45 protein-coding genes and 1 riboswitch (1 of these 46 running past the window's edge) are annotated in these 57,671 nt (G+C 61.2%); of the genes, 23 read left to right on the forward strand and 22 right to left on the reverse strand.

From position 1 onward, the window contains the following. The 7 genes from H292_RS0122250 to H292_RS27360 all read left to right on the forward strand — a co-directional run. Window positions 1-260: SDR family oxidoreductase (locus H292_RS0122250; RefSeq protein ID WP_020112797.1), on the forward strand; the 260-nt coding region annotated here is incomplete at its 5' end. Between the two features lie 506 nt (window positions 261-766). After that, window positions 767-859: riboswitch (glycine riboswitch) on the forward strand. 66 nt (window positions 860-925) lie between these two features. Further along, entirely contained in the window at window positions 926-3,913 is a 2,988-nt protein-coding gene (gene gcvP / locus H292_RS0122255) for an aminomethyl-transferring glycine dehydrogenase (protein WP_081631885.1), read from the forward strand. After that, entirely contained in the window at window positions 3,910-5,019 is a 1,110-nt protein-coding gene (gene gcvT, locus H292_RS0122260) for a glycine cleavage system aminomethyltransferase GcvT (RefSeq protein WP_020112799.1), read from the forward strand. Before gcvP ends, gcvT begins: the two co-directional genes overlap by 4 nt. Before the next feature lie 79 nt (window positions 5,020-5,098). After that, window positions 5,099-5,506, forward strand: a complete 408-nt coding sequence (gene gcvH, locus H292_RS0122265; protein WP_020112800.1) for a glycine cleavage system protein GcvH — start codon at window positions 5,099-5,101, stop codon at window positions 5,504-5,506. Next, window positions 5,503-6,771 (forward strand): serine hydroxymethyltransferase, encoded by a 1,269-nt coding sequence (gene glyA, locus H292_RS0122270; RefSeq protein WP_020112801.1) that lies wholly within the window; start codon window positions 5,503-5,505, stop codon window positions 6,769-6,771. Before gcvH ends, glyA begins: the two co-directional genes overlap by 4 nt. Window positions 6,772-6,774: 3 nt before the next feature. Beyond that, entirely contained in the window at window positions 6,775-8,157 is a 1,383-nt protein-coding gene (locus H292_RS0122275) for an L-serine ammonia-lyase (RefSeq protein ID WP_027498987.1), read from the forward strand. Window positions 8,158-10,476: 2,319 nt separating this feature from the next. Next, window positions 10,477-11,661, forward strand: coding sequence for an MFS transporter (locus H292_RS27360; RefSeq protein WP_020112803.1), 1,185 nt, complete (start codon window positions 10,477-10,479; stop codon window positions 11,659-11,661). A 233-nt stretch (window positions 11,662-11,894) separates the two neighbouring features. Here H292_RS27360 and H292_RS28640 read toward each other — a convergent pair whose 3' ends face one another. The 3 genes from H292_RS28640 to H292_RS0122295 all read right to left on the reverse strand — a co-directional run bounded on the left by H292_RS28640 (window position 11,895) and on the right by H292_RS0122295 (window position 14,732). Further along, window positions 11,895-12,182 carry a hypothetical protein gene (locus tag H292_RS28640; protein ID WP_231383887.1) on the reverse strand — a complete coding sequence of 96 codons (288 nt, stop codon included), beginning with the start codon at window positions 12,180-12,182 and terminating at the stop codon, window positions 11,895-11,897. A 404-nt stretch (window positions 12,183-12,586) separates the two neighbouring features. Beyond that, window positions 12,587-13,354, reverse strand: a complete 768-nt coding sequence (locus H292_RS27370) for a serine hydrolase (RefSeq protein ID WP_196806188.1) — start codon at window positions 13,352-13,354, stop codon at window positions 12,587-12,589. A gap of 196 nt (window positions 13,355-13,550) precedes the next feature. Next, window positions 13,551-14,732, reverse strand: coding sequence for an MFS transporter (locus tag H292_RS0122295; RefSeq protein ID WP_196806189.1), 1,182 nt, complete (start codon window positions 14,730-14,732; stop codon window positions 13,551-13,553). A gap of 223 nt (window positions 14,733-14,955) precedes the next feature. Between H292_RS0122295 and H292_RS28645 the strand changes: the two genes are divergently transcribed. From H292_RS28645 to H292_RS0122310, 3 genes are all read left to right on the forward strand, one after another. Then, entirely contained in the window at window positions 14,956-15,144 is a 189-nt protein-coding gene (locus tag H292_RS28645; RefSeq protein ID WP_020112807.1) for an SDR family NAD(P)-dependent oxidoreductase, read from the forward strand. Window positions 15,145-15,159: 15 nt separating this feature from the next. After that, entirely contained in the window at window positions 15,160-15,618 is a 459-nt protein-coding gene (locus H292_RS0122305) for a hypothetical protein (protein WP_020112808.1), read from the forward strand. 97 nt (window positions 15,619-15,715) lie between these two features. Continuing rightward, window positions 15,716-16,762, forward strand: coding sequence for an NAD(P)-dependent alcohol dehydrogenase (locus tag H292_RS0122310; protein WP_037188970.1), 1,047 nt, complete (start codon window positions 15,716-15,718; stop codon window positions 16,760-16,762). 433 nt (window positions 16,763-17,195) lie between these two features. On the opposite strand, the gene H292_RS27375 is transcribed toward H292_RS0122310, so the two are convergent. Continuing rightward, window positions 17,196-18,335 (reverse strand): XdhC family protein, encoded by a 1,140-nt coding sequence (locus H292_RS27375; RefSeq protein WP_051127785.1) that lies wholly within the window; start codon window positions 18,333-18,335, stop codon window positions 17,196-17,198. Window positions 18,336-18,672: 337 nt separating this feature from the next. Between H292_RS27375 and H292_RS0122325 the strand changes: the two genes are divergently transcribed. From H292_RS0122325 to H292_RS0122335, 3 genes are read left to right on the forward strand one after another with little or no spacing between them, the layout of a single operon-like run. Beyond that, window positions 18,673-19,260, forward strand: a complete 588-nt coding sequence (locus tag H292_RS0122325) for a (2Fe-2S)-binding protein (RefSeq protein WP_020112812.1) — start codon at window positions 18,673-18,675, stop codon at window positions 19,258-19,260. 3 nt (window positions 19,261-19,263) lie between these two features. Continuing rightward, window positions 19,264-20,241: an FAD binding domain-containing protein gene (locus H292_RS0122330; RefSeq protein ID WP_020112813.1), complete on the forward strand. Its 978-nt coding sequence runs from the start codon at window positions 19,264-19,266 to the stop codon at window positions 20,239-20,241. Next, window positions 20,238-22,409 carry a xanthine dehydrogenase family protein molybdopterin-binding subunit gene (locus H292_RS0122335; protein ID WP_020112814.1) on the forward strand — a complete coding sequence of 724 codons (2,172 nt, stop codon included), beginning with the start codon at window positions 20,238-20,240 and terminating at the stop codon, window positions 22,407-22,409. Before H292_RS0122330 ends, H292_RS0122335 begins: the two co-directional genes overlap by 4 nt. Before the next feature lie 82 nt (window positions 22,410-22,491). On the opposite strand, the gene H292_RS27380 is transcribed toward H292_RS0122335, so the two are convergent. The 6 genes from H292_RS27380 to H292_RS0122365 form a co-directional block, all read right to left on the reverse strand. Next, window positions 22,492-23,454, reverse strand: a complete 963-nt coding sequence (locus tag H292_RS27380) for an ABC transporter permease (protein WP_155949812.1) — start codon at window positions 23,452-23,454, stop codon at window positions 22,492-22,494. 112 nt (window positions 23,455-23,566) lie between these two features. Further along, window positions 23,567-25,072, reverse strand: coding sequence for an ATP-binding cassette domain-containing protein (locus H292_RS0122345; RefSeq protein WP_155949813.1), 1,506 nt, complete (start codon window positions 25,070-25,072; stop codon window positions 23,567-23,569). Continuing rightward, window positions 25,069-26,202 carry a sugar ABC transporter substrate-binding protein gene (locus H292_RS0122350; RefSeq protein WP_155949814.1) on the reverse strand — a complete coding sequence of 378 codons (1,134 nt, stop codon included), beginning with the start codon at window positions 26,200-26,202 and terminating at the stop codon, window positions 25,069-25,071. The genes H292_RS0122345 and H292_RS0122350 overlap by 4 nt, the downstream gene beginning before the upstream one ends. Before the next feature lie 273 nt (window positions 26,203-26,475). Further along, window positions 26,476-27,495: a cyclase family protein gene (locus H292_RS0122355; protein ID WP_027498989.1), complete on the reverse strand. Its 1,020-nt coding sequence runs from the start codon at window positions 27,493-27,495 to the stop codon at window positions 26,476-26,478. 65 nt (window positions 27,496-27,560) lie between these two features. Then, complete coding sequence (locus H292_RS27385; RefSeq protein ID WP_020112819.1) at window positions 27,561-28,949, reverse strand: MFS transporter; 1,389 nt, start codon at window positions 28,947-28,949, stop codon at window positions 27,561-27,563. A 120-nt stretch (window positions 28,950-29,069) separates the two neighbouring features. Then, window positions 29,070-30,716 (reverse strand): class I adenylate-forming enzyme family protein, encoded by a 1,647-nt coding sequence (locus tag H292_RS0122365; RefSeq protein WP_020112820.1) that lies wholly within the window; start codon window positions 30,714-30,716, stop codon window positions 29,070-29,072. Window positions 30,717-30,929: 213 nt separating this feature from the next. Between H292_RS0122365 and H292_RS0122370 the strand changes: the two genes are divergently transcribed. From H292_RS0122370 to H292_RS27395, 6 genes are all read left to right on the forward strand, one after another. Next, window positions 30,930-32,906: a flavin-containing monooxygenase gene (locus H292_RS0122370; RefSeq protein WP_020112821.1), complete on the forward strand. Its 1,977-nt coding sequence runs from the start codon at window positions 30,930-30,932 to the stop codon at window positions 32,904-32,906. Between the two features lie 82 nt (window positions 32,907-32,988). Then, complete coding sequence (hisD, locus tag H292_RS0122375) at window positions 32,989-34,308, forward strand: histidinol dehydrogenase (protein WP_051127786.1); 1,320 nt, start codon at window positions 32,989-32,991, stop codon at window positions 34,306-34,308. 6 nt (window positions 34,309-34,314) lie between these two features. Next, on the forward strand, window positions 34,315-35,067 hold the full coding sequence (locus tag H292_RS0122380; protein WP_020112823.1) for an SDR family NAD(P)-dependent oxidoreductase: 753 nt from the start codon (window positions 34,315-34,317) through the stop codon (window positions 35,065-35,067). Between the two features lie 99 nt (window positions 35,068-35,166). Beyond that, window positions 35,167-36,051, forward strand: a complete 885-nt coding sequence (locus H292_RS27390; RefSeq protein WP_196806190.1) for an SDR family NAD(P)-dependent oxidoreductase — start codon at window positions 35,167-35,169, stop codon at window positions 36,049-36,051. Next, on the forward strand, window positions 36,048-37,034 hold the full coding sequence (locus H292_RS0122390) for an NAD(P)H-dependent flavin oxidoreductase (RefSeq protein WP_020112825.1): 987 nt from the start codon (window positions 36,048-36,050) through the stop codon (window positions 37,032-37,034). The genes H292_RS27390 and H292_RS0122390 overlap by 4 nt, the downstream gene beginning before the upstream one ends. Before the next feature lie 119 nt (window positions 37,035-37,153). After that, window positions 37,154-38,374, forward strand: a complete 1,221-nt coding sequence (locus H292_RS27395; protein ID WP_020112826.1) for an MFS transporter — start codon at window positions 37,154-37,156, stop codon at window positions 38,372-38,374. A gap of 66 nt (window positions 38,375-38,440) precedes the next feature. Here the strand turns inward: H292_RS27395 and H292_RS0122400 are convergent, their stop codons facing one another. After that, window positions 38,441-39,088, reverse strand: coding sequence for a carboxymuconolactone decarboxylase family protein (locus H292_RS0122400; protein WP_020112827.1), 648 nt, complete (start codon window positions 39,086-39,088; stop codon window positions 38,441-38,443). A gap of 186 nt (window positions 39,089-39,274) precedes the next feature. Between H292_RS0122400 and H292_RS0122405 the strand changes: the two genes are divergently transcribed. The 4 genes from H292_RS0122405 to H292_RS0122420 all read left to right on the forward strand — a co-directional run bounded on the left by H292_RS0122405 (window position 39,275) and on the right by H292_RS0122420 (window position 42,309). Further along, complete coding sequence (locus H292_RS0122405; protein ID WP_196806191.1) at window positions 39,275-40,132, forward strand: enoyl-CoA hydratase-related protein; 858 nt, start codon at window positions 39,275-39,277, stop codon at window positions 40,130-40,132. Between the two features lie 88 nt (window positions 40,133-40,220). After that, window positions 40,221-40,727: a nuclear transport factor 2 family protein gene (locus tag H292_RS0122410; protein WP_020112829.1), complete on the forward strand. Its 507-nt coding sequence runs from the start codon at window positions 40,221-40,223 to the stop codon at window positions 40,725-40,727. A 2-nt stretch (window positions 40,728-40,729) separates the two neighbouring features. Next, entirely contained in the window at window positions 40,730-41,506 is a 777-nt protein-coding gene (locus tag H292_RS0122415; RefSeq protein WP_020112830.1) for an enoyl-CoA hydratase-related protein, read from the forward strand. Between the two features lie 131 nt (window positions 41,507-41,637). Next, entirely contained in the window at window positions 41,638-42,309 is a 672-nt protein-coding gene (locus tag H292_RS0122420) for a TetR/AcrR family transcriptional regulator (protein ID WP_081631887.1), read from the forward strand. A gap of 25 nt (window positions 42,310-42,334) precedes the next feature. Here H292_RS0122420 and H292_RS0122425 read toward each other — a convergent pair whose 3' ends face one another. From H292_RS0122425 to H292_RS0122480, 11 genes are all read right to left on the reverse strand, one after another. Then, window positions 42,335-43,201 carry a crotonase/enoyl-CoA hydratase family protein gene (locus H292_RS0122425; protein WP_020112832.1) on the reverse strand — a complete coding sequence of 289 codons (867 nt, stop codon included), beginning with the start codon at window positions 43,199-43,201 and terminating at the stop codon, window positions 42,335-42,337. Window positions 43,202-43,334: 133 nt separating this feature from the next. After that, window positions 43,335-46,742: a pyruvate carboxylase gene (locus H292_RS0122430; protein WP_020112833.1), complete on the reverse strand. Its 3,408-nt coding sequence runs from the start codon at window positions 46,740-46,742 to the stop codon at window positions 43,335-43,337. A gap of 56 nt (window positions 46,743-46,798) precedes the next feature. After that, window positions 46,799-47,668, reverse strand: coding sequence for an NAD(P)-dependent oxidoreductase (locus H292_RS0122435; protein ID WP_020112834.1), 870 nt, complete (start codon window positions 47,666-47,668; stop codon window positions 46,799-46,801). 48 nt (window positions 47,669-47,716) lie between these two features. Further along, window positions 47,717-49,000, reverse strand: coding sequence for an MFS transporter (locus H292_RS0122440; RefSeq protein ID WP_155949815.1), 1,284 nt, complete (start codon window positions 48,998-49,000; stop codon window positions 47,717-47,719). 62 nt (window positions 49,001-49,062) lie between these two features. Next, a complete protein-coding gene (locus tag H292_RS0122445; protein WP_020112836.1) occupies window positions 49,063-50,721 on the reverse strand; it encodes an AMP-binding protein in 1,659 nt (552 codons plus the stop codon). Beyond that, window positions 50,718-51,644 carry an SMP-30/gluconolactonase/LRE family protein gene (locus tag H292_RS0122450; RefSeq protein ID WP_331271177.1) on the reverse strand — a complete coding sequence of 309 codons (927 nt, stop codon included), beginning with the start codon at window positions 51,642-51,644 and terminating at the stop codon, window positions 50,718-50,720. The genes H292_RS0122445 and H292_RS0122450 overlap by 4 nt, the downstream gene beginning before the upstream one ends. Then, window positions 51,637-54,147: an ATP-binding cassette domain-containing protein gene (locus tag H292_RS27400; protein ID WP_020112838.1), complete on the reverse strand. Its 2,511-nt coding sequence runs from the start codon at window positions 54,145-54,147 to the stop codon at window positions 51,637-51,639. Before H292_RS27400 ends, H292_RS0122450 begins: the two co-directional genes overlap by 8 nt. Continuing rightward, window positions 54,144-55,418, reverse strand: coding sequence for a substrate-binding domain-containing protein (locus H292_RS0122460; protein WP_081631888.1), 1,275 nt, complete (start codon window positions 55,416-55,418; stop codon window positions 54,144-54,146). The genes H292_RS27400 and H292_RS0122460 overlap by 4 nt, the downstream gene beginning before the upstream one ends. A 49-nt stretch (window positions 55,419-55,467) precedes the next feature. Further along, the gene (locus tag H292_RS0122465; RefSeq protein ID WP_020112840.1) at window positions 55,468-56,448 is read right to left on the reverse strand and encodes an ABC transporter permease; all 981 of its coding nucleotides are present in this window, start codon (window positions 56,446-56,448) and stop codon (window positions 55,468-55,470) included. A 226-nt stretch (window positions 56,449-56,674) separates the two neighbouring features. After that, window positions 56,675-57,526: an HpcH/HpaI aldolase/citrate lyase family protein gene (locus H292_RS0122475; protein ID WP_027498994.1), complete on the reverse strand. Its 852-nt coding sequence runs from the start codon at window positions 57,524-57,526 to the stop codon at window positions 56,675-56,677. Further along, window positions 57,523-57,671, reverse strand: partial view of a MaoC family dehydratase gene (locus tag H292_RS0122480; RefSeq protein WP_020112842.1) — the 3' end only. 859 nt of this gene lie beyond the right edge of the window; 149 of the gene's 1,008 nt are visible here — the last part of the coding sequence; its start codon lies off the right edge, out of view; it ends in the stop codon at window positions 57,523-57,525. Before H292_RS0122480 ends, H292_RS0122475 begins: the two co-directional genes overlap by 4 nt.

The following is a 57,671-nucleotide window of genomic DNA, read 5'->3' on the forward strand; positions in this document are numbered from 1 at the left end:
CGATGACCATCACCGCGGCCCGCGACCTCGCCCAGGTCGGCATCCGCGTCAACACCATCGCCCCCGGAATCGTCGACACCCCGATGCTCGCCGGCGTCACCGAGGAATACCGCAAGGGCCTCGAAGCCAGCGTCCCGTTCCCCTCGCGCCTCGCACAGCCGGCGGAGTACGCACAGCTCGTGCAGATGCTCGCCGAGCACGACTACCTCAACGGCGAAACCATCCGCATGGACGGCGCAATCCGCATGGCGCCGCGGTAGTGACGGCTGCAGATTTGCACTGCGAGAAAGAGTTCAAGCATCGGTCCATCCCAGTACGGCTCGCGCAGACGACACCCCGGGCAGGCTGGAAAGGGAACTCGCTGCGGCAGATACAGTCCATTGAAGCCGCTGAAACAAGGTTTCGACACAGGCGAGAAATCGCACACTACCGTGAACCGAAGCAGGAGGTGACTGGACACGCATACTCGGTGATAAGCCTGCGCAGGCGTTGCTCGGGAACGCCACAAGCTTCTGTTGGCGTACTGCCACGGAACGGTGACCAATTCCGACATACTCGCGAGCTGAACTACTGCGCAACCTTGACAGGAATAATGTGATCCAACTCGAAAACGGCGAATCACGTTGTACGGAATCGACTATCGCGACCAACACCGCTTCAGCGTTGACCAGAGCGTGGAGCGCCCGACTGAGCGTCTTGTTCCGCCCGAGGCGACATGGGCAGATTTTCTATGTATGTTGACGAACAAGAAAACTAAATCTGCTGACGACGCGTGGCGGGAGAACCTTCTTACGAGGAGGCGCCGTAGGAGCAATGTCCTCCCCAGGAATCTCTCAGGCCCCAGTACCGCTGCGCAGAGGCAACTCTGGAGAACAGTGTCGGTCCCGCGACCGACACTTACCGAAGGTGAAGAGCGAATCGTCCGATGAGGCCGATCTGCCCAAACTCTCAGGTGTCAAGGACAGAGCGGGGAGGTGTATCCAATCGATCGTCCGGTGCCGTCCGGGCACCCACCGAAACCGGAGCCACTCTCTTGGTCAACGACACACCCACTCGACTGCATGACGAGTTCTCTTCGAGGCACATCGGACTCGACTCGTCGACAACTAAACAAATGTTGAGCACCCTGGGCTACGACACTCTCGATGCGCTGATCGACAGCGCGGTTCCAGGGCAGATTCGCAGTACCGGTTCTCTCGATCTCCCGCCCGCTCGCAGTGAGCAGCAGGTGTTAGCTGACCTGCGATTTTTGGCTAATCGCAATGAGACCCGGGTACAAATGATCGGCCTCGGGTATCACGACACCGTCACACCAGCGGTTTTGCGCCGTAACTTGCTCGAGTCACCTTCTTGGTATACCGCCTACACCCCGTATCAGCCAGAAATTTCTCAGGGTCGACTCGAAGCGCTGTTGACTTTTCAAACTGTTATCGAGGATCTGACATCTCTTCCCCTCGCGGGCGCGTCCTTGCTGGACGAGGCGACCGCTGTGATGGAGGCAATATTGCTGATGCGCCGCGCCAACAAGTCGAAATCGGCGGCGCCGCGACTGGTAGTCGATGCGGAGATCCTGCCGCAGACGCTCGCTGTTGTTCGGGGGCGGGCCAAGTTCGTCGGTATCGAAGTCGCCGTCGCCGATCTCGCCACCGGACTACCTGACGGTGACTTTTTCGGTCTGGTCTTGCAGGCGCCGGGCGCCAGCGGCGTCGTGCGCAACCTCGCGCCGATTATCACTGCTGCCAAAGATCGAGGGGCACTTGTGACGGTCGCAGCAGATCTGCTGTCTTTAACTATTCTCACGCCTCCCGGTGAGCAGGGCGCAGACGTCGCAGTCGGTTCCGCACAGCGTTTCGGCGTCCCGATGTTCTTCGGTGGCCCGCACGCCGGGTACATGGCCGTCCGCTCGGGACTCGAACGCATGTTGCCGGGACGTTTGGTCGGCGTTTCCGTCGACGTCGACGGAAAGGCGGCATACAGGCTGGCTTTGCAGACACGCGAACAGCACATACGCCGTGACAAGGCGACCAGCAACATCTGCACCGCTCAGGCACTGTTGGCCAATGTGGCCGCGATGTACGCGGTCTATCACGGTCCGGAAGGCCTACGCGCCATCGCCAAGCGTGTGCACGAACATGCGAGCTCTCTCGCCGCCGGGCTGCGTGCTGGTGGGCACTCGGTGGTCCATGCATCCTTTTTCGACACGGTTCTCGTTTACACACCGGCAACAGCACGCACCATCGTCGACCGCGCCGACAACGGCGGAATCAACCTCCGCTTCGTCGACGACGACCACGTCGCGATTGCCTGTGATGAGTGCACTACCGACGACATCATAGAGCGGGTGCTGCGGGTCTTCGACGCCGCCAACTGCTCCGACGCCGAATCGGGGCTCCAGCCCAGCACTCTGAGGACCAGCGAGTTCCTGCGCCACGATGTCTTTCACGCGTATCGGTCCGAAACTGCAATGCTACGATTCCTTCGTTCCCTGTCCGACAAGGACCTTGCACTCGACCGCACCATGATTCCCCTCGGTTCGTGCACGATGAAGCTGAACTCTGCGGTGGAGATGGAACCCATCAGCTGGCCGGGGTTTGCTTCTATCCACCCCTTCGCCCCACTCAGTCAGACAGCTGGCTACATGCAGCTCATCAGAGGTCTCGAACGCTGGCTCAGTGAGATTACTGGTTATGACCGTGTTTCCATGCAGCCCAACGCTGGATCCCAAGGCGAGCTCGCCGGATTGCTGGCGATCAACGGCTACCACCACAGCCGAGGAGAGAGCAGCCGGGACATCTGCCTGATCCCTCAGTCAGCTCATGGCACCAATGCCGCGTCCGCGGTTCTGGCGGGGATGCGTGTCGTCGTCGTTGCAACCGCCGACAACGGCAATATCGACCTGAACGATCTGCGTACAAAGATCGAAACGCATAACGGCAGAGTTGCCGCAATCATGCTTACCTATCCGTCGACTCACGGGGTGTACGAGACCGACGTGCGCACCGTGTGCGCACTAGTACACGACGCTGGCGGCCAAGTATATGTCGATGGCGCCAATCTCAATGCCCTCGTCGGTCTGGCCAAACCTGGACAGTTCGGCGGCGACGTCTCTCACCTGAACCTGCACAAGACATTCTGCATCCCCCACGGTGGCGGGGGGCCGGGAGTCGGGCCCGTGGCTGTCCGAACACATCTTGCACCATTTCTGCCCGGCAACCCGCTGGCGACAGATCCATTCGGTGTTCCTGTGTCCGCGTCGAATTACGGTTCCGCCGGGATTCTCCCCATCACCTGGGCCTACATCGCGCTCATGGGACCGGATGGACTCACGGCGGCCACCAAAAACGCCGTACTGGCCGCCAACTACGTCGCCAAGCTACTCGATCAGCACTTTCCCGTGCTATATACCGGCCCGTCCGGTCTAGTGGCCCATGAATGCATCCTCGACCTACGTCAACTCACCAAGTCCACCGGCGTCACTGCCGAGGATGTGGCAAAACGTCTGATCGACTACGGTTTTCACGCCCCCACCCTGTCGTTTCCGGTGAACGGGACCCTCATGGTGGAGCCAACCGAATCCGAAGACCTCGCCGAGCTCGATCGCTTCATCGAGGCCATGATCATGATTCGCCGGGAGATCGATCTGGTCGGCGAAGGTGTATGGCCCCTCGAACGTAGCCCACTGCGTCAAGCACCGCATACCGTCGAACAGGTCACAGCCGACACCTGGGATCTGCCCTACCCGCGGCACACGGCAGCGTACCCGGCAGATTCCCTGCGCGGCCGCAAGTACTGGGCTCCGGTGCGTCGGATCGACGGTGTCCACGGTGACCGCAACCTGGTCTGCTCTTGCCCTGCCCCGGAAGCATTCGAAACCGCACCCGAGACTGCACTGAAACAGGAGAATTTCGCATGACCACCGCGACGCCCGCTTCGTCCCTATTGGACGAACATAAAACTCTCGGAGCGAGTTTCACCGACTTCGCAGGCTGGCAGATGCCGCTGAAGTACAGCAGTGAACTCACCGAACACCGAGCTGTACGGACAACCGCGGGATTGTTCGACCTTTCTCACATGGGTGAGATCGAAGTAATCGGCAGCGACGCCGGAGCCGTCCTCGACTACGCACTCGCCGGTGAGCTCTCTAAGATCGCTGTCGGCCGGGCGAAGTACTCACTGCTGTGCAACCATGACGGCGGCGTGGTGGACGACCTTGTGGTTTACCGTCTCGCCGAGAATCATTTTCTCGTTGTGGCGAACGCGGCCAATACCGCCGCGGTCTACACGGAATTGTGTGCGCGATCCGATAGTTTCGACGTTGTAGTCAACGACAAATCGGCCGAGACAGCTCTTGTGGCGGTACAGGGCCCAAAAGCTCAGAATATTGTCGCCGAACTCAGCCCTGCCGAGCAGTCCGGCGTGATCGCCAGCCTGAAGTACTACGCCGTCACCACCGCTGAGATAGCCGGACAGCAGGTCCTAGTCGCACGAACCGGATATACCGGTGAGGATGGGTTCGAGCTGTACATTCCGAACGCAGGCGCCGTCCCACTGTGGCGAGCGCTGACCGCCGGTACGATTGCTCGGGGTGGATCACTTGCTGGTCTGGCATGTCGCGACACATTGCGCCTGGAGGCCGGGATGGCCCTCTACGGACATGAACTGACGGTCAGCACGAGCCCGTACGAGGCGGGACTCGGCAAGGTCGTCAGCCTGAACAAGAACTTTGTCGGACGTGATGCGCTGCAGTTGCTTTCCGAGCAGCAGCCACGTCGACGGTTGGTCGGACTCGCCGGAACCGGACGCCGCGCAGCACGCGCCGGGTACCCCGTCGTCGATGCACACGGCGCAACTATCGGGCGGGTCACATCCGGCGCGTTGTCACCGACTCTGGGATATCCCATCGCGCTTGCCTACATCGACGTCGACCACAGCGAAGTCGGAACGCCTGTGGCGGTCGGCATTCGTCACAAATCAGAGCAGTTTCGGATCTCACCGGTCCCGTTCTACCGCCGTTCCTGACCGAGCTTGTTACCTCCCATCGCGTTTTGAACACACGCCTTCTGTTTCCGTGCAGTAGGCCCGACCCCAAGGTGTAAACATGACTTCCGAGACGCCCATCCCCAACGACCGCAGTTACACCGACGATCACGAATGGGTCGCCATCGCGCCAGGTGCACCCCTACCGGACACTCCTGTACGCGTTGGGATCACCTCGATCGCGGCCGACTCGCTAGGAGAGTTGGTCTTCGTCGAACTACCCGAAGTGGGTGCCAGTATCACAGCCGGTGAATCCTGCGGTGAGGTCGAATCGACCAAGACCGTCTCCGAGCTGTTTCCTCCCGTCAGCGGTCGGGTCACACTCGTCAACGCCGACGTCGTCGACGATCCCGGCCTGGTCACCTCCGACCCTTATGGTAGGGGCTGGTTGTTCGCAGTTCAGCCCACTGGCGCAGGCAACCTCTTGACCGCAGCGGAATATGCCAAGAACAACGGCGCTGACACGTGAGCGTCCTCGACAAGCGGCTTGCCGAGTTCGACCCCGAGATCGACATGTTGATTGGCAAAGAACTCGAGCGTCAACGTGCCGGCTTGGAAATGATTGCGTCGGAGAATCACGCACCGCGGGCAATCTTGGAAGCCCAAGGTTCGATTCTGACAAATAAGTATGCAGAAGGCTACCCAGGGCGGCGCTACTACGGCGGTTGCGAACACGTCGACGTCATCGAGCAGATCGCCATAGACCGCGCCAAAGCCCTCTTCGGCGCGCGATTCGCCAACGTGCAGCCTCACTCCGGCGCGACCGCGAACGCTTCGGTGATGCACGCACTTATCGACCCCGGCGACACGATTCTCGGACTGTCCCTTGCAGACGGGGGCCACCTGACACACGGTATGCGGTTGAACTTCTCCGGCAAGCTCTACAACGTTGCTGCCTACGGGGTGTCGCGAGAGGACTACCTCATCGACATGGACGTCGTCGCCGCCGCCGCACGCGAACACCGTCCACGGTTGATCATCGCCGGATGGTCCGCTTATCCACGTCACCTCGATTTCGCACGATTCCGCGAAATCGCAGACGAAGTCGGCGCCACTCTGATGGTCGACATGGCACACTTCGCAGGTCTGGTCGCCACCGGCCTACACCCGTCGCCGATCCCACACGCGCACGTCGTGACCTCGACTACACACAAAACGCTCGGGGGCCCCCGCGGCGGAATCATACTCACAAACGATGCCGACATCGCAAAAAAAGTAAACTCCGCGGTCTTCCCCGGACAGCAAGGTGGCCCGCTCGAGCACGTAATCGCCGCTAAGGCAACCGCATTCAAAATGGCAGCGGAACCCGACTTCACCGAACGGCAGCGACGAGTACTCGACGGTGCGAACGCACTCGCCAGCCGTCTCAATCGGGCCGATGTCGAACGAGCCGGGATCAGCGTGCTCACCGGTGGAACGGACGTCCACCTTGCGCTGGTCGACATGCGCGCCGCCGCCATCAACGGCCAAGAGGCCGAGGACCGTCTGGGTGCTATTGGAATCACGGTCAACCGGAACGCCGTTCCCTTCGACCCACGGCCTCCGATGGTCACATCCGGACTGAGAATCGGCACCCCCGCACTAGCAGCTCGCGGGTTCGAGCGGGCCGACTTCGAAGTCGTGGCGGACGTGATAGCCAATGCTCTGATCGCCGCGGACAGTGTGGCCAGCGCAGCACTCGCCGAGACGGTTCGAGAACTCGCGGCGAAGTATCCGCTGTATCCGGAGCTGTAAACCATGACCATCAGTGTGTTCGAATTGTTCTCCGTCGGGATCGGACCGTCGAGTTCACACACCGTCGGCCCCATGCGGGCCGCAGTTCTATTCGTCACTGATCTCGTGAAGTGTCATCTACTCGCCGACGTCGCAGACGTGCGCGTGGACTTGTTCGGATCGCTCGCAGCTACCGGGGCCGGCCATGGAACCATGTCCGCGATTCTGCTCGGCTTAGAGGGCAATCGTCCAGAAGAGATAGATACCGACACGATGGAACGACGCCTCTCCGAGGTCCGTGCCTATCGTCGTATTCTCCTCGGCGGAGTTGTAGACGTCCCGTTAGCCGAGGAAGACATGGTCTTACATCCTCTGACGTTCCTCTCGACTCACCCGAACGCCATGACTTTGACTGCGCTGACCGAAGCGGGCGACACACTGTTCTCATGTACGTACTATTCCATCGGCGGCGGCTTCGTCACCACAGACCAAGCACAACACAGAGGCGCAGCTCCTGCAGACAACGACTTCGCTTTTAGTTCAGGACGTCAAATGATGGATCTCGCCCACCACTTCGGTCTGAGCATCGCCGAACTCATGCTTGCTCACGAGTGCATCACCACCAGCGAGAGCGATGTACGCAATCGACTCCTCCATATCCGAGACGTCATGGTCGCCTGCGAGAGGCGAGGTTTAACCCGAGATGGGTATTTACCCGGCAACCTTCAAGTCCGCCGGCGCGCAAAAAGCTGGTACAAGAAACTCTCCGCCGAGGACCCCGAACGGAACCCAATCTTTGCCGAGGATTGGGTCAACCTCGTAGCATTGGCAGTCAACGAAGAAAACGCAGCAGGCGGTCGGATAGTCACCGCTCCGACCAACGGCGCTGCAGGGATCATTCCAGCTGTGCTTCACTATGCGACCAATTACACCACGGCAGGTGTCGAAGATCCCGATGACACCGCGATCCGGTTCCTGCTCACTGCAGCCGCAATCGGCTCGCTGTACAAGGAGCGAGCGTCGATCTCCGGAGCAGAGGTCGGATGCCAAGGCGAGGTCGGATCAGCCTCCTCGATGGCAGCAGCAGGTCTCGCTGAAGTCATGGGCGGATGCATCGAGCAAGTAGAGAATGCCGCAGAGATAGCAATGGAGCACAGCCTAGGTTTGACATGTGATCCGATTGGGGGACTGGTCCAAATCCCGTGCATTGAACGCAATGCCATCTCGGCCGGGAAAGCCATAAACGCGGCCAGAATGTCATTGCGCGGCAACGGCACACACCGAGTAAGCCTGGATGAAGTTATCGAAACGATGAGACTTACCGGCGCCGACATGAGCTCGAAATACAAGGAAACTTCAACCGGAGGACTCGCCGTCAATGTCTCCGTCAACGTGACCGAATGCTGAGCGTTTCGTGGGCGTTACATACATGCAGATGCGGCGTGCTGTTAACTTAGGCGCTCGCACGGTTGCCCATCGACTTCAGAGTAAAACCAAAACGTCGCGTGCAACGGTTGCTGTCCTGTCCAAACATAGCCGCCGCCATGACCGTAACTTCGATACACCCGAATGGGGCGATGCTCCGGGGTATCCCGCCGCCAGTGCGATAAGCGGAGTGAACGGCCATAGCCGGACCTGATTCCCGGCCGTGCGATGAGGATTTCGACAAGATTCATTCCTTGCGCGAAGTGCAGTTTATGTGCAATGACCGCGATCGTCGCAACACCCCGCTTCGAATCCGAACAGTCCTTTCGGTACTTTTCAGACTGCCCTAAAGCTCGAAAGTAGGCAACTTGTCGTAAAACATCAAAGTTATGCGATTTACTGGGTGCGCACTATAACCACGAACTGGCGGCGGGGAGCTACGGATGCACGACAATGCCATGCACAGTTGATTTGGCCGACTTCACTTGGCAGCAAGCATGCACGTCGGCGGACTTTGCGACTCAAGACGGTCTTGGCGATCAAGACGTATTACAGTGTCGTGAAACAAGAAGCTGAATGAAGCGATGCACGCCATACCCTTTCGATTTCTTTGAGCAACCAGATTTGATTTTTCGAGCCCAACACACTCTCAGGGCCTCAGCGGTGTAAGACCCGCTATTCGAACTGAGCCCAAGCTGTGGAAGGACAATCGAAGAAAATTTGTAATGGAGGTTTCAACATCCTCGACCGAGTGGGGACTTGGGAGCGACAAGCCTCGGCCTCGATGAGAGTTCCGTTGCAGCAACCGAGATACCCTGCACGGACACCTGTCTTGCGCGCGGGTGAAAGTCCTTGATATTGGGTGTACCAGCAGGGCATCCCACTTGCCTCGATGGTTGCCTACTATCAAGCCATGCCGCTGCGAGATCTCCTCATCGGCCCCCGAAACCGCAAACAGAACGGGGTCCAGTACAGCCGGAAGTCACACCCGGCGCTGGCTCCTGCGACGCTTCATCAACTGCGGCTTCGGTTCGCGACGCTCGCCGATCCAACCCTAACCACATGCGGATGCCGTACCCGTATGCGAGACAGTTACGTCAGCAAAAAGAGTTGGTGCAGATCTGGATACTTATTCCAAGGCAGTACACGGCGGTCAGCGAACGATCCATGCCGGCTCCCGCGCCCGGTCACTCCCGCCTGCGAAACTAGCAAACGCCAGAATCTCGACTGACGGTGGCCCCAAACCTCCGTGCCTTATTCATGCGCCGCGCTGCAGCCGTCCTCGCCGTTGCCTCACCTAAGTCTGCGTCGACTTCTGGTGAGAACGACATCGCACCGATGGCAGTCGGAGCAGTACGTGAGGCCCATTCTAGCGAAACGGCTTTGGGCTCGCGCTGCACAATGCAGCACATTGCACCGCCAACCTCTGCACAGATTGAGTGGAGACAGATGAATATCGCTGATCGTGCCGATGTCTACAGCCACCCGGCCCCCTTACCCTGGGCAAAAGGAACCACACCGTCCTCGACGGCACGTGTAACGCCACAACTGGGCGAGCGCCCAGCGCGAGCAACCCACGAACTGCTCTCGTCAGTTAGAAAAGTCTTCAGATTTATCTCACAGTATCTGTAGCACTCGATGATTCATGTTGCATTCACATACAACTACGGCCAGCTCGATCGTAAACGCATCAGGCCGGACGCAGACGCTCGCGGATACGTTAGAAATTGCCATTGTCCGCAATTTCGACAGGAGACGAAACGTGGACAGTGACAGGCTGCCCGAAGACGAACCGCAGATACCCCCCACGCTTATTTTTGTGGCGGTTGTCGTTTTGTTGGCTGTACTGACATACCTCGACTCGCGTGGTACGTAGGGGATCGTCCGCGTCACAAGTCAGGCAACCCGACTAAACATTGCACGGCCGCCGCAGTAACCGATACAGCGTGCAATGGGCAAAATTACAGGTCCTGCGCGATCAAAATCTCCGGCTGCGAAAAATAATGAACACTATTCTCGGGTTACTGCAACCTACGCAGTGCTCAATCTGATCGATCTACACAAGTGGGGTGCCCTGTCCGGGCGTTTTAGGAACGCGCCGTAAGCACTAAGGTCGAACACGGGCCAGGACAGGACAGTTCCTGTCCCGGGTGTCGAGTAGACATCGCGCCTATAGTCGGACGCCGGTTCGGCCAGTGCCCGGTCCGAGCTCCGAGCCAATACCTCACTCGAAAGATCTCAGTTGTGTCTCCTTCCATCAATGAACGACAATCCCTACCCTTGCTCGCCTACGTCCTAGCAATGGGTACGTTTCTCATGGGCACGTCGGAGTTCGTCGTTGCCGGGCTCCTACCCGATATCGCCTCCGACCTTGCCATCGATATCTCGGAGGCCGGGCTGCTGGTCACTGCGTTCGCGATCGGGATGATCGCCACTCCTGCGATTGCGGTGACGGTACTCAAGATTCCCGAACGGACGACTCTTCTGGTCGCGCTCGCCGCCTATTCCGTCGGACATATCGTCGTTGCACTCAACGACGACCTCGCCATCATCCTTGGGGCCCGGTTCGTGACTGCGCTGGCAACGGGCGCATTCTGGTCGATTGCTGCAGCTGTCGCATCCCGCGTTGCGGGGCCGGACGCCAGCGCGCGCGCTATCGGCCTGGTCCTCAGCGGCGGCATTCTCGCAACCGTGATCGGGGTACCCCTCGGCTCCGTTGCCGGCGAACTGATGGGTTGGCGCGGTCCGTTCTGGATCCTAGCGGTTCTTGCCTTGGTGGCGTCGATTCCTGTCGCCCGCTTCGTCCCCGTTGGCCGCTCTTCAGTTGCGGTCACCCCCTTGCGCTCGCAACTAACATCGATCGCCACCGGACGACTTTGGGTTGTCATGGCAGCGTGCGTTCTCATATCCACAGCCGTCATGTCCACCTACTCATTCATCGCCCCCCTGCTCACAGAACGCTCCGGCCTGTCCACCGAACTTCTTCCCGTGGGTCTTGCCATTTTCGGAGTCGGTGCCGTCACCGGCACCCTCACCAGCGGTCGGTTTGCAGACCGCGCGCCATATCTCACCGCGCTGACCGGTGGCATCATCGTCGTGATCGCGCTCGGCTTTCTGAGTGTCTTTTCATCTTTCGCTCCTCCATCGATCGCACTCCTCGCACTTGCAGGAATGGCCGGCCTTGGGACGAACCCCGTGCTCATGTCGATGGCTGTCCGACTCGCAGAGGGTGCGCCGACGCTGGCCACCTCGTTGTGCACCTCGATGTTCAACCTCGGCACCGCCGTCGGTACATGGGTCACAGCGCACGCTATCAGCGGAAACGGAGCCGCCGCGATTCCTGTAGTGGGTGCACTGTTCGCGGTGTTGCTCCTCGTTCCACTGGGCACCCTCGTGATCCTGGACCGGGCACGTCGGGATCACGATGAGGACAGTGCGCCTGAACCGAGTCAGCCGTTCGCAGACGACGAAGTGCCAGTGAGCTGACCGATCCGGTCGTGAAACGCGTTGTTGTGCGAAGATCGTCCGGAACCGTGAGCACGTCAACCAATTCGAGACTCGTTGTCAGGTGTAGTTCGAGACCTGTGTCTGACCACACCCGACGTTGTGCTCGATGGAGATCGAGCACAACTCTTTCTGCCCGCGGCGAGAAATGCGACGGCATCTACTGCGTGTAGGGCGATACCGAGTCGATCGAGACTGCCTGAAATTCAAGTTGTTTAGTACAGTTGATGTTTCAGGACATCGAGGACACTGACCAGCTCGTCACGGTGATAATCGTGGATGGGCGGAGAAGGGTTTTCGATGAATCCGGACATCGTCGAAGCTGTGGCTGAGCACGCCGCCGGGAAACGGACGAACAACGTTTCCCGGCTGTGTCGCGAGCACAGCATCTCACGCAACACCTTCCATGTGCTCTCTCGAAAATTCCAGGCCGAGGGAGCAGCAGCGTTCACCACCCGCTCCACACGGCCCGCCACATCACCGACGCGCACCAGCACCGGCATCGCTGATGCAATCGTGCGAGCACGCAAAGAACTCGACGACGAAGGCCTCGACAACGGCCCCATCTCGATCGGATGGCGACTGGAACTCGATCGGATGGCGACTGGAAAAAGAGGGACTGCAACCAGTTCCCTCCAAATCGACGATCCACCAGGTACCCCTCGATCCTCGAAATTTGGAAGTCTGGGGACCTAACAACATCGTTGTGGAATGAGTCCGGAAGATCCGAGTAGGGCCCGCAAGCACATCGCCGCCAGCCGTCGAAGCCGCCGTTCCAATAATGTTGCTGTACTTTGTTGCCGGCTGACCCAGTCGAGTGGAACGTTTCGGACCGCGAGACCGAGTTGGTCGAGAGGCGGGAGACTGAGTTGGTCGAGAGGCGGGAGACTGAGTCTGTTTGCCGAGGTCAAAGAAGATCGACACGCCCCGAGGGGAAAAGGGCGGACGCAATCGCGGTCATGGTTCGACGAGCGTGGTCCGCACCGACCGAACCTCCGCCGAACGTGTTCGCGTCCTCGCGGGAGGCAATTGCCACGATATAACGGTGGTCGGCCCCGACGAACCCGGTCGACAGGTGGATCCAATCACCGCCGACGCAGCACATCCACCCTTGCTTGACACCCAGGCCGCTCTCATCAGGCAACGCGTCGGGAAGTCCGAAACGCTGGTAGTAACCGTCCGCGCCTAATCGGGTGAAATCGGCCAATTTCGAGAGGATCGTGACCGAACGAGAGGGCGAGAGACCACCAGCACCGTCGATCAGTGCTGCGTAGAAGGTCACCACATCGGTCGTTGTGGTTCGAGTCAACCACCATTCGTCACCCTCCCGCACCGATGTGGAGGGCAACCCGTAGCGAGCAGCTACGCGCCCCACGATGTCATTGCGTCCAAACCGACTCCAGAGTTGTTCGGCTGCGGAGTCATCCGAAGAACGCAGCATCGCATCAATCTGAGCCATGTCACTTCGGCTCAAATCGACTTCCCCTCGATCGTTACGGAACAGCAGATCGTCCGCGATGAAGAGCTTCGACACCGACGCAGTTTCGATCTGCTCTTTGTTACTGTTGGTAGCCCGGATCCCGCTGACACGGTCCATGAAAGTGATAGATACTTGCGCACCGTTCACCGCCCCGACCTCCGTGGCGGCGCGCATCCGCGATTCGAGGCGTGCCACGTCGATTCCTGATATGTCGGTGGCCGACTCGGCAGACGATTCTGCACTATCGACAGGGCTCGGTACAAAAACCAGATCGGTTGCAGTGCAGTGCATCGGCGCCCACACGGACAACGTGAGAACGACAACGGCAGTGAGCGCAACACCTCGGACTGTTATACGAGGCTCGGCGCGAGCGGTCCTCGGGCCCGTCGGTTCATTTGTCCGCATGTGAAGTCCTCACTGTGATGACTGCCGCGAGCGCGGCGAATGCCGCATATCCGAGTGCAACGAGTGGGAGGCCAACAGTGCTGGACATCCGGCCGGATACGAGACTCGGAACGGCAGCCCCACAGTAGGAGAACAGATACACCGCCGACATCAGTCCGGCACGTTCGCCCACCATCGTTCCAGCGAGCAGTAATCGGACGGACCCCGTGAACGTCACACCTTGTGCAGCGCCTGCGATCAGGCCGAACGACATGACCCCGACAGTCGATCCGGCAAGCAAACTCGACGCTACGCCGGCGACTGCGACTGCGAACACGACGATTCCCGCACGCTGTGCCACGGATGGCGGGAGGCGTGCGGTGAGTGGGCCGCCCAGTGCGTACGGGGCCATGAACGATGCGAAGACCGCCGCGGCCACCAGAGTATTGGAGGAGCCCAGATCCCGGGCCGCGATGGTCGGACTGAAAGCTTGGTAGAAACCGCCAAGTGCCCACGTCGAACCGAACACGGCGACAGCGCCCGGCAACAACGGTCGAACCGAGGCGGGAATGGACACGCGAGGACGTAGGGACGTCAACGTTCCCGGTCGCCGGTCCACAGGGTCATGAGCGAATAAGAGCAACGCAGCACACACAGCGAGCAGGGTTGCGTCGATCAAATAGGTGGTCACCAACGGGGCTGGAGCGTACTGTGCTAGAGCGCCGGTCCCGAGCGCCCCGATGGTAAGCCCCGAGACGGGCGCGCCCGCCGCTGCCCCGGCAGCAAGCCAACGCGGGCGGTCGGGGGCAGTGTCGATGACGTAAGTGGTGAGCGCCGAAGACGCCAAGCCGCACGCGACACCGTGAAAGACTCTGCCTATTAACAGAATACTAAGATTGGACACGTCGAGCAGGATCAGGCTTCCGATCGCAGCGAGGACCACGGCTGCAAGAGCAACGACTCGACGCCCCAGGTGATCGGACAAGCGGCCTAGTACTACCAGCGCGATCAGGACAGCGACGAAGTACGCGACGGCTGCCAGCGACAGGTCTTGCGTGCTCAATCCTTCCGCGGCCCGATATCGCTCGTACAACGGAAGTGGCGCGCCCGACGCAGCGAACACCGCGACCAGCGCTACCGTCGCGGTTGCGAACGCGAACCGTTGCGGCGTCCGAGTGCCAGACGCCATCATCGGCGATTGCGGGAGGCGTTGGTCGCATTCGGCATGTAGTCGAGTACATAGCGGGAGCGGTCATCGCGGGAGTCCCTACTGTGGGGTGTACTGACAGGGAACCGCTCAGTGGGGACGAGACCAGGTCACCGGCGACATCGAACTTGCCACTCGCGCGTCGACACGCCACTGTAGAAAGGATGTGAAATCGGTACAAACGAAACTTTAGGAGTTACTACAAATGACCACGATCGCAATCATCGGTGCGGGTGAAGGTCTGGGCTATGCTTCTGCTCGCCGCTTCGGACGCGAAGGACTCGCAGTAGCGCTGATTTCCAGGAACCAGGACAACGTCGACCGTATCGCCGGACAGCTTGTCGCCGAGGGGATCACCGCCCGGGGTTTCGCCGCCGATGTACGGGATGCGTAGTCACTAACGGCTGCAATGGATTCGGCAGTCGAGCAACTCGGCCCGATCGAGGTACTGCAGTACAGTCCGGTGCCGGCCAAGGAGTTCATGAGCCCCGTCCTGGAGACCAGCGCCGAGGATCTGGTCGGTCCGGTGGAATTCTCGATCTACGGGCCTGTCACGGCCGTGACACACGTGCTGCCCGGAATGCGCACGCTCGGATGCGGCACGGTACTGTTCGTGAACGGATCGAGCGCTGTTCGTCCCGGAGTCTCCGTCGCGGGCACCTCGATTGCGTTCGCCGGGGAAAGCGCCTACGCGCAGCTGTTGCACGATGCCCTCGCACCCGAGGGTCTGCACGTCGGCCAACTGATCATTCCGCAGGGAATCGGCGCAGGCGAGCCCTCGCACGAGCCGGATGCCCTCGCACAGTTGCTATGGAGGATTCACACCGAGCGCAAGGGATTCCGTGTCTTCGCCGCGCCTCTCGACTGAGCCTCTAAAAGGCGGTCGAACGTGAAGAAGGGCACCTTGCCAGTACACCCATCCTCAGAGACTCCCTCGTTTGCCGTCCGCGGGGTTCACTGATCGCATGACAAGTTCAGTGAAGGCGTACGCAGCCACCGCACCCGACAAGCCACTCTCCCCCAACATCATCGAGCGTCGTGACGTAGGTCCTCACGATGTCCGCATCGACATCAAATTCGCCGGCATCTGCCACTCGGACATCCACACCGCACGCGGCGAATGGGGACCGATCAACTACCCGCAGGTTGTCGGCCACGAGATCGCTGGCGTCGTGGCCGAAGTCGGCTCCGAGGTAACCAAGCATGCCGTGGGCGACCGCGTCGGTGTCGGCTGCATGGTCAACTCCTGCGGAGAATGCGCCCAATGTGTCAAGGGCCTCGAGCAATACTGCCTCGTCGGCAACATCCAGACCTATGGCAGCACGGACCGGGACGGCACCGTGACCCAGGGTGGCTACTCCCAGCAGGTCGTCGTGACCGAACATTTCGTGGTCAAGATCCCCGACGGCATCGCGCTCGACGCTGCCGCGCCGCTGCTGTGCGCCGGCATCACCACCTACTCCCCCCTCCGCCACTGGGGTGCCGGACCTGGCAAGAAGGTCGCCGTGGTCGGTATGGGCGGACTGGGCCATATGGCCGTCAAGATCGCCCACGCCATGGGTGCCGAGGTGACCGTGCTTTCACAGTCGCTCAAGAAGCAGGAGGACGGCATTCGACTGGGAGCCGACCACTACTACGCGACCAGTGACCCAGACACCTTCACCGAGCTCGCGTCCACGTTCGACCTGATCATCAACACCGTCAGTGCGTCGATCGACCTGAACGCACACTTGTCGTTGCTTGCCGTCGACGGTGCAATGGTCAACGTTGGCGCCCCCGCGGAACCTCTTCCAGTGCAGATATTCTCGCTCATCCCCCACCGCAGGACGTTTGCAGGCTCCGCCATCGGATCGATCGCCGAGACACAGGAAATGCTCGATTTCTGCGCCGACCACGGCCTCGGCGCAGAAATCGAGGTCATCTCTGCCGACAAGATCAACGACGCGTGGGAGCGGGTGCTCGCCTCCGACGTCCGCTACCGATTCGTCATCGATACCTCGACGCTGGCCTGATCCGCTCGGTAACAAACAAAGTGCTCAGGTGCCTGGGACCGCCCACCGCTACCAGAAAAGGCGGTTCTAGGCACCTATGCATCGCACCCACCCTGTGCAAGCGAGGTGCTGTATGACAAATCAGGTTGAATCAGTGAGCATCCGCTGCTGACTTCAGGCAGTCAGCGCGCCTGAAATTCGGGCGCGGCAGAATGGGTGTCGAGTGCGAGCCGACCGCGTTCTCTGTTCGTCGGGCACGTGGGCCGCGATGTGGCTCGGCGGACATTGGCGAGTGCTCCAAGCCTCGGCGGCGAGAGCCGGACGTCGGCGGTGCTGTTCATCGTCGTCGTGGGTTCGACGGCGGTTGCACAGCGGGAGTCTGCTGAGAACGTGGTGCACATACTCAATCGCTTTTGACTCGCCGTTATCAACGGACATCGTGACCGCAGCCGCGTCAAAGTGCACCGGCATCGACCCGCGGGACATCAATTTCAACGTGCGCGGATACCAGCGGCTGACTGTGAATCGAACCGGACAGCCCACGTAACGGCTGTCCCGAAGCACCGCTGCGGTCCGCGATCACCTGGGCAAGAATGGACACCGCAGTCTCCGCCGGAGTCTGCGCGTCCAGATCCAGCCCGAGAGGTGACTGCACACGCTCGACCATCTCCTCGGAAAGGCCGGTAGCACGCAGCCTTTCGAGACGATCCTCGTGCGTTCGCCGCGACCCGAGCGCACCGACGAATGCCAGGTCGTTCTTGTGGAGCGCGGCGACCAACATCGGAACGTCGAACTTCGTATCGTGCGTCATCACACACACCACGGTCCGTCCGTCAAGTCGACCCGCAGCGCGCTCGGCCTCGAGATAACGGTGTGGCCAGTCGACGACCACCTCGTGCACCTCGGGGAAGCGCACATCGGTCGCGAAGACAGGTCGCGCGTCCACAACCGTTACCGAGTACCCAAGCAAGACTGCCGACGCTCCCAGCGCGCGAACGAAGTCGTTGGCCCCTGCCAACACCATCCTCGGCGGTGGCGCAAACGTATGAACGAACAACCGCCCGCTGTCGAGCCCCTCTCCGACACCGACCACCGCGGTCGTCCCCGCCTCGACCAAACCTCGAACATTCGATCCGAACAATGATGACGGTGCGTCCCTGCGCTTTGAGTCCACAGCGTCGTCGACTACAGCGCGCGACGGATCGGCGTCGAGCGTCGTGGCGATAGCGACCCGGAGGCCTCTGTCGCGGACACCGATCAGATGCGAAACAAGTTCGCGGTGCGAGCCGTCGAGACGCTCGATGAAGACCTCGACTTCCCCGCCGCAAGACAGTCCCACTTCGATGGCCTCCGGATCCGAATAACCGAACTGTTCGCGCGCAGCACGTCCGGTTCGAATGACGTCGAGCGCAGTGTCGATCACTACGGACTCGACACAACCCGCCGACAGGGAGCCCAAAGGTCGCCCGTCCGCGGTGACAACCATGCTCGCACCGACACTGCGGGGTCCTGCTCCGGACGTGGAGACCACGCGAGCCAAAGCGACAGGTGACGAAGAAATGAGCTCGTTTATAGCGTCGAGTAATTCATACATCTCCTGGCCCTCCTTGGTTGACGCACGAACAGGCACTCGAACCGCAAAACCGACTGCCTTACAATGGATTAGCGGGTCCGAAAGGGTAAGCCCAAAACAAGCGTGCACAAATCCACTTCGACTTCAGGCTACGCCGCACTGCCGCTCGCGGCCACAGAGATTGCCCTGACAGGGGTTCCCTGTCAGTACGTGTCCAGTCAGTGCCTGTCCGATTCGAACAGACGCTGCGAGCATAGGATTCTCCGCCGAGTCCTCACATACATACAGCGCCAAGGAGAGTGCAATGGTCCCACAGCACGACACCGATTCGCCTCCAGGATCTCGACTACCGCCTAACATGACGCGCCGCACCTTCGTCGGTACGTCGGTTGCCGCTGGAGGAGCGATTGCTGCCGCCTCCTTGTTGAACGGCTGCTCCAACGATCCTGTGGCCCTGGCCCCGGCCACCACATCCGAAACGTCGACGGTGCGGTTGACGGTGAACGGTGCCGAACGCGAACTCACCGTCGACAACCGCACCTCCCTGCTCGACATGTTGCGGGAACACACGGAACTGACCGGAACGAAGAAGGGCTGCGACCAGGGCGCGTGCGGTGCCTGCACGGTGTTGTCGGACGGCCAGCGAGTGCTGTCCTGTCTGACTCTCGCCGTGCAGGCGAACGGGACCGAAGTGACAACCATCGAAGGTCTCGAGACAAATGGCCGATTGCACCCGCTGCAGCAAGCATTCATCGACGAAGACGGCCTCCAGTGCGGATTCTGCACCTCAGGCCAGATCCTGTCCGGAATTGGCTGTATCCGTGAAGGACACGCCGGATCTCCCGAAGATATTCGAGAATCCATGAGTGGCAACATCTGTCGATGCGGTGCGTATACCAACATCGTCCGCGCCATCTCTCGCGTCGCTGAACAGGGAGGTGCGTGAACCATGTTTCCTTTCCAGTACGACACGGCTGCCGATGAGGCCGCAGCACTGGACGCATCCGACGGCGGTGCCCGTTATCTTGCCGGAGGGACCACCCTCGTCGACCTGATGCGTCAGACCGTCGAACGGCCCAACCGAGTCATCGATATAAACGCGCTGCCCTACCGCGACATCGAACTCGACTCGAGCCGCCTGCGCATTGGTGCCCTCGCTCGCATGTCGGAGGTCTCGGCCAATGAACAAGTGCAAGAGCAGTTTCCGATGCTCACCCAGGCATTGGATCTCAGCGCCTCGGCGCAGCTACGCAACATGGCTTCGATCGGCGGGAATCTGCTGCAGCGCCCACGTTGCCTGTACTTCCGCGACGTCAATGCCAACTGCAACCGTCGCGTGCCCGGATCTGGTTGCGCCGCAATCGACGGCCGCAATCGCACCTTGGCAATTTTCGGCACCAGTTCCGATTGCGTCGCAACCCATCCCTCCGATCTCGCAGTAGCATTGACTGCGCTCGATGCCACTGTCGTGACGCGTTATCGTGATGGCGAGCGGACAATCCCCATTGCCGACTTCTTCAGATTGCCCGGCGACACCCCCGACCGCGAGAACAACTTGGCACCGGGAGCTCTCATCACGGCTGTCGAAATTCCGGTCCGTCCGGACACCCGACGATCCGGATACCTGAAAGTTCGTGACCGCTCGTCCTACGAGTTCGCGTTGTGCTCGGCCGCTGTCGCGCTCGACATAAGCGGCGAAACCGTCCGGTCGGCGCGGATTGCTGCCGGAGGAGTCGGCACAGTGCCGTGGCGCCTGACCGGCGTCGAGGAACGACTGGTCGGCCAGAGGCCGAGCCCCGAATTGTGGAACACGGCGGCAGAGGTTGCAGCGGAAGGCGCGCAAACCCTCTCCGAGAACGGATTCAAGGTGATACTGCTACAACGTACAGTCCAACGTCAGCTCTCCAGAGTGGCGGCCCTGTCATGACCGCTCCGTTCGACGCTGCAACGCCCCTGTCTGGTCAGCCACTCACCCGTGTCGACGGACGCCGCAAAGTCACGGGAGCTGCTCTCTACGCTGCCGACCACCCGGTACCGGACCATCTGCACGCAGTCCTGGTCTGCAGCACGGTTTCCAGGGCAAGTAACGCGTCGATGGATACCGACGCCGCTCGCTCGCATCCCGATGTTGTCGGTGTGATCACCGACTTCCCGGGTATCGAACTCCCCTACGATATCTCCCAGGTCAACTTTTTCGGCCAGCCCATGGCAGTGGTCGTCGCGAACACCTTCGAGGCCGCGACCCACGGTGCGGCGCTGGTATCCGTCAGGTACGACGAGGAAACACAGAGCACCAATCTCGACGACGCGGCCGACGCCGGCCGTGAACCCAGCAGAATGGGCCCGTCGTATTCCCGGGGAGATGCTGACGCGGTGCTGCGAAGCGCGCCCATCGTCGTCGACCGCAAGTACTCCATCGCTCGGAACTACCACAATCCCATGGAAATCCCCACAACGATCGCGTCATGGGACGGAGACCGGCTGACAGTGTGGGACAAAGTCCAGGGAATCCATTACAGCAGGGCCGCGTACAGCGGAGCACTCGGTATCCCCGCAGAGAACATACGCGTCATATCTCCTTTCGTCGGAGGCGCATTCGGTAGTGCAGGTGAAACGTGGCCGCACCAGTTCCTGGCAGCCGAAGTCGCTCGCCAGTTGCGTCGCCCGGTGAAGCTGTCGCTTACCCGACCGCAGATGTACGCGGCGATCGGCTATCGCCCGACCAGCCGTCAGCGACTCGCTCTGGCTGCCGACAGGGATGGACGTTTTCTCGCCACCGTCCACGAAAGCGAGATAGAAGTATCACGGTACGGCGGTTACGAGGACTCCCCGACCGAAGGTACGAGACTGATGTACTCATCGCCGGCATTCCGATCGGCAGCAACCGTCATTCCGCTCGACACCAGCGAATCGACCTACATGCGGGGCCCTGGTGCCGTCACCGGTGCGTTCGCCCTCGAATGCGCCATCGATGAAGTAGCAGAACAACTCCGGCTTGATCCGATCGAGATCAGATTCAGAAACGAGCCCGCAACCGATCAGACGAACGGAACCCCGTTCTCCACGCGCAGGCTCACCGAATGCTTCCGCCAAGGTGCACAGGCGTTCGGGTGGTCCCGCCGCAACCCGACCCCCGGCACCGTGCGGGACGGTGATCAACTCATCGGCATGGGTACCGCATCGGCGCTTTACCACACGCTCCGCTCACCATCGTCTGCCACAGCGCGAATCAACGACGACGGCACTGCAGAAATCTTCGCTGCTGCAAGCGATATCGGACCCGGTACCTACACGGCAATGACTCAGCTGGCCGCAGACGCACTGGGATTGCCACTCGACAGGGTCACATTCTCCCTCGGCGACAGCAATTACCCGGAGGCCGCGACCCAATACGGGTCGCAAGGAATGGCCAGCATCGGCGCAAGCATCGAAATCACCTCGAACATGTTGCGCGACCGGATCATCAGAACCGCCGTACTCGATCCCGCATCCCCCCTCAACGGATCTCGCCCGGACGAAATCGACATTGTCGATGGGCAGATGCAGGTACGCGGCAGCTCCGGCCGAGCAGAGACCTACCGGGATATGTTGCGGCGTCGCGGCGAACCGAGCATCGAAGCATCCGAGACCTACACCCCCGAAGATGTCAGTGCCCGGTTCTCCATGCACGCATACGGAGCTGTGTTTGCCGAGGTGGCTGTGGACGAACTGCTCGGAACAGTGCGGGTGCGGCGAATGTACGCCGTGTACGACGCGGGCAGGATCATCAACCCACGGATGGCACACAGTCAGGCCCTGGGCGGCATGACACAGGGCATCGGCATGGCACTCCTCGAATCCGCCGAGATCGACTACCGAGACGGGCGTCTGGTGAATGCAAACCTTTCCGACTACCTGGTACCTGTGAACGCCGACGTCCCCGTTCTGGATGCCGCCTATCTCGATGCACGCGACGACATCGCCGACCCGATCGGCGTCAAAGGCCTGGGTGAAGTGGTCATGGTGGGCGTTCCCGCAGCAATCGCCAACGCTGTGTACAACGCCACCGGGCGCAGGGTCAACGACCTCCCCATCACCGTCGAGAGCATGCTGTAGGGCAACCGCGCACAGCAGGTGTAGCAGACAGATCGCGCTGCCGGCTACACCTGCTTCGGCGTTCGTTGGTGAGTAGCTCCGCTTACACCGGTGCCGGACTGTCCGGTTTCGGATCGATCTTCTCTCGCTTCGGCTTGCCGCCGCGCCGTGGAGACTTCGAGAGTGTCTGCGACAGCACCACTCCAACGACGAGAGCAACGCCTTGGAACACCGGCTGGAACCAGAACGGTGCGCCCAGCAAGCTCAGGCCGGAGAAACCCACGGCGAGCAGCACGACGGCGAGCATCGTCCCGACGACGTTGAAGAACCCGGGCCGCACGGTCGTCGATCCGAGGAAGGCAGCGGCAAAGGCCGGCAGCAGGAGATTGGCACCGAAGCTCGGATTGGCAGCGCCGGCAAGTCCGAGCTGCATGATCCCTGCGAGCGCGGCCAATGCTCCAGCCGTCGCGAACATGACGCACTTGATCAACCGGACTCGGATGCCAACCATCCGGGCCACCTGCTCCGAACCGCCCACTGCATACACCTTGCTACCGAAGGGCGTCTTGGTCAGAACGACGTAGATAACTACGGCGATCAACGCTACAACCCACACGGCAGAACCGATTCCCAGAATCTTGGTCTGGACGAACGTGGTGAACGCCGTCGGAATGTTCTGCGACAGGGTCATTCCACCGCTGACTCCCACGGTGATGCCGCTGACGGCAAGGCCCACACCCAGTGTCGCAATGAGGGAGACCACCTTGAGGCGTGCGACTAGAAGGCCGGACAGCAAACCGATCAGAGCACCGGCACCCAAACTGATGATGACTGTCAAAGCGACCGGTAGATCGAAGACACCGGTCAGCTTCGCGGTCAGAACAGCCGAGAGACCCAGCGTGTAACCGACGGACAGGTCGAACTCACCGATCACGAGGACCAGCAGAACCGAGAGCGCCAGTAGGGCACTCACGGCCTGCCCCTGCGCAAGTCCCTGCAGATTGGCGGAGCTGGGGAACGTGCGCGGTAGCAGGATCGAGAACAGTGCTATGAGAAACAGTGCCATCAGCGCAATGCTGTGGTTCTGCGCGAGGCTGACAAACCGGCCGGGGGTTCGCTCGGGTGTCGCCTGCCGATCATCGGCTTCGGTCGACGCAGACTCCGCCGTGTCACGTCGGCTATGCGTATGTTGCACGGCTGATCTCCTCGAGTGTCAGTTCTTCGATGTATTCCACGATGCGCCCTCCGTTGACGACGACTACTCGATCGCACAGGCGCACCAAGTGCTCAGGTTCAGAGGAGCGAATGATGATGCTCGTTCCACGCGCAGACAATTCCCTGAGCGTGTCGAAAATGATCTCGCGTGTGTTGGGATCCACGCCGGCCGCTGGGTCGTCCAGTACCAACACTTTCGGTGCCATCAGCAGCCATCGCGCCAGCAACACCTTCTGCTGATTCCCGCCGCTCAAACTGCCGAATGCGACATCTGCGTCCGGTGGACGGATGTCGAGTTCCTCGATCATCCCCTGCACCGCGGCCGCCGCTCCGCGTCCGCCGAAGCCATACCTGCCCACGTCCGGGAGGATCATGTTCTCGCGGACCGTCATCAGCGGAATCCCACCTTCGACCAATCGGTCCAGCGAGAGGTAGTAGATTCCCGCTGCGATCGCTGCCCGAGGGCCGGTCATCGACATCGGATTACCCTCTACGACAACGGATCCTGCAATGGGCCCGTCGACGCCGCTCAGGACCCGGAGCAGTTCCGACGCCCCTTCGCCTGCGCGGCCGGTCACCCCCAGTATCTCTCCCGGGCCCACGCCCACCGTGACGTCGCGGACAGTGACGCCGGAGAGTCCCCGTGCCATCACCGTAGACTTACCCGCATCGACGTCACGCGCCCCTGCTCCGCGCCTGTCGGTCGATCGACCGCGTCCGGTTCCACCGACCATGTCGTTGATGCATGCTTGCTCCGAGAAGGACTCCGAATCGTAGGTGCGGACCAGGACGCCGTCTCTCAGGACCAGTGCGTTGTCGCTGTAGGCACTTACTTCCGGCAGCCGATGCGTCACCATGAGAACTGCGAGGCCACGGTCGGCCACGCTCCTGACCCGATCGAGAAACCGCTCTGCATCTCGCGTCGACAACGGCGCCGTGGTCTCGTCGAGGATCAGAAGCGCCTGCTCCGGTGAGATGCCGGCCATCGACACGACCAGCGAGACGAGGGCACGCTCACCGGCTTTGAGATCACCGCACAGCGAGGACGGGTCGACTTGAACATCGAACTCGTCGAGCATCTCACGAGTTCTTCGCTGCAGCTGCCTGCGGTGAACGAAAGTCTTTCCCACCAACGGGAAGTCGGTGTTCAACGCGGCCATTTCAGCAACCGTCATGTTGGGAATCAACGGTGACTCCTGATGAACGACTCTGATACCGATGCTCCTCGACTTACTCGGAGTCAAATCCCTCGGACGAATCAATTTGCCGTTCAACAGGACACTGGTCTCTGCGCCGACCCTATTGACGCCGGTCAGGGCTTTGACAGTGGTCGACTTTCCGGATCCGTTGGACCCGAGAAGTGAATAGATCTTGCCCTTGGGTATGTCGAAACTGAGCCCTCGAACCACCTCGTGTCGACCATAGGAGACGGACAAGTCGCGGACCTGGAGCCTCGACACCTCACTCATGCCGTCACGCCCCACAGTGCGTAGAACCGCTCGACGTAGCCATTTTCTGCCACCCAGAACTCCGACACCTCATCGGCGTTGTCTGCGGTCAACAGGCGCGAGGGTGATCCTTCTCCGTAACTCACGCGTTCGTCCGAGACACCGGGTGTCTGCCAGAGCGGCTGATCCACCAGAAGTCGAATCATCTGATCGACCGCGGCGAATCCCAGGTAGATATCGTCCTGCACAACATCGATCTTCTGGATGTTCCCACTCTTGACGAAGTCGATGTTCTGCGGCGCACCCACGCAGGAGACCAGGCTGATTCGTTCGGTGAGGCCCGCGTTGGCGATGGCCGGTACCATATCGGCTGCCGCAGAATCGAAGGCACCACTGACGTAGTCGATGTTCGGATTGCTCTGCAGTGTGCTGGCGATTCGCTGGCCCAACCCGTTTCCGATGTCAGTGACGACGAACTGCTCGGTGTTCTGCACTTCGCACTGCTCGCAGCGTCCGACCGTGTCGACCATCGCTTCGGCGATTGTCACCGAATTGGCGAACTCACGGTCGATGGTCGGCAGGAAGTTCGCCGTCCCCATCGAGTCCGTGACTATCCAGGAGCCGAGCTGCTCACCCCACTGCTCGTAGTCGGGACCGATGTCGAAGGCCACCCCACTCGACGGTGCCAATCCCAGTCCCGTTGTTCCGACCGGGATTCCACGTGAGGAGGCGAGTTCGATCGATGCACGGAGCGGAACCGGATCTGCAGCGGCCAAGATGATCGCATCCGCACCGCTGTTGACGGCCTGAGTCATCGCCTGGTTCTGAGCAACCGGGTCTCCTCTGCCGTCGAAGCTCGTGACGTTCCATCCGAGTGCCTCACCAGCTTGCGCGACTCCCTCACCCTGGCGAACGCAACCGGACACCGCACCCGAGCACACGATGACCGCCACGGAAATATCCTTTGGTGGCGTTGGCGTTTCGTCGGGTCCCGACCATTCGGTGACCGGAGCCATTGCACTGTCGACGATTTCCTGGAACGACGAGAGGTCCTGCGAGGACGGCCCGCTCCGCGTGGACGCAGCCGAGTCACACGCCGTTGCTGTGAACAACGCGATCGCCACCAGCACTGCAGCCGAGTGTAGTTTCACAATTTCTGGCCTTTCGAAGAATTCGGGACCGCTGCGCTCGATGCGTTCGAGCCGCAAACGTCATTCGCGGAAGCGAACATGAGGTCGGCCACATAACGTTAAGTGATCCAGACCACTGCTGTCAACGCTCGCGGTGACGCAATTTCTTCACGATCAGAGAATTCTTCGATTCGCGAGGGAATGTGCAATTGATCGAAGAGACCGAACGACCGATGCAATTACCAGCGCGGTGACTCCAACGCCCCGCGCCGCGTTCCGGACAGTATCGGTTCGCTATTTGATTGCGATCGGATTGAGTACCGTGCCGATCGCACCGGGAATGTTGAGTGGCGGTGCAGAAAGCAAGAATTCGTACCGCCCGTCATCGGCACAATCCGACGCGAGATCGTCCAGCCACCACAATTCGCCGAGCGTGAGTCCCAGATCGATCAATGCCGCATGATGAATCGGATGCGGTCGATCGATCGGCGTTTCGTTCGGCACTACTTCGACACCCATCGTGTCGATGGCGAGCGCACTGATCTTGCTCTCGGCCAACCACGGCACCATCTCGCGAGAGAGGCCAGGGACTGCTTTCGACCACGCAGTGCGGTCAGCGGCCTCCGAGTGGGTGTACCAACGCCCCAGATGCCCGGTCCGAACCAGGACGATATCCCCCTCGACAACCGGTGACTGCTGGCGTTCGATCGTGGCTTCGATCAACTGCGGGGTGATCGCGAACCCGGGCTCGAGCGGTCCACGGCCCAGCTGACGGGCTACGTCGAGCAGCACGCCTCGGCCGACGAAACTCTCCTTCATCGCCGACATCTCCAGATCCGGCGAACCGCTGGAGGTGATGTTCCCGGCCCAGTAGCCATTGTAGAGCGAATCCTCGTATGCCCAGTGCCCCAGTCCATCCCACTGAGTCGACGCTTGCAACGGCATGTCGATGTAATCGTCGGTGAACGTCACTCCCGGCTCGAGTGCGGAATGCGGCAAGCCTGCGATCCCGTCCGATCCGGTCATCGAGAAGTAATGCTTGGGGCGGGTGCGCCCTTCCCACACAGGCGCCTCGTCGTCGATCGACAGAGCCAGGGAGAAGACGACACCGCGCCGGACGAGCTTCGCTGCCTCGACCACCGCCGATGCGCTTAAGAAGTTCGCCGTTCCTCGGCGATCATCCGCACCCCACCGGCCCCAGTTGTGGGGGCCGGTGGGGACGTAACCACCGACGATCTTTCCTTGGTCATCGACGGTGTAACTGGGCGGAGTCCATCGCCGTGAGTGGAATATGCCTGATCGTTCGCGACCCATGCCAACGAGTCAATCACGCCGAAAACTGCTAGTCAACACCCATGTTGAAACCCGATCGTCGCAGGTCAACTCAGTGCCGAACGGGCCGTATCGTCCATGGATGAACGCGTCGAACCCTCGGGTCCCGATGCTGGTTCGCCCTGCGCAGCAGCGGTCGCCAAGGCCACATCCCTGGTCTCCGGGGTGAACCGCAGAACGATCATGCCCACGATTCCCGCCGCGACCACCATTGCAGCGGGAGCGGACGGATTCACCGCGTCGATCAAACTGCCCGCGATGATGGGTGTGAAGCCTCCGAAAACAACTGTGCCCATTCCGTAGGACAGGCCGTGCCCCGAGTATCTACTGGAAGTCCTGAACAATTCCAGCATCGTCACTATCGAACCGGAGACGAAAAGCGACGTAGCAATTGCCAGTAGCATGCTTCCGGCGAATGCACCCCAGAACGTCGCGGTGTTCACCAAGAACATTGCAGGAAACGCGATGACCGTCATGTACACCGCGCCGGTCCACATCAATGGCTTTCGACCCACACGATCGGCGAGGCGTCCCAACAAGGGCACCAGAATTGCAATCGATGCGCCGGCCAATGTGTTTGCCAATAGGGCCGTATTCGGAACCATGCCGAGATTCGAGACCATGTGCGTGTAGAGGTAGGTAATTCCGAGGTAGTAGGCGATGAGCGTCGGCGCCAGCAGTAGAAATACACGCAGCAGTGCCGGCCATTCCTCGACGACCGCCATCTTCAGCGGGTTCTTGCTCGCGGCCACGCGCTCCTTATTCGCCTCGACGAACTCGCGAGGGTCACTCAGCTTGAGTCGAATCCACAGACCGAGGCACGCCAGAAGCGCACCGAGAATGAAGGGCATACGCCAACCCCAGGTGGTGTACGCCTCGTCACCGATCACCCCACGCAGCGCGATGATGCCGAAGCCGAGGACCAGGCTCGGCAGAATGGTCACTGCGTAGATGATGGCGATCCACGATGCACGCTTGTTCGACGGCGCAGATTCGATCACGAAGCTGAGCGCACCGGAATGCTCACCACCGGTGGAGAATCCCTGGATCAACCGGAAGACCAGCAGAAGAATGGGAGCCGCGATGCCAATACTCGCATACGTCGGCAACAATCCGATGGCTCCGGTCGCGACACCCATCAACAAGATGACCGCCGCCATGATGCGGATGCGACCATACTTGTCGCCGAGGTAGCCGAATACGACTCCACCCAATGGCCGAGCCACGAAGCCGACGGCGAAGATCGCGAGTGTGCCCAGGACGGCCGCAGAAGGATTGGACTCCGGAAAGAACAACAGTGCGAGCGTCGGTGCCGTCACCGCGTAGGTGACGAAATCGAACCACTCCACGAATGTTCCGACCGCTCCGCCGAAGAGACGGCGTCGGGCCGATTGCCCCTCGGCCGCATCGGAAGTGGGCGTTGGCTTCTGAGTCATAAGAGTTCCTCGGTTCACAGAGTTGCCGGGCCGTGGCCGCAGCAGGGGAATTCGATCCCGGAGGCGTGCGTGTCCGTCAACACTAACGTTGCCGGGCGTGACTGGCAACACATTCGTTGATCACGATCGAGCGGCCGCAACCTCACGTAGAGCTTTTTTGTTCATCTTCGTGGCAGACCTCGGCCACTGGTCGGGAGTGAGGAAGAAGACCTGACGCGGAACCTTGAAGCTTGCGATCTTGCCGCTGCAGAACGCGATGATGTCATCGGCCCCAGCAGTGGCTCCGTCCCGCAGTTCGACGAACGCAACGGGCACCTCGTCGAGTCGGCGATCGCGTTTGGCCACCACCTGCGCAAGCACTACGTCGGGATGTGTGCATAGGTACGACTCGACTTCGATGGCGGGCACATTTTCGCCGCCCACCTTGATCATGTCTTTCAGACGGCCCTCGTAACGAAGGTATCCACGGTGCAGCAACCGAAACAGGTCTCCAGTACGTAACCAGCCCTCCTCGTCGATCGACGCAGCTGTCTGTTCGGGGTCACGGAAGTAGCGCGTCATCATCGCGTATCCCCTCACGTAAAGTTCGCCCAACTCCCCTACCGGCGCAATCTCCATCGTCACCGGATCGATGATTCTGACTTCCACCCCCTGCACGGGGACGCCCGACGTGGTCGCCCGCGTCTCCATATCGTCTGCGGGATCGGACAACGAGAAATGGCCGGCCATCTCGGACATACCTGATCCGTTGACCAGCAGCGCTTTCGGGAATCTCCGTTGCACCGCCCTCATCTCTTCGGCGCTACCGACGGTGAGCAGCGACGTGGCGTGCGCCAGATCCTCCTCACGGAAACCGTCAGCGTCGATCAGAGTGTCGAATGCCGATTGGAACATCGGCCACAACGAGGTCGGCTTCCACCTGCGCACCATGGCGAGCGCGCGATCACCATCGAGATACACATCAGTCAGGTACGTCGATCCCATTGCCACACAGGCGACCAGACCTTGGACGGCGGCGATGTGGAACAGCGGTGCGGGTGACCAGAACACCCTGTTCTCCCGTGGTTCCGGAAAAGGTACGGCCTGCGCCGTTCGCCCGACGGGCCCTCTGGTCACCGCCTCGTGGGACAACACGCATCCCTTCGGGGCGGCGGTGGTTCCGGAGGTGTAGATGATCATGGCGTCATCGCGGAGCCGCACTCGTTGGCGACGCAACGCGATCTGCTCGCTCGTCACGGACTCAGCAAGTTCCTCGACGTCCGATGCCGCGACTATGCCGGGTGCCCCTTCGCCTCTCAGCATCACTATTCGTCGAAGGTGCGGCGCCTCGGGTAAGTCGAGACTCTTCGAATCCGCGGTTGCCAGTTCTGGAAAAGCCGCGGTCAACTCGGATCGGAAGTCCGTTCGTGGGGCCAGAGCGTCGCTGGTCAGCAACACTTTGAGCTCAGCATGGGTAATGATGTAGCGCAATTCGCTGCTGCGGAGACGCGGATTGAGAGGCACCAGCACAGCGCCTGCGAGTGCCGTACCGAACATCGCCTCAACGAATTCATTCGAGTTGGGGGCAAGCACGCCGACCGTGTCACCCGGCCGCACCCCGAGAGCCACGAGCAACCGCCCGACCCGCACGGCACCTGCCGTGAGGTCGGCGTAGGAAAACGTCCTGTCAGGCAGAACCAGAGCGGGATGGTCGGGATACATGGCTCCGGAGCGCACGAGCACATCGCCCAGTGGCAGGCATTCACTGAACACGGACTGGTTGTACATGGACTTGATCCTCGCCTTCGTAGACCGTCGCCGGATCGGTGTGCAGGGAGACGGAGCCTGATGAGTGAATTCGAATACTAGGCCGCTCGTCGATCGCTCGTCAACGCACTCGTTTACAGCTCCCGCGATCGCCCGAAAAAGCTTTCAACGTAGGTGTTGACGGTCTGTTAACGATGATGTTGACTAAGGGGCAAATCTCGATACGGAGGAACGATGACCAATACGACGACACAGCCGCGTCACAACGGTGATTACAACGGCACACCTGCGCTGACTGAGGATGAAATTCGTGCGGCGGTGGACGGCGCATCGGTGCCGGTGCTGCTGATGGTCCTCTATCAGGTGACGGGCGACGAGTCGTGGATCGGAAGACGGTTCGCTCCGAGTCAGTTTCGCGGAGTATCGCCTCGCCCGACCGGCGATATTGCCGAGGCTGATCAGCGCCTGGTCCGCGCCGCAGCGGTCAGTGCGATCGTCTCCCTACTCTCCCACCGGCGACCGGCGCTCGAGCTGACCAACGTTCACGACATGTCGAAGGCAGCCAGCTTCTTTCTCGGCGAGCCCATCGATGAGCGATATTCTGCGATCCTCAGCGAGGAGCTACGGCGACGCTCTGCAGTCGGCAGTGAGCAGGACAACGAACCGGACGTCACTCCCCCAGCCGGAACGCGCGCCATCGTCATCGGGATGGGCATCTCTGGGCTCGCCGCTATCCACCTGCTGCAGCAACTCGGGATCGAGTTCACGGTATTCGAGAGGGGTGCGGACGCAGGCGGCGTGTGGCACCAAAATCGATACCCCGGTGCTGGCGTAGACACCCCGAGCCACCTTTACTCGTTCTCGTTCGACTACCGGGACTGGGATAGACATTTCGAGCTTCGGGACGAGCTGTACGAGTACTTCAACGGAGTACTCGACACGTTGGGTGCCCGCGAGAAGGTCTCGTTCGAGACCGAAGTGGTGAGCGCGGTGTACGACGACCGAAGCGCTCTATGGACAGTGACCACGCGAAACCGAGCCGGGCAAGTGGAGACTCATGTAGCGAACATGGTCATCAGTGGGGTTGGCTCGCTCAACCAACCGAAACTCCCGGCGATCTCCGGCCGCGAGCAATTCGAGGGCATTCAATTCCACTCGAACAGATGGCCCGATGGCCTCGACCTCACCGGCAAGCGTGTTGCGATCGTAGGAGCGGGTGCCAGCAGCCAGCAAATCTCGCCGTCCATCGCTCCGATAGTGGAACACCTCGACATCGTGCAGCGATCACCACAGTGGGTGGCGCCGTTCGAGCAGTTCCGCGAGGAAGTTCCCGCAGCGGAACGCACTCTGCTGCAGCATGTTCCGCTGTACCGAGCCTGGCATTGGATCGGGCTCTTTTACCAGCACGGCGACAAGATCATCGACGCTCTCCGCGTCGACCCCTCGTGGCCACACCCGGAGCGGTCGGTGAATCGGCGAAACGATCGTCAACGAGAATTCCTGACATCGTACATCGAGTCTTCCCTGGAGGGGCGACCCGATCTCATCGAGAAGGCCGTTCCCCACTACCCACCTTTCGGCAAGCGCATGCTCCTCGACAACGGGTGGTATCGAACCCTCAAGCGGCAGAACGTCGATCTCTTCACCAGCGGCGTCTCCGACGTGACCCCAACTGGACTCGCGCTGTCAACGGGCGAACATCTCGACGTCGACGTCATCATCTGGGCCACAGGATTCGAGGCCGCGCGCTTTTTGAGCTCGCTCGAGGTACGCGGCGAAGACGGTCTCGACCTAAGCGAAGCCTGGGATGATGATGATCCTCGCGCCTACCTGGGCGTGTCCATTCCGCACTTTCCCAACTTCTTCATGCTCGGCGGGCCCCACTCATTACCGGGAAGCGGAAGCTTCATGTACTTCATGGAGCTTCAAGCCCGTTATCTCCGTGACCTCCTAGCCGAGATGTTCCGCAAGAACATCACGGCCATCAGCGCTACCGAGGACTCGACGAATCGATACAACGAACTCGTCGATACGTTGCACTCCAAGACGGTGTGGACACACCCCGGATTCGCGACCTATTACCGAAACTCGAAGGGCAGAGTTATTTTCGTCATGCCCTTCTTGAACGTCGAATACTGGGAAATGGTCAGGCAACCCGACCTCGCTGACTTCGACATTCTCGAAGACGCCGTGGTTCGGCCGTCTCCCTGACACCAGTCCCTGTCTCGACAACACCCCTCGCACCGACATCCCGACCCGATCGAAACACCGAAAGGCGGCCACCGTGCCCGACATCCTTCATCTGAAGTCGCCCGCAGTCATCGACACTGCGGTGACCGGCGACCCGTCGGTCGCCGAGACAGTGTCCACTGTCATCGCCGACATCCGCGACCGTGGCGACGCCGCCGTCCGGGCCTACTCCGAAAAGTTCGACAAGTGGAGCCCCGAAAGCTTCCGATTGAGCGAGGAGAGGATCGACGAGATCATCTCGACAGTTCCCTCCGAGGTCATCGCCGACATCGAAACGGTGCAACGGAACGTCCGCGACTTCGCTCAGCACCAGCGCGACTCGCTCCATGACTTCGAGGTCGAGACTTCACCGGGTGTCCATCTGGGACAACGCAATCTGCCTGTCTCCGCAGCCGGCGCGTACGCGCCGGGCGGTCGATACCCGTTGGTCGCATCGGCGCACATGACAACGGTGACGGCGAAGGTCGCCGGCGTTCCACACGTCACGGCCTGCACTCCGCCGATCCGCGGAGAAGTTCCTGCTGCGACGGTCGCGGCGTTTCATCTCGCCGGAGCCGACGACATCTACCTCCTCGGAGGTGTGCAAGCAGTCGCGGCGATGGCACTGGGCACGCAGAGCATTCGCAAGGTCGACATGCTCGCCGGCCCCGGAAACGCGTTCGTCGCGGAGGCGAAGAGACAGCTTTTCGGCCAGGTCGGAATCGACCTGTTCGCCGGGCCCACAGAGGTGATGATCGTGGCCGACTCGAGCGCGGACCCGTTCATCGTCGCTGTGGATCTGCTCAGTCAGGCCGAACACGGCCCTGATTCACCTGCAGTGCTGATAACGGACTCCGAGGCCCTTGGCCGCAGCGTGATCGAGCACATCGACGCGATCCTGCCTGACATGCCCACACGTGACTTCGCAGGTGTGGCGTGGCGAGACCACGGACAGGTGATCGTCACCGCAGATATCGACGCCGCCTATGCTCTCGCGGACACTTTCGCCTCGGAGCACGTACAGATTTTGACCGACACACCGCGTCGAGCGCTTGAATCGATGAGCAATTACGGTGCACTCTTTCTCGGAGAAAAAACGTGTGTCTCCTACGGAGACAAAGTAATCGGGACCAATCACACCTTGCCGACGCGCGGCGCCGCCCGCTACACGGGAGGACTGTGGGTGGGAAAGTACCTCAAGACCGTCACCTACCAGGAGGTGACATCCGAGGCTGCCAGCGCCGAACTCGGGACCCTCTGCGGTAGAGCTGCGCGAGTAGAATACTTCGAAGGTCACGCTCGCTCGGGTGATGTTCGCGCGGCGAAGTACGGTGGCGCACCACTTACGTGGGCCCCCGCCACGCTGTCGGTCGGGCCGCGGTAGTTCCCTGTGCTCACGTTCTCGTTGGAAGGAAAGACCGCCCTGGTCACCGGGGCGAACAGAGGCCTCGGAAAGGCTATTGCGGGGGCCCTCGCCGAGCTCGGTGCGACGGTGTACGGGACATCGCGCACCGAGACCGGAGTGAAGCAGATCGAATCCGATCTAGGCACCGAGGGATTCGTTCTCGACCTTGAGGACGTGCACACCATCGCACCCTTCGTCGAGCGTGTCGGTACCGACCCGCGCGGGATCTCCCTGGACATTCTGGTCAACAACGCCGGGATCAATCATCCCGCCCCGGCTCTCGATGTCACCGTCGAGCAGTGGGACTCCATGGTGGACACCAATCTACGAGGGACATTCTTCCTCACACAGGCCGTTGCGAAGCACTGGGTGTCGGCCGGAGCCCGTGGTGCCGTCGTCAATATCGGGTCTCAGGCCGGCACCGTGGGGATCGAGGAACGAGCTGTGTACTGCACCACCAAGGGTGGCCTGGATCAGCTCACCAAAGTTCTCGCCATCGAGTGGGCCGAGCACAGTATTCGAGTGAATACCGTCGCTCCCACCTTCGTCCGGACCGAGATGACCGCGGAGACTTTGTCGAGGCCGGGGTGGGGCGACACTCTGCGCGGACGGATCCCGTTGGGCCGCTTCGGTGAACCGGAAGATATCATCGGCGCCGTCGCCTTTCTGGCCGGTGACGCAGCCGGCTTGATCACCGGACACACCCTGTTGGTGGACGGCGGTTACACCGCATGGTGACCTAATCCATCGGGGCCGGAAGCCGAGGGTCACCGGCGCAGCATCGCCCGGTAGCGCATCCTGAGCAGAACCGATACGACACGAAAGGTACGCATGAACATGACTGGGTCATCGTTGAACAGAGAATCCGTCGTCGTCATCACCGGCGCGGCGACAGGCATCGGTCGAGCGATGACGTTGTCGTTCGTCGCTCGAGGCGCACGGGTCGTGGTCGCCGATATCGACGACGCCGCTGCCGCCGCGCTGGTTGCGGAAGTGTCCGAACTCGGCGGCACCGCCTTCGCCGAGCGAGTGGACGTCAGCAAGGCGGAGTCCGTGGAACGACTTGCCGATTCGGTGTTCTCACAGCACGGTCGAGTCGATGTCCTGTGCAACAACGCCGGGGTGTCGATGCGCCCGCACCGAGCGTCGTGGAACGCCTCGATCCGTGACTTCGCGTGGGCGATGGAGGTGAACTACTTCGGCGTCGTCCACGGAATCGTCAGCTTCGTGCCTAGAATGCGCGCTCAGCCCGGTCACAAACATATGGTCAACACCTCCTCGGTGACGGCGCTCGACATAGCTCCGGGACACGCGCCGTACGCAGCCTCGAAGGCCGCAGTCACTGCGCTGTCCGACGCCCTCCGCTACGAACTCGAGGACCATGACGACGATTTCGGCGTCACGGTCTTGTACCCGGGACTCGTCCCCACCTCGATCGCGACGAGCGAGCGCCTTCGGCCCGACTCCGATAGGTCCGCGGTTCGGAACGTCATAGCGTATGAGCCCGAACGAGCCGCAACTCTCACTTACAACCTTCCCGTCGCGGCAGAGACATTGGGCGAACTCGCTGTCGAAGCCGTGGAAACAGGCCAGAACGCGGTGCTCACCCACGGCTACCCCGGCACCGAGATCGAGGCGCGATTGCAAGACCTCCGTAACGGGGCGTCGGACCGGACACTCCAACACTTCACCGGCCACTCGAGCAAGGAACACGAACGATGATCACCACCCGATTCACGCGCGAGTTCGATATCGATCATCCCATCGTGTGCGGCGGCATGACCGGAGCGGGACGAGCCGTCCTGATCGCCGCCGTCGCCAATGCTGGAGCCCTGGGCTTTCTTTCGGCGCTGACGCAACCCTCACCGGCCGATCTCGACGAAGAGATTCGGAGGACGAAGGCATTGACGGATCGACCGTTCGGCGTCAACCTGACGATCCTTCCGACGATCGAACCCGTTCCGTACGACGAGTATCGCCAGGTCATCATCGACAACGGTATAAAGATCGTCGAAACGGCGGGTTCGAGTCCGAGGGACCATCTGCCGTCGTTGAAGTCCGCGGGCATCAAGGTCATTCACAAGACCGTCGCGGTCCGGCACTCGATCTCGGCGCAGAAGCTCGGCGTCGACGCGTTGTCCGTGGACGGCTTCGAGTGTGCAGGCCACCCCGGCGAGGACGACGTGTCCAGTCTCGTGCTGATTCCCGCTGTCGCGGCCAGAACCGATCTACCGATCATCGCGTCGGGTGGATTTGCCACCGGCGCAGGCCTCGTCGCCGCCCTGGCGCTCGGCGCGGACGCCATCAATATGGGAACCCGGTTCGTCGCGACGGCGGAAGCTCCTGTGCATCCCAACGTGAAAGATCGAATAGTGGCCAATACCGAACGCGACACCAACCTCATATTCCGCAAGTTTCGCAATACCGCACGGGTTGCCAAGAACGCCGTATCGGACGAAATTCTCGCGATCGAGAGACGACAAGGAACGACGTTCGAGGACATCGCCGCTCTGGCCTCGGGTGCTCGGGGCCGGCAGAACGTCCTCACGGAAGGGCGCATGGACGATGGGCTGTGGTGGGTCGGGCAGAGTCAGTCGTTGGTCACCGACATCCCTACCTGCACAGACGTCGTGAGCCGGATCATCGACGATGCCGAAGAATTGATCGACCGCCGCTTGGCTGGGCTCGTCCTATCCAGGCAATGAGGCCGAGCCTCGGAAAGAAGTTCGAGGGGAGTGTCTATAGGCTTGTCTTCACTTCTACCGACCCCTGCGAGGGCATTTCTCGACCGACAACTCGTACGGTCTCGCCGACGTAAGGACACATGAGCACTTCCCGCGAAACGTCCGGTACTCGTGAAACTCGAGGACCCGAGTCCGCGCAGCACGAGCACTTCCCTTGGTCACCGCTGCTGGCGCTCGCTCTGGCCGGATTCGTGTGCATCATGACCGAAACCCTGCCCGTCGGCCTTCTCCCGCAGATCACCGATGACCTCGGAGTCTCCGAAGCCGCGGCGGGGCAGTGGGTGAGCGTGTATGCGGCAGGCACCGTAATCACGGTGCTTCCGGCCATCGCATTGACCCGAGGGATCAGACGCAAGCCGCTGCTGCTGATAGGCGCCGCTGGGTTCCTCCTCGCGAACGCCTCAACGGCCCTGGCTCCCACGTACGAGGTCGCTCTGATCGCCCGCGCGGTCGCCGGCGGATTCTCCGGACTGGTCTGGGGAATCCTCGCTGGGTACGCCCGCCGACTCGTGCCGAGCAGCCTGGCCGGGCGAGCCCTTACGGTCGCCATGGTAGGCACGCCGCTGGCCCTGTCGCTGGGGACGCCCGCAGGCACACTGATGGGCGGCATCGTCGGCTGGCGGTGGACGTTCGCCGCGATGTCCATGGTCGCGTTGTGCCTGGTCGTCTGGATCGTTCTCGGAGTGCCCGACCGTCCAGGCCAAGCTCGCAAGGAGCAAACGGCCGTGTGGCGCGTCGTGGCGATCCCTGGTGTCGCACCGGTGCTCGCCACGACGTTTGCCTGGCTGCTGGCACACAACCTTCTCTACACCTACATCGCTCCATACATCTCCTGGCTGCAAGTCGGCACCCGCACCGACGCCGTGCTGATGGCTTTCGGCTGTGCGGCGCTGATCGGAATCTGGCTCACCGGCCGGCTCGTCGATGCCATGCTCCGACGGCTGGTTCTGGGAAGCCTGGCCGCATTTGCTCTGGCGGGTCTCACGCTTGCACTCGGCGGTCACAGCTCGGTCCTGTTCTGGGCGGCCGTGGTGCTGTGGGGGCTGACGTTCGGCGGTGCGGCAACGCAGCTGACGACAGCCGCCACCGATTCGGCAACTGGAGCGGTCGACATCGTCACGGCACTGATGGTGGTCGCCTTCAATCTCGCGATCTTCGGCGGCGGGGTCGTCGGCGGCCTCATATTGCAGACGTGGGGACCGGGGTCCTTTCCCTGGGCAGTCGTCCTGCTCGCCACCGTGGGCTTGATCGTCGCTGCGATCGCGCGGCACCGCAGTTTCACCCCCGGCCCGCGCGACTGAGCGAGACCGATACTCGGTTTCGTTACTCTCGATCATGGTGCGCCCTCAGTGAGGCCGTGCACCGTTCTATTCGACGCCGACGAACCCCGGAGATGTCGCGCCGAGCCGGATTGCGTGCTCCACAGCCCTCCGTCCCGCGCCCATCCTGACCGAATTGCGCAAATGCATGCGCATCCCGGGCAGATATCGGTGCGCTGTCGAGGCATCCGAGGCCATGCTGATGAGTTCTTTCGTGATGTTCGGAACCAAGTGCGCGCGGAACGGCAGTCCGCAATAGAAAATGAATCCTTCGAAAGCTTCCGGAGACATTCGGAGCAAGGACTCCAAGAATCCCGGAATTTCCTCCTGCATGGTCGTCCAATACTTGGTTCCGCCGATGTGTTTGTCCCACAGCTGCTGTCGCCTCTCGTCGAGAGGGGGCCAACCACCCTCCGGACACGCCATCGAGGCCAGGTGGCGTGAACTCTCGAAGAAGGCATGGACTCCGACACTCGATTGCAACGTGACGATCTCGTGGAGCTGATCGAGCGTCGCTCCCGCAGCAACAGCGCGCTGCGCCCAGTGACGACTTCCGCGAGTGTCCAGGGACGAGGAGGTGGCGCGGAGCGCGAACTCGATCAGCGCAACCTGAAGTTCGGTCAGATCCTCGCCGTCGGCAACCCCGTCCAACAATTCTGCCGCCTGCGTGTCGATCTCTCGCTGACTGACTGTCACGACTCTCCTCATCGTCGAAAAACGTTGCCGAGCTGAGCTTATCGACATCGGCCACACGTTGGCAACACAAGTGTTGACGACGGGATAGCGGCTGCATAGTCTTGCGAATACGGAAAGTGGCGTCTAGACCCACTCGAACGACCCAGCCACTAGAACGACACTGCACCACTCGAACTAGGAGCCCACATGCCCCAACACCTGGCAATGCCCGATTACGCCAACATCCGGGTCGAGCATTCTTCCCCCGTCTCATGGATCGTGCTCGATCGACCGGACAAGGCCAACGCACTGTCCAACGAATTGCTTGACGAGTTCTCCGATGCCCTTGCTCGGCTGAAAGATACGGGCGAACCTATCATCGCGATCCGGGGCGAGGGGAAGGGCTTCAGCGCTGGATACGATCTGGGCCAGGTCGCGCCCACCACGGCCGCGGACCCCGTCGCCGATAGAACGCGATTGCAGAAGAACCTGGATCGCTATCTGGCGATCTGGGATCACCCCAAGCCCGTCATTGCCGCGATCCACGGTTACTGCGTCGCCGGTGCCACTCAGTTGGCCACTTTTACCGACATCACAATCGTCACCGAGAACGCGAAGATTGCCGAGGTCACCATTCCGGTGGGTGCCGGATACGTGTCACCGGTATGGGCAACACACGTCGGCCCGAAGCGCGCCAAGGAATTCGCGTTCGTCCCAGGCAACAGCATCGATGGGCGAATTGCAGTCGAGTGGGGTTGGGCGAATCACGCCGTTCCGGAAGGCGAGCTCATCGCACGCGTCGACTCGCTCGCGCGACGTATCGCCCAGGTACCGCCCAGCTTACTGACCATCAAGAAGGTCTCGATCAATCGCGCCATGGAGGCGATGGGTTTCCGTACTGCACTCGGAGCCATAGCCGACGCAGACGCATTGGCCCACATGACGCCCGAGGTGGCCGCCTTGCGCGGACGCATTTCCGAGGAAGGTCTCAAATCGGTCATCGAATCGTTCCGTGTGGCACCGACTTCCGATCTGTCGTCCCTACATCGGACCGATGACAATTAGGCAACGAGACCGTTGACGGTGCCGTCAACATGAACGTAGACTGAGTATCGACAATCTCAAGCTCGACACCAAAAACGAATGGAGCGTCATGACTTCGGTCAACGAAGACAACATCGTGGAAGTCGTACAGCGTATTTCCGACGAAAGGGAAATCGAACGAGTCCTTTTTCAGTATGCATTCCATCTCGATGCAGCCGACCCCGACTCGATGCTCCCCCTCTTCGTCGACGACCTCTACGTCGCGTACGGCCCTTCCCACGGCGCGACCGGTGCGGACAAGTACCTTCACGTTCTATCTAACGACAAGACCGGAATAGCAGCATTCTTCGCGGGCACCAGCCATCACGTCAGCAACATCGTGATCGACTTCGTAAACAAGGACAGTGCGAAAGTGCGATCGGTTCTCTACGCATGGCATAAGTACTACCGAGATCGTCCCGACGGAATCGTGTACGCCCAGTATCACGACGAATTCATTCGCACTGACGAGGGCTGGAAAATTTCACGTCGCGAACAGAAGACTGCCGGCACAGAAAATTATCACGCAAAAGCCGACGCTCTCGTCCCCACACCCCGCGCGCAGAAGACGAGCTGACCGTGTCCGACGAACTTCTCTACGAGGTCCGAGAACACGTCGCTTATCTCACTTTGAACCGGCCGAAGGTGCTCAACGCCATTTCGGCCGATGTCGACGAACAAATGGCACGCCGGTGGGACGAGATAGAGGCCGATCCCGACATCTGGGCTGCTGTGATCGGCGCAACCGGCGAGCGAGCTTTCTGCGCAGGTGCCGATATCAGTGGGGGCACCGATGCAAGCCCGTCGAGACTCGCGCTCGGAGGGGGGCTGACCGGGGTCGGAGGACCGCTCAGAGAATTGAGCAAGCCCCTGATCGCCACCGTCCAGGGGTACGTTCTCGGCGGCGGGTTCGAGCTTGCCATGTGTGCCGATATCATCGTCGCTGCCGACAACGCACAGTTCGGACTTCCCGAGGTCAAGGCCGGAATCATCGGCGAAGCCGGCGTCGTTCACCGGGCGATCCGCCACCTCCCGCACCGTGTCGCGATGGCGCTGATCCTCACGGGCGATCGGATGGGAGCACAGGACGCCCTGACACACGGTCTAGTCAACGAAGTGGTGCCGATCGAGGACCTGACGGCGGCCGGAGTTCGGTGGGCTCAGAAGCTCACCGCTGCGTCGCCGCTCGCTCAACAAGCCGCCAAACACGCCGTCCTTTCACGCGCGGCTTATCCCCTCGATGTGGCACTGTCCACCAAGTTCGAGCTCATCGAGGCCTACGCTCGGTCCTCGGACGTTCTCGAAGGGCGAAGAGCGTTCGAGGAGAAGCGCAAGCCACAGTGGGCGGGCAGGTGACGCTACTGTGAGCAGCCCTTATCCGCGCCCCGTTGCATACACACTCTGCAGCGGCCGCCCGGGTCGAGATCGTCGAACCTATACTGACTGAACCACCCGAAAAACAACGGTCATGAAGGCGAGGCAGGGCTGTGGCGGAATCACCGGTCAGTGGAATTGCACGGCGTCGAAAGAGTGCGCTGACCGAAAATTCAGCAGACTACTCCGTTAGACGAGCAGGTCTGCTGCGAGTCGCGGCTGAAGTATTTCGTGAAAAGGGGTACGCCGCCGCAACGTTGAACGACATTGCGGCGGCGTACGGAACCGACCGGGCCTCGCTCTATTACTACGTCGGCAGCAAAGAAGAACTCTTTCAGGAGTGCATTACCGACACCGTGGTCACCAACCTGGCTCGCGCAAAGAAAATTGTCGCCCAAAAACTACCACCGCGCGAGACACTCGAGGCGCTCATCGCCATGCTGCTCGCCTCGCAAGTTGAGCACTACCCCTACATGTACGTCTACATGCAGGAAGACTGGGGCCGAGTCTCCTCGCTGGACTCGAAATGGGCTCAGGAGATGGTCGCCAACACGCACAAGATCGAGAAGTATTTTCTCGATGCCATCGCACTCGGGGTCAAGGACGGAACATTCCGCGACGATCTCTCCAACACTCTGATCGCGAACAGCATTTTCGGAATGACCCAGTGGACACATCGGTGGTTCGTGCCGGGTGAGAGCCGTTATTCGGCGGAAGATCTCGCCCGCGTGTTCTCGGCGATTTTTTTCGACGGAATCATGGCAGAGGGCCACGCGAAGGACTGACGATCTCGTCCGCGGTGCCAGCTCCTCAGCCCAAGTCGGGAACGTCCGCGGTCGTGCCTCTGAAGGTGGGCCTCCGCTTTTCCATGAACGCGGCAACACCTTCCCTGCCATCACCCACCGAGGCGTGCCACATCGCCAGGCTGTCCCGCCGGTGAGCGTCCATAGGATGAGCGGAGCCCGACCCGGCATAGATCAGGCGTCGCGCCATCGCTAAGGCGGATGACGAACGACCGACAACGAACTTACGCGCAAGGTCCATGGCAGCGGGCAACAATTCCTCACGGGAATGCACGGACCTGACCAATCGCCCATCCAACGCCTGTTGGGCATCGAGGATGTCTGCCGAGTAGATCCACTCGAGCGCTGTCTGTAATCCGACAATTCTGGGCAGGAAGTACGACGACGTGGCCTCTGGAACAATGCCGAGTCGCCCGAAGACAAAACCGATCCGGGCATCGTACGACGCCATCCGAATGTCCATCGCCAGCGTCATGGTCGCGCCGATACCCACGGCAGGACCGTTGATCGCTGCGATAACGGGCTTGTCACAGGAATGTATTGCGAGAGCGACTTTTCCGCCGGTGTCCCGAACCCCAGACTCGAACGGTTCCTCGGTGAGACGATCGCGCATGTCTGCCACTGTGGGGCTCAATGCCTCGTCCAGGCCGAAAACGTTTCCTTCGACCGCCAAGTCCATCCCAGCGCAGAATGCGCGACCGGCACCTGTCACCACTACCGCACGGACATCATCGTCGGTACGCACTCTCGTGAATGCGGCCACCAATTCTGTAGCCATTGTTACCGAGAATGCATTGAGCTGCTCCGGCCGCGACAGCGTCAGTAGAAGAATTCCGTCGCTGTCAATGGACCAATCGATCGTGTCGTACTCCATCGGTCCCCCTAATCGCCTGCGCCGTTCTGCCGATCTTCTTCGGCCACCAGCATCGATGCTCATCGTGACACCGCTTCCACAGGTTTGTCAACGCGCACGTTGCCGACTCGTACTCGATCCCAGGTGGCCGAACCTACGACTGATCGGTGGAATCACCGACGCTGATGACGGCGATAAGGTCTCCTCCCTCTACCTGTGCGACACCGTTGATCGCGAGTCGGGCAACGCGCCCGCTGCGTGGTGCAGTAATGCTGGCTTCCATCTTCATGGCTTCGATCGTCGCAATGGTGTCCCCCACTGTGACCGAGTCACCCTGTGCTGCGACCACGGTCACAACCCCGGCGAACGGTGCGGCCAAATGCGCCGGATCGCTCCGGTCCGCCTTCTCTGACGCCGGGGCTTCAGACACTATCGATCGATCGCGTACGGATACCGGTCTCAATTGTCCGTTGAGTATGCACATCACCGTCCGCATTCCGGCGTCGTCGGGCTCCGAGATGGCCTCGAGACCGATCAAAAGCTCGACACCCTTCTCTAGTTGCACCCGATGTTCGTCACCCTGGCGCAGGCCGTAGAAGAACTGGTTCGCGGACAACGACGACGTGTCGCCATACTTGTGGCGGTGGTCCGCCAGTTCCTTGGCTGGGCCCGGGAACAGCAGTCGGTTCAATGCGTCTCTACGAACAGGTCCGGATGTTTCGAGGGCAGCCCGGTCCTCGGCTGTCAGGGGCGCGTCGGGACGCGCACCACTGCGACCAGCCAAGGCCCTCTCGCGAAATGGTTCGGGCCACCCGCCAGCGGGTGTCCCGAGATCGCCGCGTAGAAATCCGATCACCGAATCGGGGATATCGTACTTTCCTGGATCGGCGGCGAAATCGTCCACACTCACCTCCGCGCCGACCAGATGCAACGCGAGATCACCGACCACCTTCGAGCTCGGTGTCACCTTGATCAGTCGACCGAGTAACCGATCTGAGTCGGCGTAGGCCCTCTCGACCAGTTCGAACCGGTCGCCAAGCCCAAGTGCCATCGCCTGCTGCCGAAGGTTCGACAGCTGGCCGCCGGGGATCTCGTGTCGGTACACACGGCCCGTCGGCGACGGCAGACCGGACTCGAACGGCGCGTAGACCTTACGCAGCGCTTCCCAGTACGGCTCGAGATCGCAAACACTCTGCAGGCTCAGGCCAGTGTCGCGGTCGGTGTTGGCCGCGGCGGCCACGATGCCCGACAGTGCCGGCTGAGATGTAGTTCCTGCCATAGGAGCCGACGCACCGTCGACTGCGTCCGCCCCCGCCGTCCATGCAGCGAGGTAGGTCGCCAGCTGCCCACCGGGTGTGTCGTGAGTGTGCACGTGCACCGGAAGGTCGAAATTCTTGCGCAGCGCACTCACCAAAGTGGTCGCCGCCGGTGCCCTCAACAGACCCGCCATGTCCTTGATCGCCAACACATGCGCGCCAGCGTCGACGATCTGCTCGGCAAGCTTCAGATAGTAGTCGAGGGTGTAGAGGTCCTCTCCGGGGTTCGACAGGTCACCGGTATAGCTCAGCGCCACTTCCGCTACGGCAGAGCCAGTTTCGTGTACAGCGTCGATGGCCGGTCGCATCTGGTCGACGTTGTTGAGCGCGTCGAAGATACGGAAGATGTCGACGCCGGTCTGCGCGGCCTCCGCCACGAACGCGGACGTCACCTTCTGCGGATACGGGGTGTACCCCACTGTGTTGCGACCTCGCAGCAACATCTGAAGACAGATGTTGGGCACAGCCTCGCGCAGGGAGGCCAGCCGCTCCCAGGGATCTTCGTGCAGGAATCTGAGCGCCACATCGTAAGTCGCGCCGCCCCAGGCTTCGATCGACAGTAACTCCGGTGTCGCTCTCGCCACATAGGGCGCTACGGCCATCAAACCAGTTGTACGTACACGCGTCGCCAACAACGACTGATGCGCGTCGCGGAACGTCGTGTCCGTGACCGCAAGCGCTTTTTGCTCACGCAGTGCGCGAGCGAAGCCTTCCGGACCCAGCTTCTGGAGACGTTGCCGACTACCGTCCGGCGGGGGAATCGTCATGTTCAGTCCCGGCAACTTGTCTCGTGCATAGACCACGGTCGGACGGGTGCCGTGCGGCATGTTGACCGTTATATCCGCCAAGTAGTTCAGGATCTTCGTGCCTCTGTCACCGGATGCGAACGAAGTCAGCAAGCCTGGCCGCTGCTCGATGAAGGAGGTCGTGATGTCACCGGCCCGAAAGTCCGGGTCTGCGAGAACACTTTGCAGGAACGGGATGTTCGTTGCGACTCCGCGAATGCGGAACTCGGCTACGCCCCGTTGTGCGCGGGCGACCGCGGTCTCGAAATTCCGACCACGACACGTGAGCTTTACGAGCATCGAATCAAAGTAAGCGGAAACCTCGGCTCCGGTCGTGGTGCCACCATCAAGACGGACACCTGCACCACCGGGAGTCCGGTAGGCAGTGATCCGGCCGGTGTCCGGCCGAAAGCCGTTGGCCGGATCCTCCGTGGTGATGCGGCATTGCAGTGCAGAGCCACGAATCTTTACGTCGTGCTGGCGAAGTCCCAACTCGTCCAGAGACTCCCCCGCTGCGATCCGCAGCTGAGACTGCACCAGATCGACGTCGGTGATCTCCTCCGTGACCGTGTGCTCGACCTGGATACGCGGGTTCATCTCGATGAAGACATGGTTTCCGTCGCGATCGACCAAGAACTCCACAGTTCCGGCGCACGAATACCCGATTTCTCGCGCGAAAGCGACCGCGTCCGCGCACAACCGAGAACGCAGGGCCTCGGAAATGTTCGGGGCCGGAGCGATCTCCACCACCTTCTGGTGGCGGCGCTGCACCGAGCAGTCGCGCTCGAACAAGTGGATGACGTTGCCGTAGGTATCGGCCAGAATCTGCACCTCGATGTGGCGGGGCTCGATCACCGCCTGCTCGAGAAATACTGTCGAGTCACCGAACGCCGACTCTGCCTCTCGCGCTGCAGCTTCGATCGCCTCTCGAAGACCTGATATCTCCGCAACCCGACGCATGCCGCGGCCACCACCACCGGCGACCGCTTTGACGAACACCGGGAAAGTCATGGTCTCGGCCGCTGTCATCAACGCGTCGACATCCGACGAGGGTTTTGACGACGAGAGCACTGGCAGACCAGCCGCCTTGGCCGCTGCGATTGCCCGAGCCTTGTTGCCCGTCAATTCCAACACCGTCGACGAGGGGCCGACGAAGGTAATTCCGGCGGCAACGCAAGCAGACGCCAGATCGGGATTTTCGGACAGGAACCCATAACCAGGGTAGATCGCGTCTGCGCCGGCACGCACTGCGGCATCGACAATCATTTCGACCGAGAGGTAGTTGCGAACAGGATGGCCCGGCCCACCGATCTCGTAGGCCTCGTCGGCTTTGGTGCGATGCAACGAATTTCGGTCCTCGAACGGGAACACGGCTACGGTCCCCGCTCCCAATTCGTACGCAGCACGGAATGCCCTGATTGCAATCTCGCCGCGGTTGGCGACCAGTACCTTGGAAAACATTGTGACAACAAACCCCTCGATGAGCTGGAATAGGACGGACTACCCGTGCTGAACTTTCAGTCGTGTGCAGGCGGGTACCACTTGCGCATCAGATCGGTCTGGTCCGCGGTGCCGCCGAGTCGATCGACCGCCTCGTCCATCATCTCGGCTACAAGCGATCCCACTCGCAACTCCTGCCCGACGTGGTCTGCAAGTGCACCCGCAAGATGCGCATCCTTTCGCATGAGCTCGAGCGTGAAACCCTGCTTCAAGTTGGGGAAGACTATCTCGGGATAGGTGTAGTCGGTGACGTAGCTGCGTCCGGACGACATGTTGAGAACGTCGATCATGACCTCCGGTGCGATTCCGTATCGCTCTGCGAGCGTGAGCATTTCGATCGCCGCGAACCTGTTGCAGTGATTCAGTAGATTATTGACGAGTTTGGCGGCGTGTCCGGCCCCCACGGGCCCGAGGTGGAAAACGTTGGCCGTGATGGTGTTCAGCAGAGGCTTTACTCGGGCAAAATCCTTCTCGGACGCGCCGACCATGAGCGTGGCAAGACCGTCGTACGCTCGCCGAACGCCGCCCGCGATCGGTGCGTCGATGTACGAGATCGAGCGGACTGCGAGCTCCCGCGCTAGCCCCTCGTCTACAATCGGTGTGCTGCTCGTTGTGTCGATGACGACCGAGCCGGGAGTCATTCTCGCAGCGAGGCCACCGTCACCGAGTAACAGCTTCACCACGTTGTCGGGGCCGGGGAGGGACAGAAACACGACATCGCAGGTGGCGATTTCGTCGAGCGCCGCGAATCGCGCCCCGCGCTCTTCGAGCGGACTCGCCAGTGCAGGGTTCAAGTCGTTGACCAACAACGTGCTCGAGCCGATCAGTCTGGATGCGATGGCTGACCCCATCGCCCCGATGCCGATGAATCCAATCTTCTGTGACAAACGTCCGCGCTCCTCTTCGAGTAAGGCTTTCGTACAGCTACGTGTTTGTTACTTCGTGTCGATCGATGGGTGCGGAGTATCCGAACGCGTCCTGGTCGAGGTGACGGTCCTACCGGACGGTGGGTCGATCTCCCGTACCCACAGTGCACACAGGGCCGAAATAAGGGTCGATGCTGAGACCCACAGCACGACCGGCATCCCGGAACCCGTGTTCGCCACGAGCTTCGTCAGCACCAGTGGCGTCACCGCGCCGCCGAGAATGACACCGAGAGTGAAGCCGATCGACAGACCCGTGTACCGAACCGCACCGTCGAATGCCTCGGCGAAGAACACACCGATGGATCCCCATGTCATCGAGTAGCCGGTCAGCATGGCGAGGTAGGCGAGAAGAACGACGGCCTGATTCTCGGTGTCGAAGGCACGAATCCATCCATAGGCGGTGACCGCGATGGCGATGTTTCCGGTGATGAAGATCTGTTTCCGACCGAAGCGATCGCTCAGCGCGCCGAACAAGATGCTGGCCGCGATCACCCACACCGCCGCCGCGATGATGACCACCAACATCTCGTTTCGAGTAAATCCTCTGGTCGAACCGTAGGCAAGACCGAACACCGTCGCAGAGTAGAAGGTCACCGAGTTGCCCACGGCTGCACCGGCTATCAACAGCACAGCCATTTTGTGACGCCGTAGTACGACCAGAACAGGGGCAGGAGCTATATCGTGCGCCTTCTGCAAACTCTCGAACGCCGGACTCTCCTCGAGACGCAAACGGATGATCAATCCGAGAATGACGAGCAGGCTGCTGATCCAGAAGGGAACTCGCCACCCCCAGCTGAGGAAGGCGGCGTCGTTCATCAACGCACCGACGACCAGGAAGACGACGTTCGCCACAATCAAGCCGCACTGCGCGCCGGTCTGAACCCACGAACTGTAGAAGCCCCGCTTGCCCTTGGGGCTGTGTTCGACTGTCATCAGCACGGCACCGCCGTATTCGCCGCCCAGCGCTATACCCTGGATGAAGCGAAGAACAACCAGCAGGATGGGGGCGGCGATCCCGATGGTGGCGTACGACGGAATCAGTCCGATAGCGACAGTCGCGGTGCCCATCATCACCAGAGTCGTCACCAGAGTCACCTTGCGACCCACCCGATCCCCGAAGTGACCGAAGACGACTCCACCCAGTGGCCGTGCCACGAATGCGACGCCGAAGGTCGCGAGCGACAACAGCGTGCCTGTCACCGGATCGGAATTGGGAAAGAACACCGTGCCGAACACCAGCGCGGCAGCGGTTCCGTAGATGAAGAAGTCGTAATACTCGATGGTAGTACCCATCAAACTGGCGATGCCCACCCGTGTGACGTCATTCTTGGAAGGTGTCCTGGACACGGTGTACCTCAATTTCGATGGTCGCCTGCGAGTCGCTCGCGTAACTCGACCTTGCGAATCTTTCCGCTCATGGTCTTCGGCAAGTCGTCGACCAAGATCACCCGTTCGGGGCAGTAACGCTTGGCCAAACCGGACTCGATCAAGAAGTCCCGCAACGATTCCAGCGTCACCGTAGTGCCAGGTCGGCACCGGACGAACGCGCATGCTCGCTCGCCCAGCCTGTCGTCGGCGTACCCGACCACAGCCACATCGGTCACGGCCGGATGGCGGAAGATCTGACTCTCCACGGATCCGACCGGAATGTTCTCGCCGCCGCGAATGATGATGTCCTTGGTGCGGCCCGCTATCGTCACCGACCCGTCCGGCTGAAGTATCGCTGTGTCACCGGTTGCGAACCAACCGTCGTCATCGAAGGCTTCGAGAGTGGCCTCGGGGCGGTTGTAATACCCGACAAACAGTCCGGTGCCACGTAGCCACAGGTCGCCCACTTCACCTGAGTCCGCGTCGGCACCCTCGACCGTGCGAACGCGTACCTCCGCGTTCGTCAGTGGCACACCGTCGGTCTGGCGATTGATGTCTCCGAGACCCGGCCGCCCGGACACTGCGATTCCGAACTCGGTCATGCCCCACGCGGGGATCACGGAGCACCCGAGAGCTGCTTCGGCCTCGAACATCAGGGGTCGCGGAATCGGTGCCCCGGCAACGGCAACGAGGGCCAGATCGCGAGCATGCTCGTGAGTAAGGCCAGCCGAGCGGATCAAATCGATCAAGAACGTCGGAGAACCTACCATGCACGTGATGCGTTGCGATTCGATCACGTGCGCGCCGAGCTCGGGGCTCCACTTCTCCATGAAAACTGCCGTTCCGCCGAGGTGAACGGTGAACAAGGCACCCCAAAAGAACCCCGTTGAATGACCGACCGGTGACATTACGAGATTTCTCATCGGTTGCCCGAGCGACTCAGCACCGACGTGTGCTGCCCAGCCGCGCACCACGACATCGAGGGTTGCGTGCAGGTTCATCACCGCCTTGGGCGCGCTGGTCGTTCCCGAGGTGAAAGCGAGTTGGGCGGGTCCCAGTGGGTCAGCAGGCACCTCGACGAATGTGTCCGCAGAGCTTATGAGCTCGTCGAGTGAGAACGTTCCGTCCACTGGTTCACCGACCACCACCACCGTCAGATCGGCATTGCCGAGAATGTTCTTCGACAGAGCTGTGGCCACGACGTCAGTGGAGCCGTGGCGGCGCGAGACGATCAGCACCGCCGACCCAGTCGTACTCGTCATCGACTCCACTTCGTGCGAGCCGTACGTGATCGGGATCCCCGAATATGTTGCCCCTGAACGCAACACACCGTAGACCACGCCCAGAAACTCCACCGAGTTCGTCATCATGACGGTGATGACATCACGAGCCACCACGCCGCGAGACTGCAGTCCAGCAGCAACTCGACGGCTCATCGCGTCCAACTCCAAGAACGTCATCTCCCGGACGGTTCGGCCCTCGTGGTCGACGCTGACCGCCGCCACTCGGTGGGGATGTCGTGCAACGGCCTCGTCGAGATAGTCCCACAACGAGATTCGTCGCCACAGCCCTGCGTCCAGCCTGCGTAGCGCCTCGTCCGCCGAGACCACCGAACCAGCGGGCAGTTCCCGCGTCATCGTGCTCATCGCGCGGCGGGAATATCGACCCGCGTCGACACGATGCTGCTGTCGCGCGCGGCCTTGCGGGCTTCGACATCGAAATCAGGTGTTGCACAGAAGAACAATGTGTGACCGTCTACACCTCCGAGTGCACAGGCAAAGACGCACGAGCCCGGATCTATGCTCTCCACGATCGCACCGTCGACCACCCGATGCAGACGATCCTGACGAATGTCGGCCAGCCACAGCCCTCCCTCGGAATCGATACACGATCCGTCCGGAGCAACCGTCACCTCTTTCAACGCGTCGTCCGCGTTCGACGAAATCGGTAGCGGCCCGAACGACGCCCAAACGCGTCGGTTGACAAGATCCCCGGATTCGGTCAAGTCGAAGGCTGTGATCCGATTGCCGAACGTCTCGTTGACGAGCATGACGTCGTCGGCGGTGATGACACAACCGTTGGGGAACCACAGGTCGTCGGCGACCCGCGTGATGGTGCCGTCCGGATCGACTCGGTGAATGAATCCCCGCCGCATGTCTTCGCCGGCATAGAGGTCGAATCCGAAGTCTCCCAGGTAGGCCCGACCTCGACTGTCGACGACGAGGTCTCCGAGGAACCCCCCCACGTAGTCGGACAGATCAGCGTGTACGACGACCGAGCCATCCGCCTCACGACGCAATAGCGTCTTGTCCATCATCGACACGATCAGAAGACGGCCGTCCGGCAACCAACCGAGACCCGACGGTTGTTGGGGTACCGTTGCTTCCTCTCTCAGGTCCGAGCCGTCCTCGCAGGCCGACTGCACCTTGTGTGTGTACAGGTCGGAGAACCAGATACGGCCGTCGTGCCAGCGCGCGCCTTCGGTGAATGTCAGTCCGGGAACGACGGTGTCGAACGTTGTGGGCACGGTGAACTCCTCGATGGTGGTTTCTGTGTCGAGCTCAATCACGGCGTCGTCCCCGTTGGGCATACGCATAGGTACCGACAGCGATCAACAGAATGAACCCGTAGATGGTTTGGCGCGTTGAATCCGGAATGTTGAGCAGCGGAGTCACGTTGTTCAACAAGGACAGGAACAGCGCTCCTAGAATCGCTCCGATGAACGACCCTCGACCGCCGGTCAATACGGCACCGCCCAGGAACACGGCAGCGAAACAGGTCAGCGTGTATCCCGCGCCGACGGAATTGGACCCGATGCCGGTCTGCGACGCCAGGAAGATTCCACCGACGACAGCACCGAACGAGCACACCAGCAGTCCCACTGTCCGCACGCGGGTAACAGACTGTCCGACTCGTCGACTGGACTCCATGTCGAACCCGGTTGCCCTCAGAGCGAGGCCGGCGGGACGGCGTTGGAGCCACCATTCGGCCCCGACGGCGATGACGACGAGAACGATGAAAGGTGCAGGAACGAAACCGATTCCGAGCGAAAACATCGAGTTCAGGCCAGGCGCGATCGTTCCCTCCGGCTTGGGTCTCAACACAATCGCGAGCCCTGCGATGATCGCCATCGTGGCAACCGTGGCAACAATGGCGTTGACCTTCAGCTTCTCGATCAAGAATGCGTTGAGACACCCGATGACCAGCGCAGTGATCAGTAATACCGGCACCGCGAGAAGAAGTGTGCCGGGCGACAGATCCGGCAACACGAGCGACGCGATCACCACGGTGAGACTCATCGTGGAGCCGACCGAAATGTCCAGGCCTCCTGACACCATCACGTATTGCTGGCCGAGCGCGACGAACGCGAGCGGCAACGTGAGTAGCAACAGGTTGGCAAGATTCTGCGGTGTCCAGAAGACTTCCGATTGCGTTCCCGTGTAGATGGACACCAGCGCCAGCAAGACCAGCAGCATGGCCACCGGGATCTGGCCGGACACCCGGCCCAGCGCCCGACCCAGCCAACTCGGGCCGATCGGAAGGGTAACGGACTCGTCGTCGACGTCGACCGCACCGACGAAACTGCGAACAATTGCGGCTTCCGTTGTTGGAGCGGGTAGTTCCTCGATCGCGACACCCTTCGACATGACGACGACCCGATCGCACAGTCCTGCCAATTCCGAGGAATCCGACGAGTTGATAACCACGGCGACACCGGAGTCCGCGGTCTCTGCAATGAGGCTGTAGATATCCAAACGTGCTTTCGCGTCCACGCCCTGGGTGGGCTCGTCCAGCATCAACACCTTGACCTGGCGCAATGCGGCACGCGCCAGCACTGCTTTCTGCGCGTTGCCACCGGACAGCGCACTGATGGGCTGATGCGCCGACGCGGCGACAATCCCCAAACTGGCTTTCGCGCTATCGAACTCAGAATTGAGACGGCCCGGTAGGGCCAGTCCGAACGGACCGGCGTCCGACCCGAGCTGGGTGGTGGCATTCGCCATCACCGACAGTGGGAGAAACACCGATTCTGCAGCGCGATCGCCGCTTTGAAAACTGATTCCGGCGTCCAGCGCCGAGGGCGGACTGAGACGCTTGATCGGAGCACCATCTACCGAGACATCGCCTGCGTCCCGGTCGATCCCGATCATTCCGCGCAATACTTCGCGCTGCCCATTCCCCTCGGCACCGGCAATCCCCACGATCTCGCCAGCCGTAACGGTGATGTCGACCGGCCCGTATCCCGGGCCCCGGAGTCCGGCGACCCTCAACCGCTCGGGCGCACCACCCTTTCGCGATGCGCGAGCGGGAAATTCCAGCGCTGTCGGCGCACCGACCATCATTTCGACGATGTCGTCGACTTCCCAGTTCCCCGAATCGAAGGTGCCCTGAATGATGCCGTCGCGAATGACGGTGACGCGGTCTGCGAGTCGCCGGACCTCAGGCAGTCGATGGCTGACATAGACGATAGCTGTGCCCTCGTCGCGAGATGTCCGAACCAGGCCGTCCAGATGCTCGGCGTACCGCATGTCCAACGCTGCGGTGGGTTCGTCGAGCATCAACACGAGCGGGTTATGAGCCATCGCTTTGGCGACTTCGAGAAGCTGCCGGGAACCGGGTCCGAGCGCTCGCACGGTGTCGCCGGTTCCGAACGGCAGGTCGAATCGTGCCAGCAAGCCGTCGAGATCATCCGGTGGTGCTTCTCCGACGGACTGGAACGACAGTTCCACGTTCTGGCGAACGGTCAGGTCCTCCACGAGGGATGTGTCCTGGTAGGCAACCATCAGCCCGAGCTGACGAGCTCGCCGCACACCGCTTCCGGCGAGCTCGGTCCCACCGATCAACACGCGTCCCTCCTCCGGCGTGAGTACGCCGGAGGCCGATTTGATCAGCGTCGACTTCCCGGAGCCGTTCTCGCCGACGAGGGCGTGCACCTCACCTGGTCGGACATCGAAGGAGATCGAATCCAGCGCTCGAACGCCTGGGTACACCTTGGTGACATCGGTCATCACCAATACGGGTTCCAGGGTTGTCGTCGATGCCGGTTCGACGCGAGACTTGGCGATCGTCATGATGCGGACAGCGCGAGTGCGATCTGAGCAGGCGTCAGAAGGGTGGGCACCGGTGTGCTCGCGGGGATCGACGGATCGGCGTTTTGCAGTACGTCATCGAGCGGAACCACCGGATTGGGTGACGTCATCTGCGGACTGACTTCCTGACCGGCTCTGAGCATGATTCCCGCAGTGACTGCGATTCGACCGATCCACACCTGGCTGTTGGTCACAAAGCTGGTCGGGTTCAGGTTTGCGTCTCGAGCTTCGGTGAACGCGGTCAGCCAAGACTGATTCACCACATCCGACATTACAACCGGCGGAGTCTGCCCCCGGTCGACGAACGGCCGCACGAGGTCTTCAGGGGTGTAGTCGTACACGATCGCACCCGGTGTGGTTCCCGACGAAAGGAGCGCATTTGCTGCCTGCGCCGTGCCTTGGGGTGTCCATTGAGTGAAGCCTTCGAGCGCGCGCGTCCATCCTGCCGCCTGCATCGAGCGCTCGAAGCACGGCTGCCACGTTGCTGCATTGCTGTTTCCCGGAACGCCGGTGTACATGGCGTAGGACTTGTTGGGTGCGTTGGTCGCGGCGATCGCTTCGCCGGCCTCGGTATAGGTCTGACAGAGGTCCGGAACCACCTGTGCTGCAACGCTCCCGACGACATCATCGGGCAGTGGAGTGTGGGCCTCCACTACCAAAATACCCGCGTCCTTTGCCTGTTGCAGGACGGGACCGACAGCACCGCCGTAGATCGAGTTGAGAACGATGATATCCACGCGTTGCGCCACCAAGCTTTGGAAATTGGCAAGGAAGCCCGCGACATCGGTAGAGGAGTTGTAGACGATTTTCGCGACCTGCGGGGATGCGATCGCCTGCGCGGTGACCTCACCGCGAAAGATGCTGCGCCACGGGTTGACGTTGTCGTTGGCGAAGGCGACGGTCAGCGATCCCCGGCCGGTTTCGCAGACGTTGCTCTGCATGCACTGGGCAAACGTCGCGTCCTGCTCGCTAGTGAGTGGAACCGACGCGACGGCCATCGTGTTCAAGATGGTCGGGTCGAGCGAATCAGCGGGAACCGGCTGCAGGAATGCCTTGTCGATGGTGGCCTGCGTCGCCTCGGGGGTTGCGATGTCGGACGACACCGGGTCCACCGAATCGCCGTTACCATTGCTTCCTGCGGTAGTGCTGGAGCACCCTGCGACCAGGGCCATCGCCGCCAGGGCTGCAGCGTATCGAGCACGCCGGGAACCCGCACCTTTGCGTTGCAGCGGCAGTGTCGCGGAAGATCTCATATCTGACTCCGTGTGTTGGGAGGGAAGTGGGAACGAAGGAAGGTTCACGTCAGTTCTTTCTGCGAAGCAATCGAGTGAAGCGGCGGACGCTGCTGGCACCGACTGTTCCGACCGTGATTGCGGCAACCGCGATGACCAAAGCTGCGCCCTGAACAATGGTTCGAGCGCCTGCGGAGAGGCCGAGGATCGCGAGGCTCTGGTCCAGCAACTGGAGAAAGATGCAGGCGGCGACAACGCTGGCAACACTGGCAGGCCCGCCCGCGAAGATTCCGCCCGCGATTCCGACGGCGGTCACCGTAGCAAGCTGGTAGGGCGCACCCACGGTGCTGTCCGGCGTACCGACGAACCCGGACAGCAGCACTCCCGAAAGCCCGTAGAGAAGTCCTGCAGCCGCGAAGCTCGACAGCCGCACTCGGGTGACTCGAACACCCAATGCACGCGCCGCCCTAGGATTCGATCCGACCTCCGCGACTCGTCGGCCGGCGCGAGTTCGGTGAAGCACGCCCGCCACAATGGCGGCGAGTACCACAGCGACCAGGAAGCACGCGTTGATACGGAAGATCGAGAGCTGCGCAAAGTCCTGAATTGACTGGGGCGCTTGACCGGTCAGAGAAAAGGACACACCGGTCGAGTAGCTGATGAGACCGCTGACTATTCCGAAAGTTGCGAGCGTGACGATGAGCGAATTGAGCCCGAGAACTGAGATCAAGATTCCGTTCACCGTACTGATCACCACCGCCACCGCCACCGCCGCCACGACGACAAGTGGGACATTGGCACCGTCCCCGCCGTAGTGAACGATAATTCCTGCCACTGCCGCCAGGGTTGCCGGTACCGAAAGATCGATAGCGCCGAGCATGATGATGAGCATTTGCCCCATGGACGCCAGTGCAAGTGTCCCGGCGAGGGCCGTGACAACCCAGATCGAGTCTCCCTTCAGGCTGGCCGGTGCAACGATGAGCGCTGCAACGATGAGGAGCCCCAACGCGCCCCAGGCGGCGAGGTAGCGACCGGGGTATCGATACTTCATGTCGGTCAGTCTGTGCGTGCTCCTCTTGGGAGCACGCGAACTCGCCGCTGTCGAACCGCTCTGCACGACCGTTGACATTTGATAACTTTCTTTACATTCAGTCAAAAAGACTGACCGAGGTGATGGCTGTCACAGCATGACTTACGGTCAAGCCTCCGGTCAAGGCTTTCGGTCAAACAATTTACTGTTTGTACATTTGAGGCACGACAGTGAATGCCACGCAGGCTCACCGCGGCCGGTCGTCAGCTGAATATCTGGCCAGAATCGTCCGAGCGCGAGATATGACCGGTGGATCCACCATCTCGCCGTCGATCGCGACGGCTCCGCCGCCTTCGGAGACCTGACCTGCATCCACCGCCGCCACGATGCGCTGTGCCCATGCGATATCGGTCTGCGATGGGCGGAAGACGCCGTGCACCACGTCGACTTGACGGGGATGAATACACAGCTTGCCGGTGATCCCAAGCCCGTGGGCGTACATTACGTCGTCGATCAGACGAGCCGGGTCGTCCAACGATGCGGTGACTCCGTCCACCGGGCCGGCGATTCCGGCAGCCGCACTGGCGAGAACCAACTCGGACCTCGCGTAAAGGAACGCATCTCGCGAATCCGGATCGACCCGTAATGCTGCCGCGAGGTCGATGTGCCCGAGCGCGACCCGAATCACTCCCTCGGCAGCCGCGATGGACTCCGCCCGATACACCCCGGTAGGTGTCTCGATAAGCGGTATCAGCTGCAGTCCAGATCGACGGTGGATGGCCTCCATCATGGCCCCCGATTCGGCCTTGGGGACCATTAGGGGCACCCCGAATCGGCTCAGCGAATCGATCTCGTAGTCGTGCCACCTCGAGGTGACCGCGTTAATACGAACTATCGTCGCCGGCGCTCGCCATCCCGCCTCCAGCCACCGGACGACCGAGGCGAGTGCTGCCGATTTCTCGTCGGGACTCACCGCATCCTCCAAGTCGAGCACAACGACATCCGATCCCGATGCGTGCGCTTGCTCGAACCGTTCGGGACGTGACGCAGGCACGAAGAGAAAGGTCCTTGCAGACCGAATCTGCAAATGGACGTTCATCTCACGATCACGATCGGGCGCCACACCAGCACCGTGGAGCAACCCTGTTCGAGAACGTCGCGGCTCGAGGTGACCACGCGCAGTCCGAGAGCACAAAGCCCGTCGGCATTCGGTTCGACACTTTCGATCGTCACGGTCGAGGTGA

The organism is Rhodococcus sp. 114MFTsu3.1 (genome assembly GCF_000383555.1).
GTDB lineage: Bacteria > Actinomycetota > Actinomycetes > Mycobacteriales > Mycobacteriaceae > Rhodococcoides > Rhodococcoides fascians_E.

What these genes read in the sequence shown, in the direction of transcription:
- H292_RS27400 (WP_020112838.1), bottom strand. Translation starts at nt 54,147, where the DNA reads ATGACGATCGCCAAGTCTCGCGTCGAACCGGCATCGACGACAACCCTG.
- H292_RS28640 (WP_231383887.1), bottom strand. Translation starts at nt 12,182, where the DNA reads ATGCCGGTGCTGGTGCGCGTCGGTGATGTGGCGGGCCGTGTGGAGCGG.
- H292_RS0122445 (WP_020112836.1), bottom strand. Translation starts at nt 50,721, where the DNA reads ATGAGCACGATGACGCGGGAACTGCCCGCTGGTTCGGTGGTCTCGGCG.
- H292_RS0122345 (WP_155949813.1), bottom strand. Translation starts at nt 25,072, where the DNA reads ATGAGTGAGGTGTCGAGGCTCCAGGTCCGCGACTTGTCCGTCTCCTAT.
- gcvP (WP_081631885.1), top strand. Translation starts at nt 926, where the DNA reads ATGAGGCCGATCTGCCCAAACTCTCAGGTGTCAAGGACAGAGCGGGGA.
- H292_RS0122430 (WP_020112833.1), bottom strand. Translation starts at nt 46,742, where the DNA reads ATGTTTTCCAAGGTACTGGTCGCCAACCGCGGCGAGATTGCAATCAGG.
- H292_RS27390 (WP_196806190.1), top strand. Translation starts at nt 35,167, where the DNA reads ATGACTGGGTCATCGTTGAACAGAGAATCCGTCGTCGTCATCACCGGC.
- H292_RS0122425 (WP_020112832.1), bottom strand. Translation starts at nt 43,201, where the DNA reads ATGGAGTACGACACGATCGATTGGTCCATTGACAGCGACGGAATTCTT.
- gcvH (WP_020112800.1), top strand. Translation starts at nt 5,099, where the DNA reads ATGACTTCCGAGACGCCCATCCCCAACGACCGCAGTTACACCGACGAT.
- H292_RS27385 (WP_020112819.1), bottom strand. Translation starts at nt 28,949, where the DNA reads ATGACTCAGAAGCCAACGCCCACTTCCGATGCGGCCGAGGGGCAATCG.
- H292_RS27395 (WP_020112826.1), top strand. Translation starts at nt 37,154, where the DNA reads ATGAGCACTTCCCGCGAAACGTCCGGTACTCGTGAAACTCGAGGACCC.
- H292_RS0122310 (WP_037188970.1), top strand. Translation starts at nt 15,716, where the DNA reads ATGACAAGTTCAGTGAAGGCGTACGCAGCCACCGCACCCGACAAGCCA.
- H292_RS28645 (WP_020112807.1), top strand. Translation starts at nt 14,956, where the DNA reads ATGACCACGATCGCAATCATCGGTGCGGGTGAAGGTCTGGGCTATGCT.
- H292_RS0122390 (WP_020112825.1), top strand. Translation starts at nt 36,048, where the DNA reads ATGATCACCACCCGATTCACGCGCGAGTTCGATATCGATCATCCCATC.
- H292_RS0122405 (WP_196806191.1), top strand. Translation starts at nt 39,275, where the DNA reads ATGCCCCAACACCTGGCAATGCCCGATTACGCCAACATCCGGGTCGAG.
- H292_RS0122440 (WP_155949815.1), bottom strand. Translation starts at nt 49,000, where the DNA reads ATGGGTACTACCATCGAGTATTACGACTTCTTCATCTACGGAACCGCT.
- H292_RS0122330 (WP_020112813.1), top strand. Translation starts at nt 19,264, where the DNA reads ATGTTTCCTTTCCAGTACGACACGGCTGCCGATGAGGCCGCAGCACTG.
- H292_RS27360 (WP_020112803.1), top strand. Translation starts at nt 10,477, where the DNA reads ATGGGTACGTTTCTCATGGGCACGTCGGAGTTCGTCGTTGCCGGGCTC.
- H292_RS27380 (WP_155949812.1), bottom strand. Translation starts at nt 23,454, where the DNA reads ATGGCACTGTTTCTCATAGCACTGTTCTCGATCCTGCTACCGCGCACG.
- gcvT (WP_020112799.1), top strand. Translation starts at nt 3,910, where the DNA reads ATGACCACCGCGACGCCCGCTTCGTCCCTATTGGACGAACATAAAACT.
- H292_RS0122295 (WP_196806189.1), bottom strand. Translation starts at nt 14,732, where the DNA reads ATGGCGTCTGGCACTCGGACGCCGCAACGGTTCGCGTTCGCAACCGCG.
- H292_RS27375 (WP_051127785.1), bottom strand. Translation starts at nt 18,335, where the DNA reads ATGTATGAATTACTCGACGCTATAAACGAGCTCATTTCTTCGTCACCT.
- H292_RS0122365 (WP_020112820.1), bottom strand. Translation starts at nt 30,716, where the DNA reads ATGTACAACCAGTCCGTGTTCAGTGAATGCCTGCCACTGGGCGATGTG.
- H292_RS0122410 (WP_020112829.1), top strand. Translation starts at nt 40,221, where the DNA reads ATGACTTCGGTCAACGAAGACAACATCGTGGAAGTCGTACAGCGTATT.
- H292_RS0122370 (WP_020112821.1), top strand. Translation starts at nt 30,930, where the DNA reads ATGACCAATACGACGACACAGCCGCGTCACAACGGTGATTACAACGGC.
- H292_RS0122465 (WP_020112840.1), bottom strand. Translation starts at nt 56,448, where the DNA reads ATGAAGTATCGATACCCCGGTCGCTACCTCGCCGCCTGGGGCGCGTTG.
- H292_RS0122325 (WP_020112812.1), top strand. Translation starts at nt 18,673, where the DNA reads ATGACGCGCCGCACCTTCGTCGGTACGTCGGTTGCCGCTGGAGGAGCG.
- H292_RS0122335 (WP_020112814.1), top strand. Translation starts at nt 20,238, where the DNA reads ATGACCGCTCCGTTCGACGCTGCAACGCCCCTGTCTGGTCAGCCACTC.
- H292_RS0122460 (WP_081631888.1), bottom strand. Translation starts at nt 55,418, where the DNA reads ATGAGATCTTCCGCGACACTGCCGCTGCAACGCAAAGGTGCGGGTTCC.
- H292_RS0122355 (WP_027498989.1), bottom strand. Translation starts at nt 27,495, where the DNA reads ATGGGTCGCGAACGATCAGGCATATTCCACTCACGGCGATGGACTCCG.
- H292_RS0122275 (WP_027498987.1), top strand. Translation starts at nt 6,775, where the DNA reads ATGACCATCAGTGTGTTCGAATTGTTCTCCGTCGGGATCGGACCGTCG.
- H292_RS0122475 (WP_027498994.1), bottom strand. Translation starts at nt 57,526, where the DNA reads ATGAACGTCCATTTGCAGATTCGGTCTGCAAGGACCTTTCTCTTCGTG.
- H292_RS0122305 (WP_020112808.1), top strand. Translation starts at nt 15,160, where the DNA reads ATGGATTCGGCAGTCGAGCAACTCGGCCCGATCGAGGTACTGCAGTAC.